Consider the following 56304-nt stretch of genomic DNA (forward strand, 5'->3'; position numbering starts at 1 on the left):
CAGCCTCGTGGCGCTCGGCTACCTCGCCGGGTTCACCGGTTATATGAAGCCGGCGAGCGGCGAGGGGATATCCGATTTCGCGGTCAGCGTTGCGATGCCGCTGCTGTTGTTCCAGACGATGGTGAATGCCGATTTCCACGGGGTGGCACCGTGGTCGCTATGGGGGGCCTATTTCGCGGCGGTGGCAACCACCTGGGCCGCCGGCCATGTCGTTACCACGCGGATATTCGGACGCGATGCACGCGCGGGTGTCGTCGGCGGGGTGTCGTCGGCCTATTCCAATGTTGTCCTGCTCGGCGCGCCGTTCATTCTCGGCATATTCGGGCGGGATGGATTCGAGGTGCTGTCGCTCCTGGTTTCCGTGCATCTGCCTGTCATGATGATGGCTTCGATCGTGCTGTTCGAGATGTTCGGCCGCGGCGGCGGCGAGCATGTGCACCCCGTGCGCGTCGTCCGCAATTTCCTGAGGCGGCTGTTCATCAATCCGCTGATCATCGGCATTCTTTTGGGTCTCGCATGGCGCTTCAGCGGCATCCCGCTGCCCGAACTGGTCATGCGGCTGGTGGACGCGCTGGCCGGCACCGCCGGGCCGGTGGCGCTGTTCGCCATGGGGCTCAGCCTGCGCCGCTTCGGCATATCAGGCAATGTCCGCCCGGCGCTGGCGCTATCAACACTGAAGCTGTTCCTGATGCCGGCGCTGGTTCTGATCTTCGTCTGGTTGCTCGGCCTGCCGCCCTTGACCGCCAAGGTAGCGGTCGTGGTGGCGGCGCTCCCATCCGGCATCAATTCCTATCTCATTGCCGTGCAGTTCAACACAGGCCAGGCGCTGGCTTCGAACCAGATGACCATCGCGACCGCGAGCGCGGTCGTCACCACTGCTTTCTGGCTGGCGGTGAGCGTGCACGTCTTCGGCTGACATGAATAAGACCGGGGTCTGAGCCGCTCGCGTGAATCCGGTTTGACGCGATGTCTCAGCGGTGAAATCAAACCTCGGCTCTCGCCTTGCACTGGCATAACCCCTATATGCCATCTTGCGATTGCTTGCGGGGCTTTCCCTAGGTTAAGAGCAATGGCCCCAGCGCACGGTGCGCTAATCGAAGACATCCAGATAGCGGCCCGTGAGCGCCGAACGGAGGCTAGACCATGCTTCAGAAAACCAGCCATTTCATGCGCCAGGCCAATCTCATCAACGGCGAATGGGTGCAGGCCGACAGCGGCCAGACGGTCGACGTCACCAATCCGGCAACCGGCCTCAAGATCGGCACCGTGCCCAAGGCAGGCAAGGTCGAGACCCGCCGCGCCATCGAAGCCGCCGACGAAGCTTTCAAGACCTGGCGCAAGACCACCGCGCTCGAGCGCTCGAAGCTGCTGCGCAAGCTGCACGATGCCATGATGGACAATCAGGATGTTCTGGCGGAGCTCCTGACCATTGAACAGGGCAAGTCGCTGTTCGAATCGAAGGGCGAGATCGGCTCGGCCGCCTCCTACATCCTGTGGTTCGCCGAGGAGGGCCGCCGCACCTATGGCGATGTCGTGCCGTCGCCATGGGCGGACCGCCGCATCCTGGTCACCAAGGAACCGGTCGGGGTCATCGCCGCCATCACGCCGTGGAATTTCCCGTCCTCGATGCTGGCCCGCAAGCTCGGACCGGCGCTCGCCGCGGGTTGCACCGCCGTGGTCAAGCCCGCCTCGCAGACGCCTTACTCCGGTCTCGCCTGGGGCGCGCTGGCCGAGGAAGTCGGCTTCCCCAAGGGCGTAGTCAACATCCTGACCGGTGCGGCCGGCGAAATTGGCGATGAGATCTGCGCCAATCCGCTGGTCAAGAAGATCACTTTTACCGGCTCGACCGAGGTCGGCAAGATCCTGATCCAGAAGTCGTCCGTCACCGTGAAGAAGGTGTCGATGGAGCTCGGGGGCAATGCGCCGTTCATCGTCTTCGACGACGCCGACATCGACCGCGCCGTCGCCGGTGCGATCACGGCCAAGTATCGCAATTCGGGCCAGACCTGCGTCTGTACGAACCGCTTCCTTGTCCAGGCCGGCGTCTATGACCGGTTCGTCGAGAAGCTGGCTGCCGCCAGCGACAAGCTGAAGGTCGGCTCCGGCCTGGAGGAGGGCGTGCAGCAGGGGCCGCTGATCGACGAGAAAGCGGTGGAGAAGGTCGAGGAACTGATCGCCGACGCGACTTCGAAGGGCGGCAAGATCGTCGCCGGCGGCAAGCGCCATGCGCTCGGCGGCTCGTTCTTCCAGCCGACCGTCATCGCCGATGCGACGCCCAAGATGCGCTTCATGAAGGAAGAGATTTTCGGGCCGGTGGCGCCCGTCTTCAGGTTCGAGACCGAGGAAGAGGCGATTGCGCTTGCCAATGACACCGAATTCGGCCTCGCCTGCTATTTCTACACCGGCGATCTCGGCCGCGCCTTCCGCGTCATGGAAGGGCTGAAATATGGCATGGTCGGCGTCAATGAAGGCCTGATCACCACGCCGGAAGCACCGTTCGGCGGCGTCAAGGAGTCCGGGCTCGGCAAGGAAGGCGGACATCAGGGTATCGAGGATTACCTCGACACCAAATATGTCTGCATCGGCGGCCTCGGCCTCTGATAGACTGTCGCCGGGACAGGCAGGCCTATGATCTGCCTGCCCCGGCTACGAAACGGGCCGTCTGGATCAACTGACGTTTGCGGGCATGGCAATGAAGGACGGCGAGGTTTTCGGCACCACCCAGGCGGGCGACCCGATTCGCCGCTTCACCATCAGAGGCGGCGGACTTAGCGCCAATATCCTCGGGCTCGGCGCGATCATCCAGGACCTGCGCCTAGCCGGCCACGATGCGCCTCTCGTGCTCGGCTATGATAATCTATCATCCTATGAAACCGATACGGCTTTCTTCGGCGCGGTCGTCGGCCGCTATGCCAACCGCATCCGCGACGGCCGTTTCACCATCGCCGGCAAGCGCTACCAGACCGAGCGCAATTTTCTCGACAAGCACACGCTGCATGGAGGCTCGCAAGGCTTTTTCCATCGGCCGTGGACGGTTTCGCTGCACGGGCGGGACTTCGTCACGCTGACGCTGCACGATCCCGACGGCACGATGGGCTTTCCCGGGGCACTCGACGTCACCTGCACCTACCGGCTGAAGATCCCCGGTACGCTCAGCGTCGAGATATCAGCGACGTGCGAGGAGCCGACGCTGTGCAATCTCACGCAGCATTCCTACTTCAACCTCGATGATGGCGGGACGGGCGACATCCTCGATCACCGGATGATGCTCAATGCCGGCGCCTATCTGCCGGTGGATGGCGAAATGATTCCGACGGGCACGGTGAAGCCTGTCGACGGCACGCCCTTCGATTTCCGCCAGGCGCGGCCGCTGCGCATGGAGACCGAAGGCGAGCAGCTTGCCTACGACCAGAATTTCTGCCTCGCCTCGGCGCGTGGGCCGCTCAAGCAGGCGGCGTGGGTGCAAGGAGCGAGCTCCGGCGTCGAGATGGAACTGTGGACCACGGAGCCCGGCGTCCAGCTCTATACCGGCCAGTATGTGACGCCGCGCACGGGCCTGGAAGGGCGAAACCACAAAGCTTTCTGTGGTTTTTGCCTGGAGCCGCAAATATGGCCGGACGCACCGAACCGGCCCTATTTCCCGCAGGCGACACTGTGGCCGGGTGCGATCTACCATCACGTGACGGAATATCGGTTCCGGCTGCCCTGACCCTCAATCCGTTTCGAATGCCGCACGCAACGTCTCGAATGGCGCCAATGCGCCGCGAACCTGCACCACGCTGGCCGCGACACGGTGCGCGCGCTTTGTAGCCTCCGCAGGGGTGTGTCCGGCGAGACGCGCGGCGAGATAGCCGCCGTTGAAGGAATCGCCCGCGCCCGTGGTGTCGACGGGCGTGGCCACATGGATCGCCTGAACGTCCCGCAGCGTCCCGTTCTCGACGATCAGCGCCGGCTGTTCACCGTTCTTGACCACGACTTCGCCGACCAGTTGCCCGAGCCGCCCAGCCGTTGCCTGTGGCGCCTCATCGCCGAACAGCATCTGCTCGTCCGGGAAAGTCGGCAATGCGATGTCGGTGACGGCGAGCGCCTCCAGGATCGCGGCTTGCGCCTCCTCGCGATCGCGCCACAGCCGTGGCCGGTAGTTGGGATCGAAGGCGATCAGCGACCCCGCGGATCGCGCCTCGGCCACGGCCGATAGCAACGTGGCGCGCGCAGCGGAGTCCAGAATTCCCAAAGTGATTCCGGAAAAGTAGACAAGCGCCTGCTTTTCAAGGCTTTTTGCCAACGCAGCCGGATTGGAGGCAAGCTGCCTGGCAGCCGCATCGCCCCGCCAATAGGTGAAGGAGCGTTCCGCGCCGGTCAGCGTGATGGCATAGAGGCCGGGCCGCGCCCCCGGGATAACAGGGCTTTCGCCAATGCCGATGCCGTTGTCCGCGAAGAAGCCGATCTGGTCTTGCGAGAAAGGATCGTCTCCGAAAGCCGAGACGTAGGTCGCTGGCCTTCCACTCAGCGCATGCAGGGCCCACAGCGTGTTGAACGTATCGCCGGCAAATCCCATGCGCCAGTTCGAACCCGTTTGGCCCGAAAGCTCGATCATGCATTCGCCGATCGAGGCGACACCTTTGCCGATCATGATCCATTCCCCTGTTACGATGCTGCTGTAGCTTTTTGGAGAGTAGAGCGCCATGCTTGGCAAGGGCGGTTTTTTCCGTCACCTGCGATTCCAACAGGTTTGGCGGGATGCGATCGGTGCGGCAAAACGTTATCCCCTGAAGAGGAACCGGCTTGGCTTCGATATGGCGTTATCTTTTGGCGGGTCTTGGTCTGGCAGCCTTGCTGGCTGGCATCCTGGCAGTGGTCTATCTGACCGCACCGCGAACCGCGCAGGTTGCCGGCCCGGATATCTCCCGAACCAAAAAGACCGAGAACGGATTGTTCATGGCGAGCTTCGCGCCGGAACGCGGCGTCGTCCGTCAAGGCGAACTGGAAGCCTGGCTGTTGACGTTGAAGACGATAGCCGGGACGCCGGTGGAAGGGGCCGCGATCGCGGTATCGGGAGGCATGCCGCAGCACCGCCACGGCCTGCCGACCAGCCCGCAAGCGACGGACTATCTCGGCGACGGGCGCTATCGCATCGAGGGAGTGAAATTCACCATGAGCGGCTGGTGGCAGTTGCATTTTGCCATCTCCGCGACGGCTGGGTCGGATACGGTCGTCTTCAACGTCGTGCTGTGAGCCGCAGATGAGGCGTCTTGCGCGCTTTTTCGTCTTGATGGCGATGGCCGTTCTTGCCGGCTGCGGCAAGCCGGATTTTTCCGATGCCGAGAAGAAGACCATCGCCTCGCTGGCGCTGTCGAGGCTGCCGGCGCTGAAACCCGACACCACCAACCGGTTCGCCGATGTCCCGGCCGCCGCTGCCCTTGGCTCGACGCTGTTCTTCGACGCCAGCATGAGCCGCGACGGCACGGTGTCCTGCTCGACCTGCCACAAGATCGACCGGCAGTTTCAGGACGGCTTGCCGCAGGCGGTTGGCGTCGGCCGCACGAACCGGCGTACCATGCCGCTCGCCGGCATCGCGCGCGATCCCTGGTTTTTCTGGGACGGACGGCGCGACAGCCTGTGGGCGCAGGCGCTCACGCCGCTGGAGAACCCGCTGGAGCAGGCGGGAAACCGTGCCGCCTATGCGCATTACATCAAGGCGCGCTTCGGCGACCGCTATGAGCGCATCTTCGGCCCGCTGCCCGATCTGTCCGACATACCAGCCAATGCCAGTCCGCTCGGCAGCGATGCCGAGAAGGCTGCATGGAGCGCCATGAGCGACCAGCAGCGTGACGCGATAAACCGGGTGTTCGCCAACATCGGCAAGGCAATCGCTGCCTTCGAACGCTCGATCGAGCCGCCGCAGGCCCGCTTCGACCGGTTCGCGCTGGACCTGGCGACCGGCGCCGAGCCGAAAGGCGACGCCGCCTTCTCCCGGGAGGAAATCCTCGGCCTGAAACTGTTCATCGGCAAGGCCAATTGCGTGACCTGCCACAATGGGCCGCGCTTCACCGACAATGGGTTCCACAACACCGGCGTGCCGCCGGTCAACGGGCTGCCGCCGGATCGCGGCCGCGTCGACGCGGTACGCCAAGTTCAGGCCGACCCGTTCAACTGCTTCGGCGCCTATCGCGATGGCGATGTCGGCGCCTGCGGCGAATTGCGGTTCATGGTCAAGGATGCGCCGGAATTGGTGCGCGCCTACAAGACGCCTTCGCTGCGCGGCGCGGCCACGCGGCCGCCCTACATGCACGCCGGTCAGTTTGCGTCGCTCGACGAAGTGGTGGCGCACTACGCGAAGGCAGCCCCCAGCGTTGAGGGTACATCCGAAATTCATCCGCTTGAGCTGTCGGACCGCGAGCGCGCGGCGCTGGTGGCGTTTTTGAAGACCTTGGCGGAGTGAATTATCGATCCTTCACAGTCTCCATCGCCACGAAGGTCGAGGTCTGGGCGACATGGGGCAAGGCGGAGATGCGTTCGCCGAGCACGCGGCGGTAGGCGGCGATGTCCCGGGTCCGCACCTTCAAGAGGTAGTCGAAGCTCGACGCCATCATGTGGCACTGCTCGATCTCGGGCACGGCCTGTACGGCACGGTTGAAGGCATCGAGTGCGGCCGAACGGGTGTCGGACAGTTTCACCTGGACGAAGGCGACATGGCCTTCGCCCATGCGCTCGCGGTCGATAATCGCCTGGTAGCCCCTGATATAGCCGTCCTTCTCCAGCCGCTTCACCCGCGCCTGCACCGGCGTCTTGGACAGGCCGACCTTGGCGGCGAGCTCCGACATGGAAAGCCTGCCGGCGCTTGCCAGCGCCGACAGGATGTTCCTGTCGATGCGGTCCAATTGGTCTTCCCTCATCGGAAATGCAGCCTTCTTCGGGTAGTTTGCGGTGATATGATAGATCGATCGAACTGCAATGTCGATTTCTTCAGACCGCCTGAAAATCGGGACTTGTGCTAGCTTGCGCCATTCGGTCCGGTGACCGCCGGCCCGCTCCCTTGTGCTTGCCCGTAGGACCCGCCATGCCAGCGCTCGACGCCATCCGCCAGCAAATCCGCGCCAACTATCTGCCCGACGAGGATCAGGCCGTGAAGGCGCTGGCCGAGGCGAGCGGCCTCTCGGCGGAGGACCGCCGGGCGATCTCGGCTCATGCCGCCGATCTGGTGCGGGCGGTGCGCGGCTCGTCCGATCCGCGGCTGATGGAGGTTTTCCTGTCCGCCTATGGCCTCTCCACCAAGGAAGGCGTGGCCCTGATGTGCCTGGCCGAGGCGCTGCTGCGCGTGCCCGATACCGAGACCATGGACGACCTCATCGCCGACAAGATCGCGCCGCACGACTGGTCGGCGCATTCGGGCGGCTCAAGCTCCATCTTCGTCAACGCCTCGACCTGGGCGCTGATGCTGACCGGCCGCGTGCTCGACGAAGGCGAGGGCGGCATCGAAGGCACGCTGCGCGCCATGGTGCGCAGGCTCGGCGAGCCCGTCATCCGCAAGGCGGTGGCGGCGGCGATGCGCGAGATGGGCGAGCAGTTCGTGCTCGGCCGCACCATCGCCGAAGCCGTGAAGCGCGGCCGGCCGATGACGCAGAAGGGTTATCTCTATTCCTTCGACATGCTGGGCGAGGCGGCCCGCACCGAGGCCGATGCGCTGCGCTACCACAAGGCCTATGCAGACGCCATCTCGTCACTCGATGCCGGTTCAAACGGGCCTGATATCCGCCACAACCACGGCATCTCGGTGAAGCTCTCGGCGCTGCATCCGCGCTACGAGGAAGCGCAGAAGGAAGAGATGCTGCCTGTCATGGCCGAGCGGCTCCTTTCGCTGGCGCTCGCGGCGCGCCATTCGCGCATGGGCCTCAATATCGATGCCGAGGAGGCCGATCGCCTCGACCTCTCGCTCGACGTCATCGAGCGCGTGCTTGCCGAGCCGGAGCTTGCAGGCTGGAACGGCTTTGGCGTCGTCGTCCAGGCCTATGGTCCGCGCGCTGCCTTCGTCATCGACTGGCTCTATGCGCTTGCCACGAAATGCGATCGCACCATCATGGTGCGGCTGGTCAAGGGTGCCTATTGGGATACCGAGATCAAGCGGGCGCAGACGCTGGGGCTCGCCGGCTACCCCGTCTTCACCCGCAAGGTCAACACCGACGTTTCTTATCTCGCTTGCGCGAGAAAGCTTTTGTCGATGACCGATCGCATCTATCCGCAATTCGCCACCCACAATGCCCACACTGTCGCCGCCATCCTGTCGATGACGAAGAACCGTGAGAGCTTCGAGTTCCAGCGCCTGCACGGGATGGGCGAGGCGTTGCACGAGACGGTGCGTAAGGCCGAAGGCACGCGCTGCCGCATCTACGCGCCTGTCGGCGCGCATTCCGACCTGCTCGCCTATCTGGTGCGCCGGCTGCTGGAGAACGGCGCCAATTCATCTTTCGTCCACCAACTCACCGACGAGGATGTCGAGCCCGAAGACATCGCGCGCGACCCGCTAGAAGCGGTCGAGAGCCAAGGCCCCGCCGCCAATCCCGCGATCCCCCGGCCTGCCGTCATCTTCGGTGCAAGCCGCCGCAACTCGAAAGGGTTCGACATCACCGATCCGGTGACGTTGGCAGCGATCGACAAGGAGAGGACAGCCTTCGCGGGCCCTAACCGCTGGCACGCCAAGCCGATCACGCGCGCGGCCGGCTATGGCGAGCAACGCCCGGTCGTCAATCCCGCCAGGCCTTCGGAAGTGGTGGGCATGGTCAGCGAAGCCACCGCCAAGCAGGCGGCAACCGCCGTGCGCATCGCCGTCGAAGCGCAGCCAGCCTGGGCAAAGCGTCCGGTTGCCGAGCGCGCGGCCATCCTCAATCGCGCCGCCGATCTCTACGAGGCCAATGCCGTCGAATTCTTCGCGCTGGCCACCCGCGAGGCCGGCAAATCGCTGGCCGACGGCGTCGCCGAAGTGCGCGAAGCGGTGGATTTCCTGCGCTATTACGCGGCCGAGGCGGCCAATGCCGAAGCGGGCACCGAGGCGCGCGGCGTCATTGTCTGCATCTCGCCGTGGAATTTCCCCCTCGCCATCTTCACCGGCCAGATCGCCGCAGCGCTCGTCACCGGCAATTCGGTAATTGCAAAGCCCGCCGAACAGACGCCGCTGATCGCTTTCCGAGCCGTCGAAATGCTGCGCGAGGCCGGCGTGCCGGAAGACGTCATCCAGCTTCTGCCGGGCGATGGCCCCTCGGTCGGCGGGCCACTGACATCAGATCCGCGCATTGCCGGCGTCTGCTTCACCGGCTCGACCGAGGTCGCCAAGCTGATCGAGAAGCAACTGGCCGAGACAGCCGCGCCCGATGCCATGCTGATCGCCGAGACGGGCGGGCTGAATGCCATGATCGTCGATTCCACCGCGCTGCCCGAGCAGGCGGTGCGCGATATCCTCGCCTCCGCGTTCCAGAGTGCGGGCCAGCGCTGTTCGGCGCTGCGCATCCTCTATGTGCAGAAGGATGTCGAGAAGAAGATGCTGGAGATGCTGAAGGGCGCCATGGAGGCGCTCAAGGTCGGCGATCCCTGGGCCATCTCGACGGATGTCGGTCCCGTCATCGACGACGAGGCGCAGGGTTCGATCCGCGATTACTGCACGACGATGGGTTTGCAGGGACGGCTGATCGCCAAGCTCGAAGCGCCCAAGGACGGCCGCTTCGTCGCGCCGCATGTGTTCCGGGTCAAGGGTATCGAGGAGATGGAGCGCGAAGTGTTCGGGCCGGTGCTCCATGTCGCAAGTTTCGACGTCGACGAGATCGACGCGGTGATCGCCGCCATCAACCGCAAGGGCTACGGCCTGACCTTCGGTCTGCACACCCGCATCGAGGGTCGCGTGCAGCATTTCGTCGATGGGATCCATGCCGGCAACATCTATGTCAACCGCAACCAGATCGGGGCGGTCGTCGGCTCGCAGCCATTCGGCGGCGAGGGGCTGTCCGGGACCGGGCCCAAAGCCGGCGGACCGCATTATCTCCGGCGCTTTCGCAAGGGACCGGAGGCAGGCACGCCTGTTGGCGACGGCCACAAGGTGACGGCGACCGAACTCGCCGACAATCTGTCCGATCCCGCGCTTGGCGGCTGGTCGACGCGGCCGGACCGCATCGCCATCCTGCGCAAGCACCTGCGAGGCAAAGGTGCCGCGGCGATCGGTGCCGCCGCCGCAATCGATTTCGGCCAGGTCGACCTGCCCGGGCCGACCGGCGAGGCCAATACCCTGTCATTGGCGCCGCGCGGCCGGGTGCTGTGCTTGGGACCGGACGGCGACACGCTGCTTGCGCAGACGATCCAGGCGCTCGCCGCCGGCAACGCGGTGCTGGCGGTGGCGCCAGGCGCGCCGGCGGCGCTTTCGGCGCTGACCGGCAAGGGCCTGCCGCTGGCGGCGATCGACGGCCGCCCCGATCCGGTTGAGGCGCGTTCGTTACGCGTCGACGTCGTCGCCTTCTCGGGGACGCCGGAGGCGGCGCGCATCGTGCGCAAGGTGATCGCCGAACGCTCAGGGCCGATCGTGCCGCTGGTAAGCGAAGTGCTCAACCCCGCGGCCTATGCGCATGAGCGGGCCGTCTGCGTCGACACGACCGCCGCGGGCGGCAATGCCAGCCTGCTTGCGGCGGCGTGAGGACCCTTATCCGGCTGGCGAGGTCGCTTCAGGCGCCCTCGACGACCGAAAAACCCTCGAACTGGGGATGGCCGAGATAGTGGACCTTCGTCGTGCCGACATTCCTGTGGGCGGCGCGAAAGTTCTCCGACTTGGTCCAGGCGACGAAATCGTCGTGGCTTGCCCAGACCGTGTGCGAGGCAAACAGCGTATAGCCCTCGGTCTCGTTGACTGGGCCGCGCAGCAGATGGAACTCCCGGAAGCCTTTCATTTCCGCAAGGCTGGAATCGCGGTTTTTCCATACGGCTTCGAAATCGGCTTCCGAGCCGTTCTGCACCTTGAAGCGGTTCATGGCGATGTACATGAAGTTCCTTTCAATTTCCTGGACTGAGACGGGTGGTTCCCGATTGGTACGTTCAGAAAGGCCTGCTTGCGTGCCGCAGGATGCCGCGTGCGGCCCCACGCCGTGCTCAGACCCCGAAGGCGATGCCGGTCTTGGCATCTGTCTTGAGTTTTCGCATGCAGGTGTTCGGCTCGACGCCGGTGCCGACGCATTCGGTCGCGCTGTTGATCAGCACGCGGCTGACCTTGGCGCAGTTGGTGCCGGCGAGATCGAAGCGCGTCACCTTGGTCTTGCCGGCCGGCAGGTCCTTGAAGTCGAGCACGGTCAGGCGGTCGACGACGCCGGCGTCGTTGAACAGCGCGATCTCGAACGCCGCCCTGGAAAGGTCGGCGCCGAGATTGTTGGTGACCACGAAGGTCAGGCGGCAGCCCTTTTCAGACGGTTGCGCGCCATTGAGTTCGAGGGAGAGAGCAGGCGCCGGCGCGGACTCTTGTGCCCACGCCGGAACCGCTGCAAGCGACATCGCCAGCGCCGAGGTCAGCAGACGAAGGGATGCCGTCAAGTTCGTCATCATCATCCTCCAAATCGCATCGTTGCCGCCAGCTTCAGCGTTATGCCCGGTTCATAGACCGCGACCGTGGTGCTGCCGTTCAACGGATTGGCGTATTTGACATCGAACAGATTGTCGGCGCGGAAATCAACCTTCAGATTGTCGGTCGCCTGGTAGCTGGCGAAAGCGTTGACCAGCGTATAGTCCTCGGCGATCAGGTTACCCTTGGGCTTGCCATTGTACTGCACCTCGCCGCCGACAGTGAGTTTGTCCTCGAGGAAGCGCAGGCCGAGCTGCACGGTGACCTGCGCGGACGGTATCGTGGCAAGGTCCGCCCGATCGCCTTCGTAGGATATGGTGTGACCATTGATGATGGAGGCGGAAAGTCCGGCGTAGCCCCATGCTGTATCATAAACGCCTTCCATCTCGAAGCCGTTGATCTTTGCCTTGGCGAAGTTCTGGTACTGGAAGCAGATCGGAATGCCCGGCCCGAAGGGGCAGCCGCTGGTCGGATCGAAGGCCGACAGCGTAACGCCGTCAATATAATCGTCGACGTCGTTGTTGAAATAGGCTGCCTTCAGCCGAAACGCGTCGCCGGATTCCAGAATGTCGTTCTGCTTGTAATTGACACCGAATTCGACGGTCTTGCCGGTTTCGGGCTTCAAATTGGGATTGGGCAGGAACGGGAAGCTGACGCCCGCCGGATGGTTGCCGCTGATCAGGGTTTCGGTCAGCGAAGGCGACCGGTAGCCCTCCGCGTAGGTGCCGTAGAATTGCAGGCCGGCAAGGCCGGCGCTTTCGAAAGGCGAGACGCCGACGGTGATGCGCGGCGACAGCCGGTCGCCCGACGTTTCGTGCGTGTCGTCCTCGAGGCTGTAATTGTCATAGCGCAGCCCGGCAATGACTTCGAGCCAATCCCAGCTGAGCTTGTCCTGAACGTAGGCGCCAGAAACGTTGCGCTTGCCGGAAGGCGTGTAGAAGCTGTCACCGCCTGCCGTGCCGCCAGTCTCGACGTCGTCATTCACCCAGTCGCCGCCATAGGTCAGTTCATGCGCGAGGCCGCCTGTCTCGAATCGCGACGTGTTCCAGATGTCGATGGCGGCGGTGCCGACATCGAAGGCCGACGTCGAACCCGCCGGCAACATCACGGGAAGGCCGGTGACGGGATCGAAGCGGTTTTGCGGAACAAGGCCGGTCAGGTCGAGATTGGTCTTGTTGTAGGAGGTGTTGACGTGGAGGTCGAGCCAGCTCCTGTCTTCGTCCGTGATATTGTAGCGAGCGGTGAAGGTGTTCGACTTCAGGTCGACGTCATTGACCGGCATGCCGCCGCTGATCTCGTTCCAGCCGTCGCTCGAACCGACCCAGCCGAGCTTCAGTTCGCTATTGTCGCTCGGGCGGATTGTGGTCTTTAGCAATCCGCTCAATACGTCGAAGCCGGTGCCCTTGACGGTGTCGCCGTCGCCATCCTTGTAGTCGTCATAATTGCGGTAGACGATGTTGCCCAGCGCATCCAAATTGTCGTTAAAGCGATAGGCGCCGGATGCGCTGGTGGTCCAGCCCTTGCCGTTGCTCTCGTAGCGTCCGGTGACGGAACCAGCCCATGTCTCGTCCGGCTTGAGGAAGTCCTGGGCGTCCTTGGTGTCGAAGAAGACCACGCCGCCGATCGCGCCCGAGCCATAGGTGTTGGCGACCGGCCCGCGGATCACGTCGACGGATTTGATAAGCTCGGGGTCGACGTAGAAGGTCGATTGGGTGCCATGGTCGGAACGTTGGAAGTTCTGCCGCGCGCCGTCGACGATAACCGCGACGCGACCGAAATCCTGCAGGCCGCGGATATTGACGCTGGTGCTGACGCGCCTGGCATCGGCCTGCGCCGCGACGCCGGGCACGCCGAACAGCATTTCGTTCGGCGTCGTCGCCATGCGGCGGTCGAGCTGTTCCTGGTCGACATGGCTGGCCGAGGCCAGCGATTGGATGGCCGTTTCTCCGGTGCGGCTAATGACCAGAACCTTGTCGAGCAGTGTTGCGCCCGCTGGCGCCGGCTTTTCCTGCTCAGCCTGCTTCGATTGATCGGCCTGCTCTCCCGCCGCCTGTGCTGATTGCTGAGCGTTGGCAGGTGGCACGAACAAGGCAATCGCCGCCACGCCCGCCAGCAAAGCCGCTGCACCGTTCGGCCCCGACCAGCCGCGCCGTTCCCAAATCGCTAACCCCATGTGCCCCAACTCCAAAGTTTCCAGGTTCGATGCGGGCTGGCCTGGGGCTGGCTGGCATTTGTGATCGCATTCCCGTCTTAAATCTTGACTCATTTAATCTGGTATTGCACTGACTAGTAAACATGATTATTCAAGTCAAGAATGAATCGGATGACGCAAACGCCTAGCCAGACGCCCGGCACAGGAAAGGGACCGATCCACATGAACAAGCACAATCCCAACGACTTCCGCTATCGCGTCCGCCGTTCCGACGATGCCTCCGCCCGCTTCGACCGCGTTCCGCTGGCGGTGCGGACGCTGTCGAGCAACACGCTGTTCCAAGGTGAGCACGAGATCGGCATCGAGCATCACGGCGCGCTCTACCGGCTCAAGATCACCCGTCAGGGCAAGCTCATCCTCAACAAGTAAGCGTAAGGTAGCAGGACAATGGACCAGCGCGTAAAACCCACCCCGCACGAAATCCGGCGGGCGCGGACGGACAATCCGAAAACGCGCGAGCGCGATCTGGCCGCACAGCTTGGCATTTCGGAGGCTGAGTTGGTGGCCGCGCATTGCGGCGACGGTGTCGTTCGCGTCGAGCCACGCGTCAACGATCTTCTGACCGGCCTCGAAGCCGTCGGCGAGGTGATGGCGCTCACCCGCAACGAAAGCGCCGTGCATGAAAAGATCGGCGCCTACGACAAGGTCGTCACCGGCAATCACAATGCCATGGTGCTGGGCGAGAACATCGACCTGCGCATTTTCCCGAAAATATGGGCGCACGGCTTTGCCGTGGAAAAACGCGACGGCGACGACATCCGCCGCAGCCTGCAATTCTTCGACGCGGCGGGCGAGGCGGTGCACAAGGTGCATCTGCGGCCGGGGTCAAACCTCTATGCCTATCAGAAACTGGTCGCTTCGCTGGAATCGCCGAACCAGGAGCCACTGGTCGCCATTTCGGGGCCAGCCGCCGAGAACGAAGGCGAGGCGGTGACAACGACCGCGAATCTCGACGATCTGCGCGATCGCTGGAGCCGGCTGACCGACGTGCATCAGTTCTTCGGCATGCTGAAGACGTTGAAGCTCAGCCGCCGCCAGGCGGTGCGCATGGTGGGCCAGGACTATGCATGGCTGCTCGACAATGATGCGGTGAGAGCCATGTTCAATCGTGCCGCCGAGGGCGAGATGCCGATCATGTGCTTTGTGGGAAACCGTGGCTGTATCCAAATCCATTCCGGTCCGGTCAAGTCGATCAAGCCAATGGGGCCATGGATCAATGTGCTGGACGAGACCTTCCATCTGCACCTGCGCACCGACCACATTCATGAGGTCTGGGCCGTGCGCAAGCCGACCAGGGACGGCCATGTCACGTCGCTGGAGGTCTACGACGCCGGCGGCAACATGATCATCCAGTTCTTCGGCAAGCGCCATGAAGGAGAGGGTGAGCGCGACGACTGGCGCTTCCTGGCCGAAAACCTGCCGCGCATTCCAAGCCCGACCGCAGCCTGAGGAAACAACGATGGGTCTTCTCACCGGATTGACGGCTGCGCGCGGATCGATGCTTGGCCCGATGCTCGGCTTTTCCCTTGCTTTCGGCGCGCTACAGCCGGCCGACGCCGGCGACGGTGTCTCCGTCTTCGCCGATCCCACCAGGATCGCGTCGATCGGCGGCTCGATCACCGAGATCGTCTATGCGCTCGGCGAGGAAAAGCGTCTTGTGGCGCGCGATTCCACCAGCCGCTATCCGAAAGCAGCTCTCGACCTGCCAGATGTCGGCTACATGCGCCAGCTGTCGCCGGAGGGTGTGCTGTCGGTCAACCCTTCGGGCATGCTGGCGCTGCACGGCAGCGGCCCCAAGGAGGCGCTCGATGTGCTGAAGAAGACGAGCATCCCCTTCATCGAAGTGCCTGACCGGTACGACCGTGAAGGCATCCTCGAAAAGGTCCGCGTGGTCGGCAAGGCGCTCGGCGCCGACGCCAAGGCCGAAGCGCTGGCCAGGGAGATCGATGCCAAGCTGCAGGCGGCGGAAAAGCAGACGGCCTCGATCGAGGAGCGCAAGCGCGTTCTGTTCGTGCTGTCGATGCAGGGCGGCAAGATCATGGCGGCCGGCAGCGATACCGCTGCCAACGGCATCATCAAGCTGGCCGGCGGCGTCAACGCGATCGAAGGCTTCTCCGGCTACAAGCAACTGTCCGACGAGGCTGTTGTCACCGCCAGGCCGGACGCGATCCTGATGATGAGCAATGCCGGGCCGCCGGTATCGGACGATGAACTGTTCGGCAACGCATCGATCGCCTCGACGCCGGCCGGAACCGCGCGCAAGCTGATCCGCATCGACGGCGGCTATCTGCTCGGCTTCGGACCACGCACGGCCGACGCCGTCCACGACCTCGCCGCCGCGTTCTATGGCACGCAGATTACGGACTGAGCGGCATGGTCGACCAGTCGATCGCCGGGCCGGCGGAGAGGAAGATGGCCAGCGACGGTGACCGTTCCGGGCGCGCCCGTCTGGTCATCGCGCTCGCCTGCGTCGTGCTTGCGGCAGCGGTATTGCTGTCGCTGACTTCCGGCGCCTCGGATGCGTCCGCCGTCAAGGTGGTCGGCGACTGGCTGTTCGGCGCAGCGCCTGGCGACGTGGCGATGAGCGCGCGAGATCGCCTCATCGTCTATGACATAAGGCTGCCGCGCGTCGTGCTCGGCGTGCTGATCGGGGCTGCGCTCGCGGTCTCCGGCGCGGTCATGCAGGGGCTGTTCCGCAATCCGCTTGCCGACCCCGGCCTTATCGGTGTTTCGGCGGGCTCCAGCCTCGGCGCGGTGGCCGTCATCGTGCTCGGCACGACCGTGCTGTCGCCGGTGACCGCCTCGTTCGGCGCGCTGACCCTTCCTCTGGCGGCCTTCGGCGGTGGTTTGTCGGTGACGTTGCTGCTCTACAAGGTCGCGACGCGGCAGGGCCGCACATCCGTCGCCACCATGCTGCTTGCCGGCCTGGCGCTGGCCGCACTTGCCATGGCGCTGACCGGTATCCTGATCTTCATGGCCGACGACCGGCAACTGCGCGACCTGACCTTCTGGCAACTCGGCTCGCTGGCCGGTGCGACATGGCAGAAGATCGGCTCTGTCGGCCCGGTCATCGTGCTTTCGCTGGCGGCGATGCCGTTCCTGGCTCGCGGCCTCAATGCGCTGGCGCTGGGCGAGGCGACCGCCGGCCATCTCGGCATCCCGGTGCAACGGCTTAAGTACACGGCCATCGTCGGCGTCTCGGCGGCGGTCGGCGCCTCCGTCGCCGTCAGCGGCGGCATCGGTTTCATCGGCATCGTGGTGCCGCATCTGCTGCGCCTGCTGATCGGCCCCGACAATCGCTATCTGCTGCCTGCCTCGGCGCTGCTCGGCGCCTCGCTGCTGCTTTTGGCCGACGCGGTCGCGCGCACCATCGTGGCGCCCGCCGAACTGCCGATCGGCATCGTCACGGCGATCGCCGGGGCGCCGTTCTTCCTCTGGATCCTGCTGCGCAAGCGCGGCGTCATCGACCTGTAGGGGTGTTTCATGATCGAAGCGCGCGATGTTTCGGTGGCGATCGGCAGGAAAGGCATTGTCGCCGGCGTCGATTTCGAGGTCAGGCCGGGTGAGATTTCGGCCATTGTCGGCCCCAATGGGTCGGGCAAGACGACCTTCCTCAAGGCGCTGTCGGGGGAACTCGCGCATACCGGCCGGATTGCCATCAACGGCCGCGAGCTCTCGACGATAACGCCAGTCGAGGCGGCGACGCTGCGCGCGGTGCTGCCGCAGGCGACGACCTTGTCGTTTCCCTTTACCGTGCGCGAGATTGTCAGGCTCGGCCTTGTCGGAGGCCGCTCGGGTGTGCTGCCGGGCGAGGACGAACGCCTGCCGGAACGGGCGCTGGCGCGTGTCGACCTCGACGGTTTCGCCGGCCGCTTCTATCAGGAGCTTTCCGGCGGCGAGCAGCAGCGCGTTCAACTCGCCCGCGTGCTGTGCCAGGTCTGGGCGCCGGTGCTCGACGGCAAGCCGCGCTATCTGTTCCTGGACGAGCCGGTGTCCAGCCTCGACATCAAGCACCAGCTGATCATCATGAACATTGCTCGCGACTTCGCCAGAAGGGGCGGCGGCGTGGTTGCCATCCTGCACGACCTCAACCTGACGGCGATGTATGCCGACCGGATTTTCGTCATGCACCGCGGCCGGCTTGCCGCCACCGGTTCGCCGCGGGATGTGTTGAGCGACGATCTGATCGAAAGGGTGTTCGGTTGCCGCTTGAGGGTCGGAGTCCTGCCCGCCGGCAATATGCCGTTCGTGCTGCCTCAATCAGCGGCCTAGATTCTGGCAGCGGCCTAGATTCTGGACGTTCGCCGCAGGTCCAGCCTGCGGCGAACCGGATCAGGCCGCCGGTGCGCGGCGCTCCAGCAGGTCAATGCCGAGCAGGTTGCGCACGTTCGGACGCGCCGCCACGAGATCGGCGATCGTGTAGCGGGCAAGCACCGCGAAGAAGGCGTTGAGCGCCTCGCGCAATGCGGAATTCAACGCGCAACTGTCGACCAGAGGGCATTCCGCGGCATCGTTCTCGAAGCACTCGGCCATGGCGAAGCTTTCCTCCGTCACGCGCACGACGTCGAACAGATTGATCGATTCCGCGGCACGGCCAAGCCTGACGCCGCCATTGCGGCCACGCACCGTCTCGACAAGGCCATTCTCAACCAGTGGCTGGAGGATCTTGAACAGGAAAAGCTCCGACACCGAATAGGCGGCGGCGATCTCGGGGATGCGGCTCAGCCGATCGGTATTGGCCGCGCAATACATCAGGATGCGCATGGCGTAATTGGTCTGGCGGGTAAGTCGCATCTTGTCCTCACAAAGCGCCGGCGAGCTGCGATCACGCCAGATTTTGAACTTTGCTGGTGCGGCTTTGCTCCGAGCTTTCGGATTCGCCACACTGGCCTCGGCGGAATATGGCCTATACCTTGGAATAATTCCAGACTAGCTTCGCCTAATAGCTGAATATTCCCGTCAACTTTGTGTGCGCAACGCGGCAAGACGCGGGCCGAATCGGCTGTCACGCGCATTTTCTCGGGCGAAACACCAGAGCGGTCCAGTGATTGGCAGAATGGCCGACCGCCCTAACTCTTTGTTTTCACGCAATTCCCTGGGGAAAGCGCCAGGCGCTTTTCCAGAGAACAGCGTTACACACCTTTCCTGGAATGCTCTAAATAGATCAGAGATCGACGAGGAGCGGCTCTGACATGTCACAATCAGCCACGGCCCTGGCTTCCGGCGGATACGATGCCGACGCGCATGCCAAGCTTACAATGCTGCGGCGGACCAAATTCGTCGCCACGGCGGCACTTGCGCTTTGCGTCGCCGTGTTCGCTCTGGCCAAGTCCTTCGAGAGCACCTATCCCTGGCTCGGCTTCGTCGCCGCCTTTGCCGAGGCGGCGACCATTGGCGGCCTGGCCGACTGGTATGCGGTGGTCGCGCTGTTCAAGCGGCCTCTCGGTCTGCCGATCCCGCACACCGCGATCATTCCCGAGAACCAGAACCGTATCGCCGATAGTCTCGGCCGTTTCATCGAAGCCAATTTCCTTGCCCCCGAGCCGGTGCGCGAAAAGTTGGCCGAGGTCGATTTCTCGGCGCTCGTCGCCGACTGGCTGGCCGATTCCGAACGTGCCGCGGGCCTGTCGCGTTTCGTCGTGCGCCTGGTTCCGCAGACGCTTGCCGCCGTCGAGCAATCGGGGCTGCGCGGCTTCGTCACCAGCCGGATGCTGGAGCAGATCGAAAAAGTGCCGCTGGCGCCGTTGGCGGCCGAATTGCTCTCGGCCCTGACCGACGATCGCCGTCACCAGAGGCTTTTCGATGAGTTCATCAAGGTGATCGGCCGGTTCCTCAACGATGAACAGGCGCTGACGACCATGCGCGAAAAGATCCGCGAGGAACTGCCGTCGCTGTTCAACCTGTTCAGGGCCGACGCCTATCTCCTGAAGAAGATCGTCGCCTCGGCCGGTTCGCTGCTCGACGAGGTGAGAGCCGATCCCGACCACCCGATGCGCACCGAATTCGACCGTTTCGCGCAAGCCTTCGTCGAGCGGCTGAGAACGTCGAAGCAATATGCAAGGCGCGCCGAGAAGCTGAAGCGCGATTTCCTCGCCAGGCCGGAAGTCAAGGCGCTGGCCGGCGACATGTGGGAAAGCCTCAGCCTGTTCATCGAGCAGGATGCCAAGGCGCCGCGATCGATCATCCGCGCGCATCTTGCCAACATGTTCGTCGAGGTCGGCCGGCATCTGGCCGGAGACGCCAAGATCAGGGCCGACATGAACCAGGGATTCGTGGTGGCGCTGTCCTCTTTCGTCGAGAGCCAGAAGAGCGGCGTATCGAAATTCATCGCCGACCAGGTCAAGCGCTGGGACCTGGCGCAGCTGACGCGGTTGATCGAGATGAATATCGGCCGGGACCTGCAATATATCCGCTTCAACGGCATGATCATCGGCGGTCTGGCTGGCATCGCGCTTTACACCGCGGAGCGGCTGTTTCTCGTCAATTGACGGGCGCACGCCATGCCCTATTCTCATGGGCGGGGCATCAGCAGTCGCGGCAACAGGGGAGCAGATAAGCATGGCCAAACAACCGGATTCCGATTCCTTCACGGACATGTTCGGCCGGTTCGGCCGCGACCTGAAACTGCCCAATGTCGATGTCGAGGCAATCCTCGCGCACCACCGCAAGAACCTTGAAGCGCTGGAGAAATCGGCGCGGGCAAGTGCCGCCGGCGCGTCGTCGCTGTTCTCCAGGCAACGCGAGATGCTGCAGGACACGCTGCGCGAAATTGCCGACATGACGCAAGGCTACAGAGCGCCCGGCACGCCGCAGGACCTGATGGCCAAGCAGACTGAGTTCGCCAGGAAATCCTTCGAGACCACGCTGAAGAATGCCAGCGAAGTGGCCGAGCTGGTCAGGAAATCCGGCACCGAATCGGTCGACATCCTGCGCATGCGCATCAAGGAGGCGATGGAGGAAATCCGCGCCGGCTACGAGAAGAAGTAGCTTGCGTGACAAAGACCGGTTGCCTGCCAACCCTGCGCCAGGCGTAGTTTGTTCGGATGCTCTTTCATCGGCCGCCATGCTTTTACACCATGGGTACCCTCAAATGCCAAGGCCGGGCGAACACGGCTTGGCGTAGGATCACGCCAGGATTCGCGTCGGTCCCGGCGGAACGGAATCATGCAGGGCGAATTGACAGAGGCCGCCGGTTCGTGGTCCGGAAGCGTTGGAAGCCATCGGGAAAACAGGAATGACCGAAATACGGCCTAAGACGCCGCCGACCTACGAGCAGTTGAGGACGATGTCCGGGCAGGAGCTTGGCGTCTCGGAATGGACGACAGTCGACCAGAACCGTATCAACCAGTTCGCCGAATGCACCGGCGATCATCAATGGATCCATGTCGACCCCGAACGGGCGCGGCGGCAAAGCCCGTTCCGCACGACGATCGCCCATGGCTATCTGACGCTGTCGATCATCGGCGCGCTGGCGCTCGGCATGGGAATCGTGCCCGAGAACACGCAGGCCGCCTTCAACTACGGCTTCGACAAGGTGCGTTTCCTGGCGCCGGTCAAGGTGGGCGCACGCATCCGGCTGCGCACCACGCTGCTGTCCATGGAGGACAGGGGGCCGGGCCAATACCTGATGAAGGCCGCCAACACCGTCGAGATCGAGGGCGAGGAAAAGCCGGCGCTGACGGCCGAGACGCTGGTCATGCTCTATGAGCGCCGCAAGCGGGCAGGGGCCTGAGCGGCATTCGCCCAAGCCCCCTGAATTGATCTTCGTCAGGCATTCTCCGCCCGCCGGCTCGGCAAAAGGCTGAGCGCCAGCGCCGCCACCGCCAGTGCCGTTGCCGTCTGGAAGGTCACCTGCATTCCGCTGGCCGCCGCCGCTGACGTCAGCATGCCTTGGCCGCCGGCTTCGCGTCCTCCGGCCGATGCGGCGGCGAATATGGCGCCCATGACGGAGGCGCCCGTAATGAGGCCAAGGTTGCGCGACAGATTGAGCAGGCCGGAGATGACGCCGCGTTGACCGGCGCCGACGCTGCTCATGACGGCGGCGTTGTTCGCTGTCTGGAACAGGGCATAACCGAAGCAGGTCACGGTGATGGGGACGACATAGCTGGCGATGCCGAGTGTCGTTATCGCCAGGGACAGGAGGAACGTGCCCGTGGCAAGGCCGAGCAGGCCCGCGACCATCATCCTTTTGGCTCCGAAGCGATCGGCAAGGCGTCCGGCAAGCAACGCCGACAGCGCAGAGACCAGCGGGCCTGTCGAGAGCACCAGTCCGACGTTTGCCGCCTCCAGTCCGAGCCCGCGCGAGAGATAGAACGGCGCAACCACCAAAGTCGCCATCATCACGGTGGCAACGATCAGGTTCATGGCCAGGCTGGCGCTCAGCGAGAGATCACGGAAGGCGGAAAGCTCGACCGATGGGTTTTTCGCCATCCTTTGCGCAGTGGCGAACAGGAAGATGCCGATGCCAGCCGCGACCAGCAGGCCGAGATTGATGAGCCCGAAACTGCCTCTACCCAGTGTCATCGCCAGCGCGTAGGCCGCCAATGCCAGGGCCAGCAGGCCCGTGCCCAAACCATCGAAGCCGGCTTGGCCGGTCCGCACCGTCCGGTTGCCGGTAGGCAAAGCACGCCAGGCCATTGCAAAGGTCAGGATGCCGAGCGGCACGTTGACCAGGAAAATCGAACGCCAGCCGAGAGCGGCGATCAGCAGGCCGCCTATGGAAGGGCCGAGCGTGGTGCCGATGGCCGACATGGCGCCGAGCAGGCCCATGGCGCTGCCGGTCCTGGCCTTGCTCACCGTCTCGGCGACAACGGCCAATGTCAGCGCCATCATCAGCGCCGCGCCAAGCCCTTGCACCGCCCGCGCCGCGATCAGCAGCCACAAAGCGGGCGAGAGGCCGCAGAGCACCGACGCCGATGTGAACAGCGCGATGCCGAAAAGCAGCAGCGGCCGCCGGCCGAGCATGTCGGCGAGGCGCCCGGCACCGACGATCAGGATGGTGATGGCGAGCAGATAGGCAATCACGACCCATTGCACCTGTTGGAACGAGGCATCGAATGCCTGCATCAGCGAGGGAAGGCCGACGCTGGCGATGCTGGTGCCGAGCGACGACAGCAGCGTGGCCAGCGACAGGCTCGCCAGCGCCCATCCAGCCGATGGGATTTTCTGTGCGACCGATGCGTGCTCGTTGCGATGTTGCTCAGTGACTGCCACGGCGATCTCCCTTTGTCGGCTTCAGGTCGAAGCTTCGAAGATCTAATCGTTTGCAGGATGTGGCGGAACGCGCAGCATTTGCATTCTATTCGTGCGTTGCACGCCACATCAGCGGATTTCGTGCTAGGATCGAACCATGTCGCCGCCCGATCTCAACCTGCTCGTCGCCCTCGATGTCCTGCTGGACGAAGGCAGCGTGGCGCGTGCGGCGACGCGATTACGGCTCAGCCCCTCGGCGATGAGCCGCACGCTGGCGCGCCTGCGCGCGGCGACGGGAGATCCGCTGCTGGTGCGGGCCGGTCGCGGTCTGGTTCCAACGCCACGCGCGCAGGAACTGCGCCAGCAGGTCGGTCGTGTGGTTCAGGATGCGGAAACGCTGCTGCGCCCGGCGAGGCTGCTTGATCTGCCGGGCCTGGAGAGGACCTTCACGCTGCGCACCAATGAAAGCTTCGTCGAGGAGTTCGGGCCGCGCCTGATCGCCCGCATCCAGGCCGATGCGCCGGGCGTGCGGCTGCGTTTCGCGCCGAAGTCGGACAAGGACATGGCGTCACTGCGCGAAGCGGCGATCGACCTGGAAGTAGGTGTGGCCGGCGAGACCGGGCCGGAGGTGCGCATCCAGGCGCTTTTTCGCGACCGTTTCGTCTGCGCGGTGCGCAGCGGCCATCCGCTGGGCCAGGGCGCGATGACGCCGGAACGCTATGCGGCCGGCCGCCACATCAATGTTTCGCGGCGGGGCCGCGAAAGGGGGCCGATCGACCAGGCCTTGAGCCGGCTCGGATTGCAACGAATGGTCGTGTGCATGGCTTCCGGTTTTTCGGCCGCGCTCGCGATGGCGCGCGCCTCGGAGCTGATCGCCAGCGTGCCCGAGCGGCATACGCAAGGCGCGCGCGCCGGCATGCAGACTTTTTCCCTGCCGGTCGACATTCCGGCGGTCACCATTTCCATGCTCTGGCATCCGCGGCTCGATGCCGATCCGGCGCAGCGCTGGCTGCGGAGTTGTGTGCGCGACATTTGCGTGAAGTCCTGATCGCGCAAGCCGCGCCGCAGCCGTCAGCGCGGCATGGCTGCCTCTAGCACCTTGAAAATCCGCTCGTCTTCGCATTGCGCAACGTTGAAGCGCAGGAATCGGCTGGCTGATTGCGACAGGCTGAACGCGTTCCCGGGCGCCAGCACGACATTGGCCGCAAGCGCGCGGCGGGCAACCTCGGCTGCGTCCACTGCATCCGGCAGGCTGCACCAGAGGAACAGACCGGCGGGCTGCTCGATCCAGGGCGTGATCCCGATCGCCTTCAGCCGAGCGCCTGTCTCGATCATGGCGCGTGAGAGCCGGGCGCGCAGCAGGTCCATGTGCTTGCGATAGCTGCCATCCCTGAGCAGGGTCAGCACCAATTCGGCCGCGAGCCGCCCGCCGCCGAAGGTGGTGGCGATCTTGAGGTCGGCCAGCCCTTCCATCCAGTCACGGGGCGCGACGATGAACCCGCAGCGTATCGAGGCCGAAAGCGTCTTGGAGAAACTACCGATATGGACGACACGCTCGAGACCGTCGAAAGCCGCGAGCCTTGGGGCAGGAGCGTGTTCGAAGTCGGCGAAGATGTCGTCCTCGACGATGGTCAGGTCCGATTGATCGGCGAGCTTGAGCAGCCGGTGCGCGGTGACCGGCGACAGGATCGCGCCGGTCGGGTTGTGGATGGCGGAGTTGGTGATGTAGAGGCGCGGCCGATGCTCGGCCAGCGCCTGCGCGAACAAGTCGATATCCGGTCCCGATGGCGTATAGGGGACGCTGACGACCTTGGCCTGATGGGCACGCAACAGTGCGTGGAAATTGAAATAGCAGGGATCGTCGACCAGCACTGTATCGCCGGGTTCGAGCAGGAACCGGCACAGGAGGTCGATGGCCTGCGTGCCCGATTCCGTCAGCATGATCTGTTCGGGGGAAGCCTCGATGCCATGCGTGGCCATGCGCCGCGCCAGCAATTGGCGCAGCGGCGGCAGCCCGAGCGGCGTGCCGTAGTCGGCAAGGGCCACATCATCGGCGCGCGCCACGTTGCGCAGCGCGCGACGTAGCGCTGCCTGAGGCATCCACGAGGCGGGCAGCCAGCCGCAGCCGGGCTTCAGCATCTCATCGCCCGCTTCCAGCGACTGCCGCGAAACCCAGAGCGGATCGACGGCGCGATCGAGTCGGGGGCCGATCTCGGCCAGCGACAGCGGCGCCAGCGATCCGGCGGCATAGAAGCCGGAGCCTGGCCGGGAACGGATCGCGCCTTCCGCCGCCAGTCGCTCATAGGCCTCGACCACTGTCGATTTGGAAACTTGCATGGATTTCGCGAAGGCGCGGATCGAGGGCAATCGGGCGCCGGGCGTGAGGCTGCGCGCGGCAATTCGCTGGCGGATGGTGGCCATGACGCCTTCGACAAGGGTTCCGCTGTTGTCGAATCTCGCTGATTCGTTCATCTGTACCTTCCGGTAAACCATGACAGTTTTGTTGAATTGTACTGCATTGTCTCTGGTAGCGCCATGGGTATGGGCCCGATAGAGGGCGCAACGGATGGAGTGCCTCAATGGATAAGACGACGAGCGGCTGGGTGAGCGGATTCATCGGCGTGTTGATTTTCAGCGGCTCCTTGCCGGCAACGCGCGTGGCGGTGATGGATCTCGATCCGACATTCCTGACGTCGGCGCGCGCGGTGATAGCAGCTTTGCTTAGCCTCGCGCTGCTGCTCGTCTTCCGCGAGAAGCGCCCGGAGCGTCATGACCTGATGTCGCTTGTCATCGTCGCGTTGGGTGTGGTGGTCGGCTTTCCCTTGCTGACAGCCTTGGCGCTGAAGCATGTCACCTCTGCTCATTCCATCATCTTCGTCGGCCTGCTGCCGCTGGCGACCGCGATCTTCGGCGTGCTGCGCGGGGGCGAGAGGCCGAGACCGGCCTTCTGGCTGTTCTCATGCCTCGGCAGCGCGTTGGTGGGTGGGTTTGCCCTTGCGCAAGGCATGACGGCCTCACCCGTTGGCGACGCACTGATGCTCGCCGCAATCGTCGTTTGCGGCCTGGGCTACGCAGAAGGCGCCGCGCTGTCGCGCAGGCTGGGCGGTTGGCAGGTGATCTGCTGGGCGCTGGTCCTGTCACTGCCGGTCATGCTGGTGGTGACCCTGGTCACCTTGCCACCGTCCTTCGCCACGGTCGGGATCAATGCCTGGATCGGGCTTGCCTATGTCTCGCTGTTCAGCATGCTGATCGGCTTCGTGTTCTGGTATCGCGGCCTCGCGCAAGGCGGCATCGCCGCCGTGGGGCAGTTGCAACTGCTGCAGCCCTTTTTTGGCCTCGCCCTGGCGGCGTCCCTGCTGCATGAGCAGGTCAGTCCCCTGATGGTCGTCATCACGCTCGGCGTGGTGCTGTGCGTATTCGGCGCCAAAAAGTTTGCCAGGCGGGATTTGCCACGGCCCACAACCGGCGCCGCTGGCTAAAACTTCGTCACCACACCGATGCCGATGCCTTCAAAGCCGCCCATCGCCATCAGTGCAGCCGGCGCCTCCTCAAGGCTGATCTTCTTGCCGACCAGAAGCTCGGGTTTCAGCTTGCCGGTGCGGATCATCTCCATCATCGCGGGGTAGCGGTAGGCCTGCATGCCGTGGCTGCCGAGGATTTCGAGCTCGAACGCGATCACCTTGTCCATCGGCACCTGCGGGCGGGCGTGATCGCCCAGCATCAGGCCGACCTGCACATGGCGCCCGCGCCGGCGCAGATTGGCGATCGAATTGAACGAGGTCGTGGGATGACCGAGTGCATCCATGGACATATGCACGCCGCCATTGGTGATCTGCTTGACCGCCTTGACGACGTTCGGGGTCGTCGCCGCGTTGATGGTCGCCACCGCGCCGATCTTCCTGGCGAAGTCCAGCTTCTCTTCGGTGAGGTCGATGGCGATGACATTGGCACCCATGGCGCTGGCGATCATGATCGCCGACAGGCCGACACCGCCGCAGCCATGCACCGCTACCCATTCGCCCGGCGTCACCCGGCCCTGATCGACGATGGCGCGGAACGAGGTGACGAAACGGCAGCCGAGGCTGGCGGCAGTGGCGAATTCCATCTCGTCGGGCAGGCGCACGAGGTTTGTGTCGGCGTGCTCGATGGCGACATATTCGGCGAACGAGCCCCAGGCGTTGAAGCCCGGCTGGGACTGGTGCTCGCAGACCTGGTGATTGCCGGACGTGCATTCGAAACAATGGCCGCAGCCGACGGCGAACGGGACGGTGACGCGCTCGCCAGCCTTCCAGCGGGTCACCTGCTTGCCGGCGGCTACCACGACGCCGGCCAGTTCGTGACCGGGGACATGCGGCAGGCGGATATCGGCGTCATGGCCCATCCAGCCGTGCCAATCGCTGCGACACAGGCCTGTCGCCTCGACCTTGATGACGACGCCGTCCGGCGCCGGCTTCGGATCGGGAACGGTCTGGATCGTCGGCGCCTCGCCGAATTTTTCGAAGACGACGGCTTTCATCGGCAACTCCACCTTGCGCGCACTTCGGGAAACGATAGCCGATTCCCTGGCCGGTCAAGCGGAAATCGATTCCGCCAGACAAGTCGGCCGTTTGGGCATACGCCGATGGCGACGCTGCGCGTCGCCGAATGAAGGTTACTCGGCATCGATCTGGTTTTGCGGCGCGGCGTTCTGGAAGGCCGGCAGGGCCATGCAAGCGGCATTGATGCGCGAGATCGTCGGGTAGGGCGCCATATCGACGCCGAAACGGGCATTGCTGGTGACTTGTGCCGCCAGGCAGATATCGGCCAGCCCCGGCGTGTCGCCGTGGCAGAAGGTGCCGGTCTCGGGCGAAGCCATCAACAGGTCTTCGAGTGGCTTGAAACCCTCTTTGACCCAGTGCCGGAACCAGTTGGCGACATCCTCGTCGCCGGCGCCGAACAGGGTTCGCAGCGCGGTCAGGATACGCAAATTATTCACCGGATGGATATCGCAGGCAATCATCTGCGCCAGCATCCTGACGCGGGCGCGCCCAACTGCGTCCTTCGGCAGCAGAGGCGGTTCGGGCGTCGTCTCGTCGAGAAATTCGATGATCGCCAGCGATTGCGTCAGCAGGGTGCCGTCGCCCAGGATCAGCGCCGGCACCAGGCCCTGCGGGTTGACCGCGAGATAGGCCGGTTCGAGATGCTCGCCATGGCGCAGGTGATGCGGCACGTAGTCATAGGTCAGCCCCTTCATCTCCAGCGCAATCCGCACCCTGTAGGAGGTGGAGGAGCGGTAGTAGTTGTGAAGGACGATGTCGCTCATGCATTCACCGATTTGGTTGGCCGATGGTCACTTCGATCGTGCCGATGCCGTCGACGCCGCCGGTCATCGTCTCCCCGGGGTTGACCGCGCCGACGCCGGCCGGCGTGCCGGTGAAGATGAGGTCGCCTGGCTGCAATTCCATGCCTTCGCTGCAGATCGAGACGATGTCGGAGATCGGCCAGATCAACTCGGCGAGGTCGGCGTCCTGCCGGATCTTGCCGTCGACAGCCAGCCAGATACGGCCCTGGTTCGGATGGCCGGATTTTTGCGCGGGAACCAGAGGACCGCACGGCGCGGAGCGGTCGAAAGCCTTCGACCAGTCCCATGGCCGCGCCGCTTTCTTGGCTTCGTCCTGGAGATCGCGGCGGGTGAGGTCGATGCCGACGGCATAGCCCCAGACATGATCCAGCGCCTGGGCGCGCGGGATGCGGAAGCCCGACTTGCCGATCGCGACCACCAGTTCGATCTCATGGTGCAGGTTGGTCGTCAGCGGCGGGTAGGGGATCGTAGCGCCGGAGTCTGCCACCGCATCGGCGGGCTTGGTGAAGAAGAAGGGTGGATCGCGCTCGTCATTGCCGAACTCCCTGATATGCGCGGCGTAGTTGCGCCCGACGCAGAAGATGCGGTGCACCGCAAATCGCTCGTTCGAGCCGGCCACCGCGACCGAGGGGGTTGGCGGAGCGGGGAGGACAAAGGCGGTCATGGTCTGTCTCTGCAGTTGGATGTCGGGCCGCGGGCACCTTCGGCCGAATTGAGAGGCCGGGCAAGGCGTCGCTTTTCATAAAGCATTGGCCGGCCGGCCGTATAAGGAATCCGGAGTTTCCATCACTTTCGCGGCGATGCATCGTCCGCTGGGATAGACTATTTGCCAATAAGTCGGCCATGGTCGCGGGATTATACTGCGGGCGGCAAACCGAAACGAGCCACATGACAGCAGCCACTGACAGCGCCCGGTTCCTGATCATCGACGATCATCCGCTGTTTCGCGAGGCGCTGCACAGCGCCGTGCAGATGGCCTACCCGGAGGTCGACACGGTGGAGGCGCGCTCGATCGCCGAGGCACTCGACCTGCTGGCCGGGACAAAGCCGTTCGACCTTGCCCTGCTCGATCTCAGCATGCCCGGGGTGCACGGCTTCGAGGGGTTGCTGCAGCTTCGGACCCGCTATCCGCGCCTGCCCGTGGTCATAGTATCCGGTTACGAGGAGCCCAAGATCATCTCCGAGGCGCTGTCCTACGGTGCTGCCGGCTTCATCCCGAAATCGGCGCGCAAGAGCGATCTGGCCAACGCCATACGCTCGGTGATGGAAGGTGCCATCTATGTTCCGGAAACTTATGAGGGCCGCCCGCCCGACGCCGACAGCACCGACCGCGCCGACATGGTGCAGCGCCTTTCGACATTGACGCCGCAGCAGTTGCGCGTGTTGCAGATGCTACGCCAGGGCCTGCTCAACAAGCAGATCGCCTATGAGCTGCAAGTGGGCGAGACCACAGTCAAGGCGCACGTCTCGGAGATCCTGCGCAAGCTCAACGTCTACAGCCGCACGCAAGCGGTGATCGAGGTTTCGAAGCTTGATAATGCGGAGCTTTTCAGGGATCAGGCGGGGTTTTGAGGGGCAGGTCTAAGCCAGCAGATGTGCCAGCAGCGCCCTTAGTTGCGCGGGCTTGAGCGGCTTGCGCATCAACTCGATGCCGCCGGCCCGCGCCGCCTTGGCGACGGCTTCGGAACTGTCGGCGGTGACGATCAGCGCCGGCACCGCGCGGCCGAGATAGCGGCGGACCTTCGATATGGTGGCGGTGCCGAGATCGCCGCCGTCGAGATGCTGGTCGGCTATGACGATGTCGGGCACCCAGTCCGTGTCGCCGAGCATGTCGAGCGCGTCGTCGGTCGAGGTCGCGGCGCGCACCAGGCATTGCCAGCGTTCGAGCAACGAGGTCATCGCCTGCAGCACCTCGACATCGTTCTCGACCAGCAGAACCTTGGTGCCGAACAAGCCATAGCCGCGCGGCCGCTCCAGGCTTGCAGCGCTGGCGACGGCGTCCGCCGTGGCACCGATGCCGACGGGGACATCGATGTGAAAAATCGTGCCGCGACCGACCTTCGAGGAAAACGTCACGGGATGGCCGAGCGCGCCGGCGATGCGCCGCACGATGGCCAGCCCAAGGCCGAGGCCGCCGCCGGCGAGTTCGGCATTGGCAGGCATGATGCCGCGATGAAATTCCTCGAACACCGCCTCGCGCTGGTCGTCGGGAATGCCGCAGCCGGTGTCGGCGACATCGATGCGGATGGCATCGCCGCGGTGCCTGGTGCCGACAAGGACACCGCCCGAGCGGGTGTAGCCCAGCGCATTGGAGAGGATGTTCTGCAGGATGCGGCGCAGCAGCGTGCGATCGGAGCGAACCACGGCGTTGACGGCGCGGAATTTCAGCGACAGGCCCTTCAGTTCGGCCACAGGCTGGAAATCCGACCGCAGCGACGAGAACAGCGCCTCCAGGCTGACGTCGCCAATGTCGGGCTGGACCACACCCGCATCGAGCTTGGAGATGTCGAGCAGCGTGCGCAGCAGGTCCTCCATCGTCTCCAGCGAGCGCTCGACCTGCCGTACCAGTTTCCGGCCCTCGTCGCTGGTCTGCACTTCGGCAAGGGCGGAGACGGACAGATGCGCCGCATTCAACGGCTGCAGCACGTCGTGGCTGGCCGCCGCGAGAAAGCGGGTCTTGGACAGGTTCGCCTGCTCGGCATTTTCCTTGGCGGCGCTGAGGTCGATGTTCGATTGTTCCAGCCGCCGCAAGGTCGAGTGCAGTTCCTCGGTGCGGGCGCGTACCCTGCTTTCCAGTGAGATCGCGGTCTGGAACAGCGAGAAAGCGTTGCCTTGCTGGTCCATCGAGCGCTCGACGCGGCTGACCAGCGCAGCGTTGATCTTCTTCAGCCTGTCGGGATCGTCTATGTCCTTGAGGGGCACGGCAGCGCTCACTCGGCGGCCGGGCGCTCGCCGAAGGCGATGCCGGTGAAGGTCTGGTTGAGATGCATCGACCGGTATTGTTCGCCATAGGTGCCGAAGCCGATGACGTTGTTGACCCGGTAGAGTTCGGAAATCTCGCGAAAGACCTGGCGGTTGCGCGCATCCAGCCGGCGCAGGACACAGTCGAAGCCGATGATCATGTCGATGCCGCCAAGCCTCGCCTCGACGTCGAGCAGAGCCGCGCGGGTCGATTCCACCATGTCCTTGGGTTGGGCGATCGACAGCACGACACCATCGTCGATGGCGCAGAAGAACGACAGCGAGCCGTCCGCATGCATCTTCTGGATGGAGCGGCAGTAATATTCACCGCCTACCTTCACCACCACCGGATGCGAGGCGAAGCTCAGCGGTGTCAGCGTCTGCGCGACGATGCCGACCGAAGCGGCATATTCCTCGGCCGCATTGGTGGCATTGAACTCGCGCACGATGCGGTGATCGGGATCGGACGCGGTGACCACCAGCTTTTCGTCGGTGGGAACGAAATTGTCGGTCTTGAAGACATGGAAAGGGATTTCCGTGGCGACCAGCACGATGATGGCGCTGTCGGAGGTGACGTTGCCGTTGGAGATCAGGCTCGTCGTCTCGAATTTCAGGTCGTCACCGGCGGAACCGCCGAGCAGCGGAATGTCGTCGAGGCCCCAATGGATGGCTGAACTCACAGCTTCCTCGGCATAGGACAGTCCGTCGATGAAACAGAGCGCGAAGGTGTTCCTGGTCCGCTCGCCGCCGATGCGCCCATGCAGCGTGCGTCGCAGATCCTCGACATCACCAGTGACCCTGTCCAAGCCCGATGACGAAAGGTTGTCGACCGTGGTGCTGACCGCGGTGAATGAACCCGAAGGGAGCAGCATGGCGAGGATATGGCCTTCCTCGAGGCCCTGCGGCGTGATTTCGCCGGCGGTCGAGCAGCCGGCGTAGTGTAGCGCCGGCGCATGGGCCGCGATTGCGCGCGAAAGGGCGCCGGCCTCGACAAGGCGCTGGGAAAAGAACAACAGGGCGAAGCCGGCCTCGATGGCGGCCGCCTCCGCCGCCACCGCGCGTGCGAAGACGTCCGGGTCGGGCTCGTCCGTGGTCAGCGCCGACAAACCGCATGCGTAGCGCGTCCGTGAAACGGTCAGCGACGTTCTCCCGCATTTCCTCCGACGCTGCCTGTGCGCGGCTGTTTATGTGCTTCTTGCGCGCCAACGTCGAAAGCCATTGTTGCCGCCAATCGGCATTTTGGCAATGGGGCGAGGGCAATGCGTGTTTCGCCCTGCCATGGCCGAAAGTACAATGATCCGGCTTTGTGCTGCGCTGTTTTTTACGGCTTGTGCGGTGTACGAATAACGCATGGCCGAAGCCAACACCGCGTCGGCAGCGTGATGACCAAGGTGATACCCAGGGAGGATTCATGTCGGACGTTTCGTTGATGGTGAACGGAAAACAGGTCCGCGGTGCGGCCGAGGACCGGACGCTGCTGGTTCACTTCTTGCGGGAGAATCTCGGTCTCACCGGTACCCATGTCGGTTGCGACACCTCGCAATGCGGCGCCTGCGTCGTCCATGTCGACGGCAAGGCGGTGAAATCCTGCACGATGCTCGCGGTGCAGGCGTCCGGATCGAGCGTGGTGACGATCGAGGGGCTTGCCAATGGTGCCGACCTGCATCCCGTGCAGACGGCGTTCAAGGAGCATCACGGACTGCAATGCGGCTTCTGCACGCCGGGCATGATCATGACGGCGACCGACATGATCAAGCGCCACCCCGAGGGCCTCGACGAAGCGACGGTGCGCGCAGAGCTCGAGGGCAACATCTGCCGCTGCACCGGCTACCACAACATCGTCAAGGCGATCCTCGCCGCATCGGAGGGGATGAGCGGCAAGGTCAGGCAAGCGGCGTGAGATGAACAGTACGGCAGTACGGACCAGAGCCAATTCCCCTACTGCCCTACTGCCTTACTCACCTACTGCCTTACAATTCGGGAGGAATTTCTGATGGGCATTGAAGGTGTTGGCGCTCGCGTGGCGCGCAAGGAAGACAAGCGGTTCATCACCGGCGCCGGTCGCTATGTCGACGACATGGTGGTGCCCGGCATGAAGCATGCGGCCTTCGTGCGCAGCCCGCACGCGCATGCCCAGATCGTGAAGATCGACGTCGACAAGGCTCAAGCCATGCCGGGCGTCATCGGCGTGCTGACCGGCAAGGAGCTGAAGGCCGATGGTATCGGCAATCTCATCTGCGGCTGGATGATCCATTCCAAGGACGGCTCCCCGATGAAGATGGGAGCCTGGTCTCCGCTGGCGTTCGACAAGGTTCGCTATGTCGGCGATGCGGTCGTCGTCGTGGTCGCCGACACCAAGGGGCAGGCGCGCGACGCCGCCGAAGCGGTCGAGATCACCTACAATGAACTCGAGGCGGTGGTGGATGCGACGAAGGCGCTCGAAAAGGGCGCTCCGCAACTCCATCCGGAAGCCGAAAACAATCTGATCTTCGACTGGGAGATCGGCGACGCCAAGGCGACCGACGCGGCGATCAAGGCGGCTTCCCACGTCACCCGCATGAAAATCGTCAACAACCGGCTGGTGCCCAACGCCATGGAGCCGCGGGCAGCGCTGGGCCACTACGACAGGGCAGAAGACCACTATACCTGCTGGACGACCTCGCAAAACCCGCATGTCGCCCGGCTGGTGATGAGCGCCTTCTACAACATCGCGCCGGAAAACAAATTGCGCGTCATCGCGCCCGATGTCGGCGGCGGTTTCGGCTCCAAGATCTATATCTATCCCGAAGAGATCGTCTGCCTGTGGGCGTCCAAGAAAACCGGCGTGCCGGTGAAATGGGTGGCCGACCGCACCGAGAGCTTCCTCTCCGATGCGCATGGCCGCGATCATGTCTCGACAGTGGAAATGGCCTTCGACAAGAACAACAGGATCACCGGTCTCAAGGTCGACACGTTGGCCAATCTTGGCGCCTACATGTCGCTGTTCTCGTCCTGCGTGCCGACCTATCTCTACGCGACGCTGCTGTCGGGTCAGTACAATATCCCGGCGATCCACGCCAATGTCCGAACGGTCTATACCAACACGGCACCCGTCGATGCCTATCGCGGGGCAGGGCGGCCGGAAGCCACCTATCTCATCGAGCGCACGATGGAGACCGCGGCGCGGGAACTCGGCGTGTCGCCGGCGGAGCTTCGGCGAACCAACTTCATCACCACGTTTCCGCACCAGACGCCGGTCATCATGAACTATGACGCCGGTGACTATGGCGCCTCGCTCGACGCGGCCATGGAGGCCGCCGACTATGCCGGCTTTGCCGGGCGCAAGGCGGAGGCCGCCAGGAACGGCAAGCTGCGCGGCATCGGCATGAGCTGCTACATCGAAGCATGCGGCCTGGCGCCGTCGGCCGCGGTGGGCTCGCTCGGCGCGGGCGTCGGCCTTTGGGAATCGGCCGAGGTGCGCGTCAATGCCGCCGGCACCATCGAGGTGCTGACCGGCTCGCACAGCCATGGCCAGGGCCATGAGACGACCTTCGCGCAACTGGTAAACGAACGGTTTGGGGTGCCGATCGACAGCGTCTCGATCGTCCATGGCGACACTGACAAGGTGCAGATGGGTATGGGTACCTACGGCTCGCGCTCGGGCGCGGTCGGAATGTCGGCGATTGCCAAGGCGCTGGACAAGGTCGAGGCCAAGGCCAAGAAGATCGCGGCGCACCTGCTCGAGGCCGACGAGGGCGACATCGTCATCGAGAACGGCGCGCTGAAGGTCGCCGGCACCGACAAAAACGTGCCGTGGTTCCAGATGGCGCTGGCGGCCTATACCGCTCATAATTTGCCCGGTGGCATGGAGCCGGGATTGAAGGAGACGGCGTTTTACGACCCGTCCAATTTCACCTTTCCGGCCGGCTGCTACATCTGCGAGGTCGAGATCGATCCGGAGACCGGAACGACCGAGATTATCCAGTTCGTCGCGGCCGACGATTTCGGCAACATCATCAACCCGATGATCGTCGAGGGCCAGGTGCATGGCGGCATCGCGCAGGGCATCGGCCAGGCACTGCTCGAAGGCGCCCACTATGATGCCGACGGCCAGCTTCTGACAGCGAGCTACATGGACTACACCATGCCGCGTGCGGATGACCTGCCTTCGTTCAAGGTCTCGACCTCGAACACGCCGTGTCCGGGCAATCCGCTCGGCATCAAGGGCTGCGGCGAGGCCGGCGCTATCGGCTCGCCGCCGGCGGTGATCAACGCCATCACCGACGCCATAGGAATCGCGGATATCGCCATGCCGGCTTCGCCGTCTACGGTGTGGGCCGCGATCCGTGCGGCGAAGCACTGAAAAAAGGAGAGTGAGTAGTGAATAGTGAGTAGTGAACAAAAACGCGGTTGCCGCGGCAATTGATCACCCGCTATTCACCACATTACCGACCAATGCCTACTCACTAATCACTACTGACTACTGACTATCCACTCTTCACCAGGGAGAGCCTCCAAATGTACGCAGTCAATTACCACCGCGCCGCCTCAGTCGCCGATGCCGCGAAGCTCGTCACGGGCGGCGACGCCAAGTTGCTGTCGGGCGGCATGACCCTGATCCCGGCCATGAAGACGCGGCTGGCGGCCCCCTCCGATGTCGTCGACCTGTCGCGGATCAAGGAGTTGCAAGGGGTGACAGTGTCCGGCAGGACGGTCACGATCGGCGCCGCCACCACGCATTTCGATGTTGCCAGCGACGACAAGTTGAAACAGGCCTGCCCGGCGCTCGCGCATCTGGCATCGCTGATCGGCGATCCGGCAGTACGCTATAGGGGCACGATCGGCGGCTCGATCGCCAACAACGACCCGGCGGCCGATTATCCAGCGGCCATGCTGGCGCTAAATGCCACCATCATTACCAACACGCGCCAGATCGCGGCCGACAAGTTCTTCGTGGGCCTGTTCGAGACGGCGCTGGAGGACGGCGAAATCCTCACGGCCGTCACCTTCACCGCGCCGGCAAAGGCAGCCTATAAAAAATTCCGCAATCCGGCCTCCCGCTACGCCATTGTCGGCGTGTTCGTGGCCAAGGGTGAGGACGGCGTCAGGGTGGCCGTGACCGGGGCCGGCGACGATGGCGTCTTCCGCTCGAAGGAGATCGAGGCCGCGCTCGCGAAGGACTTCGTGGCTTCGGCGCTCGACGGCGTCAAGGTGCCGGCGACCAAGCTGATGAGCGATATCCACGCTTCCGCCGACTACCGTGCCAATCTGGTCGCGGTCATGGCCAAGCGCGCGGTGGCCGCCGCCAACGCCTGATTCCTTCCTGCTCCTGTCAGGCAGGAGAGGGACTTCTCGCCCCTTTTCCGCAGACGGGCGCATTGTGGCAATCTCGCACTTGCACAAAGCGATATTGCACTGCACTATGCCGGCGATCAAACGCGAGCCGGGTTCGGAGTGTTCATCACGACCTGCGACCCTATTCGCATGTTTCAATGCGAAGGGAGCGGCATGACCGACATCTCCGCGACGCATGTTGTGCCGCCAAGATCCGTCGCCGACAGATCCGCCAGGACAAGACTGGCCTATCTCGACGGCTGGCGCGGACTTTCGATCGCGCTGGTGCTTATCGGCCATTTCTTTCCCGTTGCAGGGATCAATCTCGGCGTACTGGGCGTCGAATTCTTCTTCGTGCTCAGCGGCCGGCTGATGGCCGAGATCCTGTTCGTCGAGCGCTACCCGCTGAAGAAATTCTTCAAGCGCCGCTTCTCCCGCATCTATCCCGCGCTGCTGGTGTTCGTGATCGTTTCGATGATTGCGCTGTCGGGCACGTTCGTCGCCTTCAAATGGAAGGCGGCGCTGACGGCGCTGACATTCACCTACAACTATGCCGGAATTCTCGTGAACCGCGCCGGCGCGCTCGACCACATCTGGTCGCTGTGTGTCGAAGAGCATGCCTACATCATCCTGGCAGCGATCAGCGCACTTGTCGCAAGCCGTAGCCGCGTCATCCCGCTGCTCCTGGTGCTGGCGGTGCTGGCCATGGCAAACGGTGCGGTTTCGTACTGGTTCCTGCACATGGACTACGAGACCACATACTGGCGCACCGACGTGCATATTGCGTCGATCCTGCTGTCGGCCGCCATCTGCCTGCTGAAGACCGACGGCAAGCTGCCGGCCCTGTTGAAGGGCCCTTATGTGGCGGTGGCGGCGGCCACCGCGGCGGTGCTTCTGTTCATGGACCCGGTACCAACCCCGATCCACTATCTGGTCGCCGTGCCGCTGCTGGCGCTTGCCGTCAACGGTCTCGATTTCAGCACGAGATTGTTTTCTGGACTGCTGTCGTCCTGGCCTATGGCGACGCTGGGTCTATGGTCCTATTCGCTCTATCTGTGGCAGCAGCCATTCTACAAATTCGTCTATGAGCGAGGCAGCGACCCATGGCTGATGCTGGCTGGGGTCTTTGCCTGCGCGCTCTGCAGCTATTATGTCATCGAGCGGCCGTCGCGTGAGTGGCTGAACCGCAACTGGTGAGTGACGCCGCAGTGTCCCTCCCTTGCGTTGCATAGCGGCCAAGGTCAGCCTCGCTCGATGCCGCCTGTCCGGCAGCTTGTTTGGTAAGTTCGTCCTAATGTAGCCAGGGGTGACCTGGCGATCTGCTTGCCGGATAGCCCAATGTCCTTAGACATTGGTATTATGGCAGCTATTCCTTGTTGTCCCGCCCCGTGCTCCGCCTAGTTTATTCGAATCGGAGCATTGCATGGGAGGATGGAATGGCAACGACCAGGGAAAACGCTGGCGGCTGGCTCGACCGCTCGCGCACGATCGCCGAGCCCGGTTTCAGCAGATGGATGGTGCCGCCGGCGGCGTTGTGCATTCATCTTTGCATCGGTCAGGCCTACGCGTTCAGCGTCTTTAACCTGCCGATGTCGAAACTGATCGGTATCACCGATTCGGCGCCCGACGACTGGAAGCTGACCGGACTCGGCTGGATTTTTTCGATCGCGATCCTGTTTCTTGGCCTCGCGGCAGCCTTCGGCGGCGGTTGGCTGGATCGCGTCGGCCCGCGCAAGGCGATGGTCGCGGCCGCCTGCTGTTTCGGTGGCGGTTTCATCGTGTCGGCGCTCGGCGTCACCTTGCATCAACTGTGGATCATCTATCTCGGCTACGGCGTCCTGGGCGGCATCGGCCTCGGGCTCGGCTACATCTCGCCGGTCAAGACGCTGATCACCTGGTTTCCCGACCGGCCGGGCATGGCGACCGGCATGGCGATCATGGGGTTTGGCGGCGGAGCCTTCATCGCTTCGCCGCTTTCGGTCTATCTGCTGAAGCTGTTTTCGACCCCGCAGCATATCGGTGTCGCCGAAACCTTCATCGTGCTGGGCATTGTCTACTTCATCTTCATGCTGATCGGCGCTGTCATCGTCAGGGTGCCGCCCGATGGCTGGCGTCCGGCCGGCTGGACGCCGCCGACGACACAAAACACGATGGTGACAACCGCCAACGTCCATCTCGACGACGCGTTGAAGACACCGCAGTTCTGGCTGTTGTGGGGCGTGCTGTGCCTCAACGTGACGGCCGGCATCGGCGTCCTCGGCCAAGCCTCCGCCATGAGCCAGGAGATGTTCCCGGGACGCATCACGCCGGCCGCCGCCGCCGGCTTCGTCGGCCTGCTATCGATCTTCAACATGCTCGGCCGCTTCTTCTGGGCGTCGACCAGCGACTATATCGGCCGCAAGACGACCTACGCGGTCTTCTTCGTGCTGGGCGTGATCCTTTATGCGGTGGTGCCGTGGACGGGCCAGTCGGGCAACGTGTTCCTGTTCGTGCTGTTCTATGGCGTCATCTTGAGCATGTATGGCGGCGGCTTTTCCACCATTCCGGCCTATCTGCGCGATGTCTTCGGCGTGCGGTATGTCGGTGCCATCCATGGCCGCCTGCTGACGGCGTGGTCGGTGGCGGGCGTGCTGGGGCCGGTCCTGGTCAACTACATCAGGCAGTACCAGATCGATGCAGGAGTAGCGAAGGCCGATGCCTACACGGTCACCATGTACATCATGGCCGGCCTGCTCGTCGTCGGTTTCCTGCTCAACCTGATGATGCGGCCGGTGGATGCACGGTTCCACATGAAGGCCGAACCGGCTGCAGCGTAAGGAGAGTGATCATGGCGCAAGACAACAGCAATTCTGTCAAATTGGTCCTTGCCTGGCTGCTGGTCGGCATCCCGCTGTTGTGGGGGTTCTGGACGACGCTGGTCAGTGCAGCGGCGTTGTTCCAGTAGTGGCAGAGACCTGGAAAGGAGCAGCGCTCAGGCGATGATCCGCCTGACGTAGTAGCGCACCGCCTTCTTGCCGCCATGGATCACCGCGTCGCCGACCTCGGTGAAGCCGAGCGCTGCATGGAAGGCGTCCGAAGCCGGGTTGGGCGGGTCGGCATTGACCTCGCATGTGACCAGTGCATGGCCGGCGCGCGTGGCGTGCTCGAACAGGTCTTGGTAGAGCAGGCGGGCATGGCCGCGGCCACGAGCTTGCGCCGCCACCACGACGCGATCGACATAGACGAAGCGCTCGTAGCGTTCGCGAAACCAGAGAAAATTCGGACTGTCGTACCGAGCCCCTTGATCGAAGGTCATGATGAAGGCTTCGAGCGCGCCGATGCGGCGCGCATAGAACGCCTCGCCAAGCAGGAAAGACAGGCGCTCGGGCTCAAGCCACGACAATTCGGCGGCATGCTCGTTGTTGAGCGCGAGTATGGCCGCTTCGTCGCTTTGCCTGACACGGCTGATCGGGGAGAGGGCGGTCATGCCTTGGCCCCCGCGATCGTCGCTGCCACAAGCGGCGTATCGGTGAGCGTATTGCGATACTCGCGGTCGAGATCGGAGCCACCCATGCCGACCTTGGGATTGCGGTAGCGCATGGCGCTGGGCACGTCCTTAAGGACGGCGAAATGCATTTCGGACAGTCCGGTCCTTTGCCGCACCTCGGCAATGTTGCCGAGATCGAGCCCGCCGCAGCCGAGAATGACGATGCGGTCGCCCCCCTGTCGCACCAGGTCCGCCAACAGCGACAGGCCCTCCATCGCCGTGTCGCGTTGGCCGCTGGTCAGCACGCGGCCGACCTTGCAACGGATCAGCGCTTCCAAAGCCTCGGCCGGGTCGCGCGTCATGTCGAAAGCGCGGTGACACGTGACGTTAAGGCCGCCGGCGGCCTCCGTCAGTTCGCTCATGCGGCGCTCGTCGATGGTGCCTTCGGCGGTGAGGCAGCCGAACACCACGCCGGGCACGCCGAGGTCGCGCAGGGCGGCTACGTCGGCCAGCATCGAACGGTACTCGGTTTCGCTGTAGAGAAAATCGCCGCCACGCGGCCGCACCATGACATGGAACGGCACAATCGCCTGGTCGAGCGCGGCGCGCACGGTTCCCAAGCTCGGCGTGATGCCGCCTTCGACGAGGCTGGCGCACAGTTCGACCCTGTCGGCGCCGCCGGCCTGTGCGGCCAGAAGGCCATCAATGCCCTCGACACAGATTTCGATCAGCGGCGGGCGGGCTTCTTCAGTCAAGGTGTGATCCTGTCCATGATGTTGTGAGAAGCCCGTAGCACCGGCGCGGCGGGCGCGAAAGCAGGAACGGCACGGCGCATTGGACCAGGGGGCATTTCCCTGCTTGACAGTCTTATAACTACATGGTTATGAGTTAACCCATAGCCATCGAGTTATTGATCGCGAGCGGTGGCTCGACGACGACTAAGAGGAGCACGGCATGACACAGACCAAATCGATCGTCGTTGAACGGCTGATTCCGCATTCGGCGGAGAAGATATGGCGTGCGCTGACAGTGCCCGAACTCGTCGCAGAATGGCTCATGCAGAATGACTTCGCGCCGCAAGAGGGGCATCGCTTCACGTTCCGCGCTTCACCGGTACCGGGCTGGTCCGGGGTGACGAACTGCGTCGTGCTGAAAGTCGAGGCGCCACGCCTGCTTGCCTATAGCTGGGGCGACGGAAGCGAATCCGACAGCGGACTGAAAACCGTGGTGACCTGGTCGCTCACGCCTGAGGGCGCGGCGACCCGGGTGCGGATGGAGCACTCGGGGTTCCGGCCGGCCGACGAGCGTGGATATGTCGGCATGGGAAGCGGCTGGCCGCGTATTCTTGAGCGACTTGAGCAGGTGGCTGCGAAGCAAGGCTGAGCGCCGACTCTCCTCGACCAACCGGTCGCCATGGCCGGCGAACCACAACAAGTCTCCCGGATGCGCCGCTTCCGGGCATGGCAAACCGCGCCATGTTCAAAGGTTTCAAACGGAGAAAGACCATGGAAGCCAGGCTCAAGAACCCCGTGATGCTCATCCCCGGCGCCCTGCAGGCGCTGCTGGCGCTGGACAAGTCGACCGAGGCGGCCGATTTGCCCTATGTGACGCGCAAGCTCGTCCATCTGCGCGCCAGCCAGATCAATGGCTGCTCGGTTTGCGTCGACATGCATGCGCGCGAACTCAAGAAGGCTGGCGAGAAGGACGAACGCATCTTTGCCTTGTCGGCCTGGCGGGAGACGCCGTACTTCACCGATGCCGAACGCGCCGCGCTTGCCCTTGCCGAAGCCGGCACAAGGCTGGCCGACAGAACGGATGCCGTGACGGACGAGGTATGGGACGAGGCCGCCCGGCACTATGACGAAAAGGCGCTTGCCGGGCTCGTCATCCAGATCGCCGTGATCAACGCCTTCAACCGGCTGAACGCCACGACACGCCAAATGGTCGGCGCCTGGGGCTAAGGCCGCGCGAAGGCGAGCCGTGCCACGGTGCAATGGCGGCTGGACTCGCGGTGCACCAAACCTGCTTGCCTAGCCCGGCCGGGTCGCGGCCGGCGGCAATTCGAACAGTTTGGCGCCATTTTCCTCGCCGCGTTCGACATAGCCGATGGTGCGAAACCATTTTGCGATTTCCGGTCCCGTGAGCCAACTGCGGGAGTGAATAGGGAGATTGCCGGCGAGCGCCTGGATCTGCCTGATATGCCGCCTGCAGAAACGCACGGTCGCGGCCCTGAAAAAGCCCTCGCGCGCCGCGAACAGCGTGTCCGCGGCGTCGCCATGCTCGTGCCAGGCGACGATTGCTACGGTCCCGTCGCTGTCGACAAGGGCATGGGCGCGGCCCTCCTTCAGGTTCATCATCAGATTGTCGTAGGCGACCTTGCTGTCCTTGCCCGCGGCGATGTATTCGTCGGACATCCGCTTGGACAAATGGCGAAACACGTCTTCCAGATCGCCGACCGTCGCTGTTCGTGCTCTCATTTCTGCTCCTTGAGCCCCGGCAGGGAGTTTGCTCCAGGAAAAGGCATTCACCAAGCAAAGGGATTTCGCGAAAAACCCAACGGGGGGAATCCGGTTCCGCCGGTAAGGCGGGCAACCGGCGTAGCATCGTCAGCCCGGTCGTGCGGAACCGGATGTGAAGAGCTGGGCCAACGCTTAACGCGGCGCGCTCCCGTGGCGAGACAGTTCGAGGAGCCGGAGCAGCGGTGGCTTACTGGCGCAAAACCGTGTTCTTGGTGCCTTCCTCGACCTGGTCGATCACCAGCAGCTTGACCGGGCCTTCACCGATATTGGTGGCCTGATGCCACTGCCCGATCATCTCGATGATGAAATCGCCAGTCTTGTAGGTGTTGCTGTTGCCGGTCTCGACATTGGTGACCTTCAACGTGCCGGCCTCGACATAGGCGTAGCGCGGGAACGGATGCTTGTGCACCGGCAAGGTCGCGCCCGGCGCTATGTCGTAGGTCGACACCAGCACCTGCACGTTCTTCTGCGGCAGCGTGATCGGCTGGCCGGAAGCGGTGGTCGTGCGCGAGGCGAGGGGTGTCACGACGACGGGTGTGCCGCTGCTGTCCAGCGCATGAGCGCCGGTCGCGAACGCCGCAGCCGCCAGCAGCAATGCCGATGCCAGGACTTTTCGCATGATTCCTCCCCAAACCGCCGCATCTATCGCGCCGCGAAGGCCGGTGCGCAAGCATGTCCCTGACGAATCTGATTGGACTCGCTGGCCTGGACGTGGCGGGCGACGTGTCAAATCGCTGCGGTAAGCTGGATCTCGACACGGATCTCGGGCAAGGCGAAGCTCGCCCCGACCGTGGCGCGTGCCGGGGGCTCCACGCCGTCGAGCCATGTGACCCAAGCCTTGCGTCGAAGTCTTCGACATCCCTCAACCAGATCTGCGCGACCAGCAGCTTCGATCTATCCGAACCGACGCTCGCCAGAAGGCGATCCGCCTTTTCCAATATCTCCTTCGTCTGGTCAGACGTGCCGGTTTTCTTGTCATCGGCCGTCAAGCCCGAGAGATAGGCCGTGCCGTTGTGAACGACGATACGGCTAAGCCGTTCGTTCTTGTCGAATCGTTCGATGTTCCCCATGGCGGAGGCCCCTGGTTGCGTTGGTCAAAAGCAGGCCGCCGTACGCAATCCAGCGGTCTGCTGAGCGGGATCAGACGTGCGCGACAGCGGAGCGCTGGGCGTGGGCCTGGAAGAAGCGTTGCGGACGAAACGTTTCCATTTCGTCATGGATTTTGCCGCGCACGACTTCGTCGGCGACCACCTTGCCCAATTGCGGGCCGATGGTCACACCACTGTGCGTTACGGCCATGTAGTGGCCGACGATATCCGGCATGGCGCCGGCACAGGTGTAGCCGTCCTCCGGGAACGGCCGGACCGTCGTGCGAATGGCTTCCACACCTGCGTCGCGGAGCGAAGGCAGGACCTTGGTCGCCGCATCCAGGAGCGTCGCCGCCTCGTTCCCGGCAGGGCTGAGCACCTCCGGCTTCTCCAGGGTCATGTCTACCGAGACCTTATGGATCATGATGCGCCCCGCTCCGTCGGGACGGATATCCAGATCGTCGGCATGCAGCTGGCTTCGGAGCGTCAACGCCACCGGCGGGGTGAAGGCGAGCACGCCTATGGTCGAGGAAAGTGGAATACCCTGGGCATCGCCGAGCCTCTCACTAGACCAGCCGCCGGTGCAGCTCACGACGGCATCCGCAGCGTGTCGGCCTCCGTTCGCCGTCCGAACTGCCCGTACGCGCCCGCTTTCGGTCTCGATCTCGGTCACGCGTGAACCGAGTTTGACCTGTGCTCCCCAGCGCTCCTTCGCCGCCCGCAAAAGCCAGGCCGAGTAGAGCACCGGATCGACCCAGCCCTCTTCCGGATAGTAGGAGATTGGACAATCGCCGAAGGCGGAGGCATCGATATCGGGCTCCATCTCGGCGACGCGCTTCTTGTCGATCCACTCGACGCCGTAGCCCCATTCCTTCATCTGCCTGAAGTTCTCGAAATAATCGTCCATCGACTCCGGCACTGTTCGCCAATCGAAACTGCCGGTCTGGGTGAACCAGGGAGCGACGCCGAAGTCGCGCTTGAGTTCAAGATGGGCGCGCATTCCCGAGACGTTCAGATCGAAATACGGCCGGGGCTGCTTGGTCGTCGCATTTGTCCAGGCAAAGCTTACCGCCGACGTGCCGCCTGCTATCCGTCCGGCCTCCAGCACGACGACGCTTGCTCCCGCCTTGGCGCATTCATAGGCGGCGGAACTGCCGACGATACCGGAACCAATGACCACGACACGCATAAAGATGACCTCCAAAAATTCCCGGGCTAATGACGTCATCCGATACGAGTAATCTCTGAAAGACGAATCGATGCAAATGCCGCTATATCGTTGAGAGATGTTGCTGGAGTTCTTGACAGTACTGCTGACGCCGCTCTTCTTAATTCGATCGGCGCCTGCGATGTGTTTGCAACCCCGCACAACATCCTCGGGTGCCTGAAAACATTGCAATGGGTGCCAACTGCGGTCAATTGAACTGGTCGCTGCCGTTCATGGCCAAAAGTTATGAACCAATGTCCCAGCCATCTGCGGCTGCCCAGGTCGGCCCATTAGCCCGCACGGGCAACTTCTCGTGCGAAGTTATCAAATTCGGGCGCAACCGTTTGCGAGAGCAATGCTACGCTTATCGGCGCATCGGGGATCGCGGAATGGAAGAGACTGCACGGTGAGTGGCGAGCCGGAATTCCTCCTGATCGACAAGAACGCGATCCGGGACATTTTGAGCCTATCCCTGGCTCTTGAAGCGACCGAGGCCGCACTGCGCAAAACATCGAGCGGCATGGCGCGCCAGCAGATCAGGCGCACACTTGAGCTGCCGGGTGCGGCCGGGAGTTGTCTGTCGCTTATGTATGCTGCGCTGGATGACCGGCCGCTGTTCGGGGCGAAGGTGCTTTCCGTGTTTCCTGACAATTTCGCGCATGGGTTCGCGTCTCATCGCGGCGGTGTCTTCCTGTTCGACAAGGATCATGGACGGCCTGTAGCCTTGATCGACGGGGGAGAGCTTACGGCTTGGCGGACCGCGGCGGCCAGTGCTGTCGCGACGAGGGCACTTTCGCGCGAAGACAGCACCTCGCTGACACTGTTCGGATATGGCGAGCAAGCGCGCCGGCATGTCGCGGCTATTGCGGACGTCCGGCCGATCCATGCGATCCATGTTTGGGGTCGCGACTTTGCAAAGGCGCAGCACTTCGCCGAGGAGCAGTCAGCCGCCGGATTCCAGGCGAAGGCACATCGCGACCCTGGCGAGGCCGTTCGCGAGGCCGACATCATCTGCACAACGACATCTTCCGAAAAGCCGGTGCTGTGCGGCCAATGGCTTCCGCCTGGTGTCCATATCAATGCGGTCGGGGCGAGCGTCGCTTCATGCCGCGAGCTCGACCTCGACTGTGTGCGCAGAGCGCAGATCTGGGTCGACTACCTGCCTATGGCGCTGACGGCCGCGGGAGAACTGATCGAGGCGATTGAAACCGGCGTGATCGGCGTCGATCATATCCGTGGCGAGGTCGGCGACGTGCTGGCAGGTGCGAAACCCGGCCGCACTGGCGACGATCAGATCACGCTTTTCCGGTCTCTCGGCGTTCCCGCACAAGACATCGAGCTTGCCAATCTTGTCTATATCTCCGCCCGCAACGCCGGACTCGGCACCTCAATTGATTTCAGGTTGTGATGCCATGCTGAGCTGCCAACGAGATCTCTTCTCCATTCCCCGCGAGACAGCTTATCTGGATACCGCATACATGTCTCCGATCCCGACCGCCGCCGTCGCGGCCGGCGAGGCCGGCGTCAGGGTGAAAGCCGAACCCTGGAAAATGACCATCGCCTCTTATTACGACGAGGTGGAAGAGGCGCGGCAACTCGCCGCATCAATGGTGGGCGCCGATGCCGATGAGATCGCCATTGTGGCCGCCACCAGCTATGGCATGGCTATCGCAGCCGCCAACGTTTTGGTTGCGGCAGGTTCGGCCATCCTTCTGATGGAGAACGAACACACCTCGCACAGATATGTCTGGTATGACCTCGCGCAACGCGCCGGCGCCTGCGTTGATATCGTCCCGCAACCAGCCGACGGCGACTGGACCAGCGCGATCGTATCGGCAATCCAAGACTCGAGCCGTCCCATCGCGGTCGTTGCGGGGACGCTGGTGCATTGGTTCGAGGGCGTGGCGATCGACCTGGAGGCGGTGGCCGCCGCCACACGGGCAGCGGGCGCCAGTCTTGTCGTTGACGGAACCCAGTGGGTTGGCGCGATACCCTTCGATGTCCGGCGCGTCCGACCGGACTTTCTCGTCTTTGCCACCTACAAGTTCCTTCTGGGGCCATATCGCCTCGCATTCCTTTACGCCGACCGGCGTTGGCACACAGAGGGGCGCACTCTGGAGCATCATTCATGGAACCGGATGGGCGGGGACAAATCGGACTTCTACAAGGTGGCCGTGGCCGAGTTTCTTCCCGGCGCGCGGCGGTTCGACATGGGGGAACGCTCCGATTTCGCGGTCCTGCCCATCGCAATCGCCGCAATGAAGCTCATCCGCGGTTGGACCGTCGGGCGCGTGTTTGAGCGCCTGCGTCACCTTAATGAGCTTGTCTGGGCGCAGGCGGAAAGCAGAGGGCTGCCGGTCGCGCGTCCGCGACACCCAACGCCCCATATCGCGATCCTCGACATAGGGGGCCGTCTCGCGCCGAATGCGGCACAAGAGCTGAAGCGGGCTGACGTGCACGTCACGCTGCGCGGCACGAAGATGCGCGTGTCGCCGCATGTCTACAATGACGAAGCCGATATCGGCCGCCTGTTCGAATGCCTGCCGCTCCGCTAGAGGCTTTCAGCGGTGAATGAAAACAGTTCTGTCGGCCTGGCGGCGAGGACCCAGGGCGGTGATTCCTGCCTCTACGCCGTTCATAAAGCTTCGCGTCGTCTGGATGAGATGCTCGGTGAAGGCGTCCGCCGCCGTCGATGCAATGACACCCCAAGGCCGGTAGACGCTGAGGTTCAGATCGAGACGTGGCCGGAAATCCCTGATCTCGATCGGCAGGTCGCGTGCCAGCCACGCCGAAAGCCTGTCGACGACGCTCACGCCCGCCCCCGACGCGACAAGGGCGATGCACGCACTGGACAGGCTGGCCTCTATCTTCAACAGACGTCCCACTCCGCGTTCTTCGCACAAGGCATCGAGCTGCTGCCGCATCGGATCGGCGGAGCCCATCGAGATGAAGTCGAGACCGTCGAGATCTTCTGCCTGCACCACGTCGAGCTCAGCCAGACGGTGACCCGCCGGCATGACGCAAACCGGTGGGGTCGCTGTCAGCGCTCGCCTGACGATTGAAGAATTCTCGTCCGATGCCGTTACGCCTATTCCGATGTCGAGCTGATTGCGGCTCGCCCGCTGCACCACCGTGGCGGAGCTGCGGATATCCAGGGAAATCGACACGGATGGATGCTGTTTTGAGAAGCTCGTGATGATGGACGGCAGCAGCGTGGACCCGAAGGCCGGGAGCGCGCAGATGTTCAGCCTGCCACTTCGCAACTCGCGTATCTCCCTCGCGGCGCGCGAGATGCCGCGCGCGGACTCGAAAACGCGCTTCACCTCGGCATAGAGCATGTGTGCTTCAGGGGTGGGGATCAGCCGCTGCCGGCTTTTCCTGAACAGCTGGAAATCCGCCTTCTCGCTGAGTTGCTGGAGCATCTTGCTGACAGCCGGCTGCGTGATGTCAAGTGCGTCGGCCGCCTTGGTGGTTGTTCCATGCAGCATGACCGAAGCGAAGACCTCGATCTCGCGAGGCGTAAACTCTGCCTCCTTCGTGACGGTGTCCTTTTCGCCAAATTTCATGCCCGCTTACCTTGCCAGGCAGCTGGATCGCTGTGCGAACAGCGAGCTGCGAACGCCAAGATTAATGGGAAGGGCCGGATGTTCCAAGAGGCGCGCGAAGGAAGTTTATTCCTGGAGGTTATGAACTTTCAGCGATTTGGCGGAGCTGATTTCAGTTGCCTGTCAACATTTCGGCGAGGTCGAGCAAACCGGCGTCCCGACCCGGACCTGCGGCAAGTTGCGCCGACACCGGGAGCCCGTCAGGAACCAACAAAGGAATAGCCAACGCCGGCATGCCAAGCATGTTTGCCCAGCGGCGGAAGCGGCCGCCGGCCATTCCCCACGGCACCATTTCCCCATTCACCTCGGTGAGTTCGTCGGAAAGCCGCGGCGCCGATCCAGGCGCCGTAGGGATGGCAAGAGCGTCCAGGCCCGCGATTTTCTCCAGAAACCGGCCTCGCACGCCGTTACGGATTTCGATGGCGCTATCATAGGCGCCGGCATGGATGCGAATGCCGCCCTGCAGGAATAAGTGAACCGCGTCGCCGACCATGTCCGGCTTCTGCTCGATTGCATTGCGGTAGATTCGCGCGAACTCACATTGGAGGATTGTCAGTCCCGCGGCAACGAACGCCTCCCTGTCGTCGAAGGTGATCTCGACCGTGCGCACTTCAGGACGATCGAGCATGGTAGCCAACGCGATATCGACTGACGTGTCGACGTGAGCGCCAAGCAGTTCGGGGCAGATGCCGATCGTGATGCCCGTTGTCGTTTTGCTGCCCCCGCTTGCCGACGGGGCGAGCCGTTTTCCGGCAAGCGCCTCGGTCATCAGGCGAACGTCCCTGACCGAGCGTGCAAGAACGCCGATGCAGTCCAGCGAAGGCGCTATGCTCATGACGCCCTGTACGGCGATCAGATCATTCGTCGGCTTGTAACCGAACAAGCCGGTTGCAGCAGCCGGGGATCGGTTTGACCCGCCGCTGTCCGTGCCAACCGCTGCCAGGCAAAAACCGGCCGCGACCGCTGCGGCCGACCCGCTGCTCGTGCCACCTGTCCCACGGTCCGGATCAAGCGGGTTGGCGACCTTGCCGAACCAAGGGTTGTCATGACCGCCGACGCACAGTTCGTGCAGGTTCGTCTTGCCGATGATGATGGCGCCGGCCGCCTGAAGATTGGCAATGCATGTTGCCGTTTCCGTCGCCACGTGGTCCCGAAACAACCGGGAGCCAGCCGTTGTCGGCCAATCCTCGACATCGATAACGTCTTTGACCGCGATCGGCACGCCATGCAGCGGGCCGCGCCTGTGACCGGATCTGATTTCGCGTGTGGCCTGAAGCGCGGCGTCCAGGGCATCAGCTTCGGCCACGAATATCATCGCCTTGATGTGTTCATTCAGCTCCTGGATGCGCTCGAGGCAGCCCTCCACGATTTCCACGGGCGACAGGCCGGCAGCGATCTTTTCGCTCATCTCCTCGATGGACCGGCAAGGGCTGCTATTCATGTGACCACCTTAGAGCGAACGGGCCGCGGGCCGACTGCATTGCGGCCGGCCATCCCGGAACCGGCCGACGATGCCACATCAGAAATTTGGTGGACAGTCGCGAGCTTATTCCCGTGGACGCGGGACTATCGCTGAAAACTCATAGTCGCGATCAATGGCGGCGTCGTGAACCGTTCAATTCAGCCCTGTCCTCGCACGCGCGGATCAACGAGCGGCGATCGTTTGCCGGTCGCCGGACTGCGTCACTCGAAGGGGCTATCGTCATAACTATTGGTGATGAACCGCACGGCAGGGGGCATTAGATCGAGATCATTTGAACTGTTAGCGTTTTCAAACACCGCCCTGAAAGAAGGTCGACTGAGCCGAATGGCCAAGTTCGCATCGCCGACATCCGAACCAGTCCACGATGCTCGATGCTGCCGGCTGGCCACGGGCCGACGTCGAAAGATCGGCAGATGCCCGGCTACCAGCATCATCATTGCGGAAGATACAAATCCACATAAACAAAAAGGGGAACAATCATGAAAAAGCTTGCACTCGCCTTGTCACTGATCGTGGCGGTATTTGGCGCCGCCAATTCATCGTCGGCGGCCGACGATGTCATCCGTTTCGGTGTCGCCGCGGAGCCATACCCGCCTTTCTCCGTCAAGGATGCCAGCGGCACCTGGCAGGGCTGGGAAATCGACCTGATGAATGCCGTTTGCAAAGAGATGAAGGCGAAATGTGAGATCGTCGATATCGCCTGGGACGGCATCATTCCCGCGCTGCTGGCCAAGAAGTTCGACGTCATCTGGAGCTCGATGTCGATCACGGACAAGCGCAAGGAGGTGATCGATTTCACCGACAAGTACTACTATTCGCCCAACGTGCTTGTCGGCGCCAAGGCGGATACGCGGCAGTTCGACGTGACCAAGCCGGAGACATTCAAGGGGATTGCGGTCGCGGCACAGAGTGCCAGCCTGCAGGCGACCTACATGCAGGATAAGTTCAACGGCATTGCCGAAGTGAAGATCTATCCAACACTCGATGACGAAATCGCGGACATCCAGGCCGGACGCGTGGATCTCATGGCTGCGGCAGGCATCCAGATCCAGGATTTCTTGAAGAAGCCGGAGGGCCAGGCTTATGAAATCAAGGTGACGCTGCCGCATGAGAAAATGTTTGGATACGGCGACGGCGGCGGCCTGCGCAAGGAAGACACCGCTCTGAGGGACCGCCTCAATGCAGCACTCAAGGCGGTGCGCGCCAGCGGCGAGTACGAGACGATCACCAAGCGCTATTTCGATTTCAACATTTACGGCGATTGATCATCTGGTTCAGGCCCGGGGGACGGCCGGCCCGGGGCGGCCGTCGCCATCTTCATTGAACTGGAACGCGCTGTATGAACTCGACCGTGTCTTGGGCAACCCTGCTCAGCTTCGGGGACAAGGGCTGGGGCGACGAATTGCTTCTTGGCGCTTGCCTGAGCCTTGGAATTTCGATCAGCGCCTATCTCGTGGGCCTGACCCTCGGCCTCATGGGTGCGGTGGCCAAGATCTCGAAGAACCGCGTGGCGGTCTCCGCAGCCGTTGCCTATACGACAATCATCCGGTCCGTACCGGACATTCTCATCATATTCCTCGTCTACTATACCGCGACGGACGCGTTGCGCTGGGCCGTGAGCCTGGCGGGACTGACTTCCGAATTCCAGGTCAATGGGTTTGTCGCCGCGACCCTGTCGCTTGGGATCGTTCAAGGCGGCTACAGCACGGAGGTCCTGCGCGGCGCGATCGTGGCCATCCCGCGAGGTCAGGTCGAGGCAGCCCATGCACTCGGTCTGACACGGCGCCAGACCTTCTTCCTGGTCACCGTGCCGCAAATGGTCCCCCTGGCCTTGCCGGGGCTTGGCAATTTGTGGCTGGTCGTTTTGAAGGAAAGCTCACTGGTCAGCCTGATCGGTTTTACCGAGCTCGTTCTCGCCGGCAAGATGGCTGCCGGCGCGACGCGCGATTACTTCATGTTCTATTGCGCGATCGCGTTCGTGTTCCTCGCCATGTCCGGCATATCGGCGATGCTTTTCCATGCCCTCGAAACAGCCACCGTCCGTGGCGGGAGGCGGGGCTAGCGTGACTGAGTTTGGAGCCTACCTTGCCAATCAGCTTCTGGCCGGCGTCCAGGTCACCATAATCCTGTTCCTCGGCTGTGCGGTGGTCGGCAATTTGCTTGCCATCCCGGTTGCACTGGCCCGGCTATCCAACAGCAAATGGCTGCGATATCCAGCGGTTGCGTTTATCCTCGCGTTCCGGGGGACCCCGCTCCTGGTCCAGCTTTACCTCTGCTACTTCGGTATCGGCCAAATTCTCTCGGGGATCCCCTCGATCCGCTACAGCCCGCTCTGGCCCATTTTGCGAGGCGCGGACTTCTATGCGTTTTTTACCCTTTCCCTGAACACCGCGGCCTACTGTGGCGAGATTTGGAGAGGGGCGATACAGGCCATTCCAGAAGGGCAGCGTGAGGCCGGCCAATCGCTTGGCCTGTCGAAAACACGGATCATGATTTCCGTCCTTCTCCCGCAGGCTTTCAGGTTGGCTTTGCCGGCGATCGGCGGCCAGAATATCCTGCTTTTGAAGGGGACCGCACTGGCGTCGACGATCACGGTGTTCGAACTCATGGGTGCGGCGAACCTCGTTCGCGCGCAGACATTTCGGGTCTACGAGCCTCTGTTCGCCGCCGCGCTAGGATATTTCCTGCTGGCGGCATTGATCACTATCGGCTTTGGTTTCTTCGAGAGACGGCTTGCTCGACGACATTGAGCGGAACGGATCGGCATATCGAGCCGCTGCGTGGAAGGCGACGTGATCTTCAGGCCACGCCGAATTCGCCATAGGATCGCGCCGCTTCGATGACCTCGCCAAATCCCATTTTGCCAGCAGCGGCTATTTCGTCGCGGAACTGATCCCACGCTGTCGGGGCAGTTGGCGCGCTTGACCGCGTCGGACAAAAAACTTCTCGGCCTCTGCATGAACCGCAGGGTATTTCTTTAGCGCCTCCTGGTAAGTGGCACCAAGCGGGCACGAGGTGTTCTCGCGTGCCCAAAATGGTCCAAAGTTCTCCAGGGATTTTGCGCCTGTAGCCCCATCCGGCCTTGCCGCGCTTCTGAATGTGGTTCACGCCGATCGTCATAGCCCAGTGTACCCCGCAGTGTACCTCTGGGAGGCGGAAACCCTTGCAGTGCTTGGGTTTAAAGACATTTCTGGATTAAGTGGCTCCCCGGGCCGGATTCGAACCAGCGACCAACCGGTTAACAGCCGGTTGCTCTACCACTGAGCTACCGGGGAACAGAGGCTCTCATGCGAGTGGCGCAGCCTATAGCAAACCCTTTTCGGCTTTGCAAAGAACCATTTCGCATTTTTCCGAGACTTTTTCGCTCAGGCGTTTCTCGCAATCGGCGGCGTTCGTCCTCATATTAGCCGTCTTGCGAGGGCGCGGAACCGAATGCGCGGTCGCGGCTTTCGTCAAGTGACATCCTCAAACCACCAGACGGACCAGCCATTCGAGATGACGGCAGCAGAAGAAAACCAGGCACCGGCGCGAAAGATATCGGTCTTCGGGCGCAAGTTCACCATGCCGCGTTCGCGCGGCCTCAGGATTGCAATCGGCGTGCTTTTGACGATTGGCGGCATTCTGGGGTTCTTGCCGATTCTCGGTTTCTGGATGGTGCCGCTCGGACTTTTGGTGCTCTCCTACGAATTCGCCATGGTGCGCCGCCATCGGCGCCGGTTCGTCGTCTGGTGGGAACGGCGGCGCCGGCCGGATTGATCGGCCACGCCGGGGACCTTGCCCGGCTTCGTCGCGGCGGCCTTTGGGGCCCGAATCAAATCGCAGCGCTATCCTGCGTTCCAGTGCTCGCCTCCTCCGGGGCGTCCTGCTGGCCTGCTCTCAGATCCTCGCTGATTTCCTTCAGGACGGCGGAAGCCGAGGCAAGGCGCGCGCGGTCGCGCGGTGAAAGCCGGCCGGTGCCTTCTATCTTGAGGCAATCCATGGCGTAGCGCACCAGCTCCTCGCACCCCAGCAGCGGCGAGCTGTCCGCGTTGTTGGTCGACTCGTCCGGTTTGGCCAGCTGCATGGCGCAGTCCTCCTCGGCCTCAACGCAGCCCGGTGCGCGGAGTTTCTCCCGATCATCCGCCATGCTTAACGGCTTGCTAACGCAGCTCGAACCGCCCTGTCTCGCATTTAGGGCGGGGTGCGGGGACTGGCGCAGGCGAAACCGTCGCGAATGCATTGTCGCCGCTTGACGGCTTTTTCGCCGCAACCTATTGGAACCGGGTGGAACGCCGGGAGTAACGAGGCCTCGTGGCGGAGTGGTTACGCAGAGGACTGCAAATCCTTGCACCCCGGTTCGATTCCGGGCGAGGCCTCCAATCTCCGGGCTCCCGCGCGTCAGCGCAGGGAGCTCGCCGTTCCCGTCTAAATGAACCGCGATGTGGCGCGGCAAGCGGATTGGTTGGGACATGAGCGCTGATTTCTCCGAGCTTCGCGTCAAGATGGTCGATGGCCAGATCCGCACCACCGACGTGACCAGCACGCCGCTGCTCGACGCCATGCTTTCCGTGCCCCGCGAGCTTTTCGTCGACGAACGCCAGCGCAATCTCGCCTACATCGACGAAGACATCCGCATCGCGGACGGCCCCGGCGGCGCGCGATATCTGATGGAGCCTTCGCCGCTGGCCAAGCTGATGCAACTGGCCGAGATCAGTCAGGCTGATTCGGTCCTCGATGTCGGCTGCGGCACCGGCTATGCCTCGGCCATCCTGTCGCGACTGGCGGGCTCCGTGGTGGCGCTTGAAAGTGATTCGGCGCTGGCCGAAACCGCAAAGTCGGTGCTCTCATCGCTGGGCTGCGGCAATGTGACCGTGGTCCAGGGCCCGCTGCCGCAGGGATATGCGGCCAAGGCGCCCTACGATGTCGTCTTCGTCGGCGGCAGCGTCGGCAAAGTGCCGGCGGCGCTGCTCGACCAGCTCGCCGAAGGCGGCCGCCTCGTCGCGGTCGAAGGGCAGGGCAATTCTGGCGTGGCGCGGCTTTTTTTCAAAGCAGGGGGGGTTGTAACCGGTAGACGGGCATTTAATGCGGCAATTAAGCCACTACCCGGGTTCGAACGTGAGCATGCTTTCGAATTCTGAATGATTTGGCCTTGCAGCAGAGGCTTTGTCATGGTCGCTTGCATTTGAACAATCGTTGCTGATCCCAATGGGGGCACTTTGGGCCGAGCGACAGGGAACATTCTGACACGCCGCTCCGGTTCTCTAAGGAGAAGCCGGTGCGGCGTGGTTCCCATGGAAAACGAATGAGGGTTTAATGGTGCCGTCTCTACGCAAGTCACTTTTCACCGCCGTCCTCGTTTCGGCGACCGCGCTTTCCCCGCTGGCCGCCTCGGCCGAAACCATCTCCGGCGCGCTTGCAAAGGCCTATCAATACAATTCCTCGCTGAATGCCTCACGAGCCGGCGTACGCGTCACCGACGAGAGCGTGGCCATAGCCAAGTCCGGCTGGCGCCCGACCATCACCGGGACGGCCGACACGAATTATGTGAATACCCGTGCCAGCGGCGCCAACGTCAAGACGGGGTCGGCCAGTGTGGCCATCGTCATAAACCAGAGCCTGTTCGACGGCTTCCAGACGAGAAACAATGTGGCGGCAGCCGAATCGCGGGTCAAGGCATCCGTCGAAAGCCTGCGCAACACCGAGGAGAACACGTTGTTGAGCGCGGCCACGGCCTATATGGACGTGATTCGCGACCGGCAGATCGCGGTGCTGACGGAGCAGAATCTGCAGTTCCTGACCGAGCAGGCGCGCGCCGCGCGCTCGCGGTTCGAGGTCGGCGAAGGCACGCGCACCGACGTTGCGCAGGCCGATGCGTCGCGCGCTTCCGCCGTGGCGTCGCTCAGCGCCGCCCGCGCGCAGGCGCTGGCAAGTGCGGCGAGCTATCACCAGATCGTCGGTGACGAGCCGGGCAAGCTCAGGCCTGCCTCGCCATTGGCCAGGCTGCTGCCGCCGAGCCTCGATTCGGCGATAGCCATCGCCTCGGCCGAGCATCCGGCGATCCTCGCCACCCAGCATCTGGTCGATGCGGCCGCGTTTTCGGTGAAGTCGTCCGAGGGCGCATTGCTGCCGCAGCTTTCCGCATCGGCCGGCATTTCGGAGGATTATCTGCATCGCAATCCCGACCTCCAGGGGAGCAACGGCGGTTCGACCTCGGCCAACATCGGTGCGACACTGACGATCCCGATCTATTCGGGCGGCCGCACCTCGGCGGTCGTGCGACAGAACAAGGAATCGCTTGGCGAGGCCCGCATCCAGGTCGACGTCAGCCGCGACCAGGTGCGCCAGGCCGTCGCC

The 56304-nt window shown here is 63.4% G+C and carries 53 protein-coding genes, 2 tRNA genes and 1 pseudogene (2 of these 56 running past the window's edge); 33 read left to right on the forward strand and 23 right to left on the reverse strand.

Annotation, left to right across the window (positions count from 1 at the left end; translation table 11 throughout):
- The 3 genes from FJ949_RS10690 to FJ949_RS10700 form a co-directional block, all read left to right on the forward strand.
- A protein-coding gene (locus FJ949_RS10690) for an AEC family transporter (RefSeq protein WP_140495699.1) crosses the window boundary here: on the forward strand, window positions 1-916 show its 3' portion. Its footprint begins 35 nt before the window's first position; the window shows 916 of its 951 coding nt (coding positions 36-951); the start codon falls outside the window, past its left edge; it ends in the stop codon at window positions 914-916.
- A gap of 227 nt (window positions 917-1143) precedes the next feature.
- Window positions 1144-2601, forward strand: a complete 1458-nt coding sequence (locus tag FJ949_RS10695) for an NAD-dependent succinate-semialdehyde dehydrogenase (protein ID WP_140495700.1) — start codon at window positions 1144-1146, stop codon at window positions 2599-2601.
- An 85-nt stretch (window positions 2602-2686) separates the two neighbouring features.
- Window positions 2687-3709: an aldose epimerase family protein gene (locus FJ949_RS10700; protein WP_140495701.1), complete on the forward strand. Its 1023-nt coding sequence runs from the start codon at window positions 2687-2689 to the stop codon at window positions 3707-3709.
- Window positions 3710-3712: 3 nt separating this feature from the next.
- On the opposite strand, the gene FJ949_RS10705 is transcribed toward FJ949_RS10700, so the two are convergent.
- Window positions 3713-4633 carry a sugar kinase gene (locus FJ949_RS10705; protein WP_140495702.1) on the reverse strand — a complete coding sequence of 307 codons (921 nt, stop codon included), beginning with the start codon at window positions 4631-4633 and terminating at the stop codon, window positions 3713-3715.
- Between the two features lie 152 nt (window positions 4634-4785).
- On the opposite strand from FJ949_RS10705, the gene FJ949_RS10710 reads away from it, so the two are divergent.
- Both FJ949_RS10710 and FJ949_RS10715 read left to right on the forward strand, forming a co-directional pair.
- The gene (locus FJ949_RS10710) at window positions 4786-5235 is read left to right on the forward strand and encodes a FixH family protein (RefSeq protein WP_140495703.1); all 450 of its coding nucleotides are present in this window, start codon (window positions 4786-4788) and stop codon (window positions 5233-5235) included.
- Between the two features lie 7 nt (window positions 5236-5242).
- The gene (locus FJ949_RS10715; RefSeq protein ID WP_140495704.1) at window positions 5243-6442 is read left to right on the forward strand and encodes a cytochrome c peroxidase; all 1200 of its coding nucleotides are present in this window, start codon (window positions 5243-5245) and stop codon (window positions 6440-6442) included.
- 1 nt (window position 6443) lies between these two features.
- On the opposite strand, the gene FJ949_RS10720 is transcribed toward FJ949_RS10715, so the two are convergent.
- The gene (locus FJ949_RS10720; protein WP_140495705.1) at window positions 6444-6896 is read right to left on the reverse strand and encodes an Lrp/AsnC ligand binding domain-containing protein; all 453 of its coding nucleotides are present in this window, start codon (window positions 6894-6896) and stop codon (window positions 6444-6446) included.
- Between the two features lie 164 nt (window positions 6897-7060).
- Here FJ949_RS10720 and putA point away from each other — a divergent pair, with 164 nt between their 5' ends.
- Complete coding sequence (putA, locus tag FJ949_RS10725; RefSeq protein WP_140495706.1) at window positions 7061-10672, forward strand: bifunctional proline dehydrogenase/L-glutamate gamma-semialdehyde dehydrogenase PutA; 3612 nt, start codon at window positions 7061-7063, stop codon at window positions 10670-10672.
- 28 nt (window positions 10673-10700) lie between these two features.
- Here putA and FJ949_RS10730 read toward each other — a convergent pair whose 3' ends face one another.
- From FJ949_RS10730 to FJ949_RS10740, 3 genes are all read right to left on the reverse strand, one after another.
- A complete protein-coding gene (locus FJ949_RS10730) occupies window positions 10701-11015 on the reverse strand; it encodes an antibiotic biosynthesis monooxygenase (protein WP_023763446.1) in 315 nt (104 codons plus the stop codon).
- A gap of 106 nt (window positions 11016-11121) precedes the next feature.
- Entirely contained in the window at window positions 11122-11565 is a 444-nt protein-coding gene (locus FJ949_RS10735; RefSeq protein ID WP_140495707.1) for a hypothetical protein, read from the reverse strand.
- Between the two features lie 2 nt (window positions 11566-11567).
- On the reverse strand, window positions 11568-13757 hold the full coding sequence (locus tag FJ949_RS10740; protein ID WP_140495708.1) for a TonB-dependent hemoglobin/transferrin/lactoferrin family receptor: 2190 nt from the start codon (window positions 13755-13757) through the stop codon (window positions 11568-11570).
- Between the two features lie 201 nt (window positions 13758-13958).
- Here FJ949_RS10740 and hemP point away from each other — a divergent pair, with 201 nt between their 5' ends.
- The 5 genes from hemP to FJ949_RS10765 are packed head-to-tail and all read left to right on the forward strand — an operon-like array spanning window position 13959 to window position 18068.
- A complete protein-coding gene (hemP, locus tag FJ949_RS10745) occupies window positions 13959-14165 on the forward strand; it encodes a hemin uptake protein HemP (protein WP_140495875.1) in 207 nt (68 codons plus the stop codon).
- 18 nt (window positions 14166-14183) lie between these two features.
- Window positions 14184-15245, forward strand: a complete 1062-nt coding sequence (locus tag FJ949_RS10750; protein ID WP_140495709.1) for a hemin-degrading factor — start codon at window positions 14184-14186, stop codon at window positions 15243-15245.
- Between the two features lie 10 nt (window positions 15246-15255).
- Window positions 15256-16164: a hemin ABC transporter substrate-binding protein gene (locus FJ949_RS10755; RefSeq protein ID WP_140495710.1), complete on the forward strand. Its 909-nt coding sequence runs from the start codon at window positions 15256-15258 to the stop codon at window positions 16162-16164.
- A 5-nt stretch (window positions 16165-16169) separates the two neighbouring features.
- On the forward strand, window positions 16170-17270 hold the full coding sequence (locus FJ949_RS10760; RefSeq protein ID WP_140495711.1) for an iron ABC transporter permease: 1101 nt from the start codon (window positions 16170-16172) through the stop codon (window positions 17268-17270).
- 9 nt (window positions 17271-17279) lie between these two features.
- Window positions 17280-18068, forward strand: coding sequence for a heme ABC transporter ATP-binding protein (locus FJ949_RS10765; RefSeq protein ID WP_140495712.1), 789 nt, complete (start codon window positions 17280-17282; stop codon window positions 18066-18068).
- A gap of 60 nt (window positions 18069-18128) precedes the next feature.
- On the opposite strand, the gene rirA is transcribed toward FJ949_RS10765, so the two are convergent.
- Entirely contained in the window at window positions 18129-18590 is a 462-nt protein-coding gene (gene rirA / locus FJ949_RS10770) for an iron-responsive transcriptional regulator RirA (RefSeq protein WP_140495713.1), read from the reverse strand.
- A gap of 398 nt (window positions 18591-18988) precedes the next feature.
- On the opposite strand from rirA, the gene FJ949_RS10775 reads away from it, so the two are divergent.
- From FJ949_RS10775 to FJ949_RS10785, 3 genes are all read left to right on the forward strand, one after another.
- Window positions 18989-20284 (forward strand): DUF445 domain-containing protein, encoded by a 1296-nt coding sequence (locus FJ949_RS10775; RefSeq protein ID WP_140495714.1) that lies wholly within the window; start codon window positions 18989-18991, stop codon window positions 20282-20284.
- Window positions 20285-20354: 70 nt separating this feature from the next.
- The gene (locus FJ949_RS10780) at window positions 20355-20783 is read left to right on the forward strand and encodes a phasin family protein (RefSeq protein ID WP_140495715.1); all 429 of its coding nucleotides are present in this window, start codon (window positions 20355-20357) and stop codon (window positions 20781-20783) included.
- 247 nt (window positions 20784-21030) lie between these two features.
- On the forward strand, window positions 21031-21528 hold the full coding sequence (locus FJ949_RS10785) for a MaoC family dehydratase (RefSeq protein ID WP_140495716.1): 498 nt from the start codon (window positions 21031-21033) through the stop codon (window positions 21526-21528).
- Between the two features lie 35 nt (window positions 21529-21563).
- On the opposite strand, the gene FJ949_RS10790 is transcribed toward FJ949_RS10785, so the two are convergent.
- Window positions 21564-23009 carry an MFS transporter gene (locus FJ949_RS10790; protein WP_140495717.1) on the reverse strand — a complete coding sequence of 482 codons (1446 nt, stop codon included), beginning with the start codon at window positions 23007-23009 and terminating at the stop codon, window positions 21564-21566.
- Between the two features lie 136 nt (window positions 23010-23145).
- Here FJ949_RS10790 and FJ949_RS10795 point away from each other — a divergent pair, with 136 nt between their 5' ends.
- Window positions 23146-24036 (forward strand): LysR family transcriptional regulator, encoded by an 891-nt coding sequence (locus tag FJ949_RS10795; RefSeq protein WP_140495718.1) that lies wholly within the window; start codon window positions 23146-23148, stop codon window positions 24034-24036.
- A gap of 23 nt (window positions 24037-24059) precedes the next feature.
- On the opposite strand, the gene FJ949_RS10800 is transcribed toward FJ949_RS10795, so the two are convergent.
- Window positions 24060-25460: a PLP-dependent aminotransferase family protein gene (locus FJ949_RS10800; protein WP_140495719.1), complete on the reverse strand. Its 1401-nt coding sequence runs from the start codon at window positions 25458-25460 to the stop codon at window positions 24060-24062.
- Between the two features lie 107 nt (window positions 25461-25567).
- Here FJ949_RS10800 and FJ949_RS10805 point away from each other — a divergent pair, with 107 nt between their 5' ends.
- Window positions 25568-26467 carry a DMT family transporter gene (locus FJ949_RS10805; RefSeq protein ID WP_140495720.1) on the forward strand — a complete coding sequence of 300 codons (900 nt, stop codon included), beginning with the start codon at window positions 25568-25570 and terminating at the stop codon, window positions 26465-26467.
- On the opposite strand, the gene FJ949_RS10810 is transcribed toward FJ949_RS10805, so the two are convergent.
- From FJ949_RS10810 to FJ949_RS10820, 3 genes are all read right to left on the reverse strand, one after another.
- Entirely contained in the window at window positions 26464-27504 is a 1041-nt protein-coding gene (locus FJ949_RS10810; protein WP_140495721.1) for a zinc-dependent alcohol dehydrogenase family protein, read from the reverse strand. The two genes, FJ949_RS10805 and FJ949_RS10810, sit on opposite strands and share 4 nt — an antisense overlap.
- A gap of 135 nt (window positions 27505-27639) precedes the next feature.
- Window positions 27640-28290: a maleylacetoacetate isomerase gene (gene maiA / locus FJ949_RS10815; RefSeq protein ID WP_140495722.1), complete on the reverse strand. Its 651-nt coding sequence runs from the start codon at window positions 28288-28290 to the stop codon at window positions 27640-27642.
- 4 nt (window positions 28291-28294) lie between these two features.
- Window positions 28295-28993, reverse strand: a complete 699-nt coding sequence (locus FJ949_RS10820) for a fumarylacetoacetate hydrolase family protein (RefSeq protein WP_140495723.1) — start codon at window positions 28991-28993, stop codon at window positions 28295-28297.
- Between the two features lie 224 nt (window positions 28994-29217).
- Here FJ949_RS10820 and FJ949_RS10825 point away from each other — a divergent pair, with 224 nt between their 5' ends.
- Window positions 29218-29901, forward strand: coding sequence for a response regulator transcription factor (locus FJ949_RS10825; protein ID WP_140495724.1), 684 nt, complete (start codon window positions 29218-29220; stop codon window positions 29899-29901).
- A gap of 9 nt (window positions 29902-29910) precedes the next feature.
- Here the strand turns inward: FJ949_RS10825 and FJ949_RS10830 are convergent, their stop codons facing one another.
- Both FJ949_RS10830 and FJ949_RS10835 read right to left on the reverse strand, forming a co-directional pair.
- Window positions 29911-31251 carry a hybrid sensor histidine kinase/response regulator gene (locus FJ949_RS10830; RefSeq protein WP_140495725.1) on the reverse strand — a complete coding sequence of 447 codons (1341 nt, stop codon included), beginning with the start codon at window positions 31249-31251 and terminating at the stop codon, window positions 29911-29913.
- Between the two features lie 8 nt (window positions 31252-31259).
- Entirely contained in the window at window positions 31260-32396 is a 1137-nt protein-coding gene (locus tag FJ949_RS10835) for an FIST signal transduction protein (protein ID WP_140495726.1), read from the reverse strand.
- A 305-nt stretch (window positions 32397-32701) separates the two neighbouring features.
- Between FJ949_RS10835 and FJ949_RS10840 the strand changes: the two genes are divergently transcribed.
- The 5 genes from FJ949_RS10840 (at window position 32702) to FJ949_RS10860 (ending at window position 39419) form a co-directional block, all read left to right on the forward strand.
- Complete coding sequence (locus FJ949_RS10840; RefSeq protein ID WP_140495727.1) at window positions 32702-33190, forward strand: (2Fe-2S)-binding protein; 489 nt, start codon at window positions 32702-32704, stop codon at window positions 33188-33190.
- Between the two features lie 93 nt (window positions 33191-33283).
- Entirely contained in the window at window positions 33284-35632 is a 2349-nt protein-coding gene (locus FJ949_RS10845) for a xanthine dehydrogenase family protein molybdopterin-binding subunit (RefSeq protein WP_140495728.1), read from the forward strand.
- 155 nt (window positions 35633-35787) lie between these two features.
- Window positions 35788-36585: a xanthine dehydrogenase family protein subunit M gene (locus FJ949_RS10850; RefSeq protein ID WP_140495729.1), complete on the forward strand. Its 798-nt coding sequence runs from the start codon at window positions 35788-35790 to the stop codon at window positions 36583-36585.
- Between the two features lie 192 nt (window positions 36586-36777).
- Window positions 36778-37800 (forward strand): acyltransferase, encoded by a 1023-nt coding sequence (locus FJ949_RS10855; RefSeq protein WP_140495730.1) that lies wholly within the window; start codon window positions 36778-36780, stop codon window positions 37798-37800.
- A 239-nt stretch (window positions 37801-38039) separates the two neighbouring features.
- A complete protein-coding gene (locus FJ949_RS10860) occupies window positions 38040-39419 on the forward strand; it encodes an OFA family MFS transporter (protein WP_140495731.1) in 1380 nt (459 codons plus the stop codon).
- A 155-nt stretch (window positions 39420-39574) separates the two neighbouring features.
- Here the strand turns inward: FJ949_RS10860 and FJ949_RS10870 are convergent, their stop codons facing one another.
- Both FJ949_RS10870 and FJ949_RS10875 read right to left on the reverse strand, forming a co-directional pair.
- The gene (locus tag FJ949_RS10870; RefSeq protein WP_140495733.1) at window positions 39575-40069 is read right to left on the reverse strand and encodes a GNAT family N-acetyltransferase; all 495 of its coding nucleotides are present in this window, start codon (window positions 40067-40069) and stop codon (window positions 39575-39577) included.
- Window positions 40066-40824: a copper homeostasis protein CutC gene (locus FJ949_RS10875; protein WP_140495734.1), complete on the reverse strand. Its 759-nt coding sequence runs from the start codon at window positions 40822-40824 to the stop codon at window positions 40066-40068. Before FJ949_RS10875 ends, FJ949_RS10870 begins: the two co-directional genes overlap by 4 nt.
- A 199-nt stretch (window positions 40825-41023) precedes the next feature.
- Between FJ949_RS10875 and FJ949_RS10880 the strand changes: the two genes are divergently transcribed.
- Window positions 41024-41452 carry an SRPBCC domain-containing protein gene (locus tag FJ949_RS10880; RefSeq protein ID WP_140495735.1) on the forward strand — a complete coding sequence of 143 codons (429 nt, stop codon included), beginning with the start codon at window positions 41024-41026 and terminating at the stop codon, window positions 41450-41452.
- 122 nt (window positions 41453-41574) lie between these two features.
- Window positions 41575-42030 carry a carboxymuconolactone decarboxylase family protein gene (locus tag FJ949_RS10885; protein WP_140495736.1) on the forward strand — a complete coding sequence of 152 codons (456 nt, stop codon included), beginning with the start codon at window positions 41575-41577 and terminating at the stop codon, window positions 42028-42030.
- Between the two features lie 69 nt (window positions 42031-42099).
- On the opposite strand, the gene FJ949_RS10890 is transcribed toward FJ949_RS10885, so the two are convergent.
- From FJ949_RS10890 to FJ949_RS10905, 4 genes and pseudogenes are all read right to left on the reverse strand, one after another.
- Window positions 42100-42546 (reverse strand): hypothetical protein, encoded by a 447-nt coding sequence (locus FJ949_RS10890; protein ID WP_140495737.1) that lies wholly within the window; start codon window positions 42544-42546, stop codon window positions 42100-42102.
- 229 nt (window positions 42547-42775) lie between these two features.
- Complete coding sequence (locus tag FJ949_RS10895) at window positions 42776-43207, reverse strand: cupin domain-containing protein (protein ID WP_140495738.1); 432 nt, start codon at window positions 43205-43207, stop codon at window positions 42776-42778.
- Between the two features lie 280 nt (window positions 43208-43487).
- Window positions 43488-43658 (reverse strand): annotated as a pseudogene (locus tag FJ949_RS30630) (RidA family protein); the annotation flags it as partial.
- A gap of 70 nt (window positions 43659-43728) precedes the next feature.
- On the reverse strand, window positions 43729-45075 hold the full coding sequence (locus FJ949_RS10905) for an FAD-dependent oxidoreductase (RefSeq protein WP_246680005.1): 1347 nt from the start codon (window positions 45073-45075) through the stop codon (window positions 43729-43731).
- A gap of 214 nt (window positions 45076-45289) precedes the next feature.
- Here FJ949_RS10905 and FJ949_RS10910 point away from each other — a divergent pair, with 214 nt between their 5' ends.
- Both FJ949_RS10910 and FJ949_RS10915 read left to right on the forward strand, forming a co-directional pair.
- The gene (locus FJ949_RS10910) at window positions 45290-46291 is read left to right on the forward strand and encodes an ornithine cyclodeaminase family protein (protein WP_181172092.1); all 1002 of its coding nucleotides are present in this window, start codon (window positions 45290-45292) and stop codon (window positions 46289-46291) included.
- A complete protein-coding gene (locus tag FJ949_RS10915; protein WP_224646982.1) occupies window positions 46233-47438 on the forward strand; it encodes an aminotransferase class V-fold PLP-dependent enzyme in 1206 nt (401 codons plus the stop codon). Before FJ949_RS10910 ends, FJ949_RS10915 begins: the two co-directional genes overlap by 59 nt.
- Before the next feature lie 6 nt (window positions 47439-47444).
- Here FJ949_RS10915 and FJ949_RS10920 read toward each other — a convergent pair whose 3' ends face one another.
- Window positions 47445-48449 carry a LysR substrate-binding domain-containing protein gene (locus tag FJ949_RS10920; protein WP_140495740.1) on the reverse strand — a complete coding sequence of 335 codons (1005 nt, stop codon included), beginning with the start codon at window positions 48447-48449 and terminating at the stop codon, window positions 47445-47447.
- A 151-nt stretch (window positions 48450-48600) separates the two neighbouring features.
- Window positions 48601-49896, reverse strand: coding sequence for an amidase (locus tag FJ949_RS10925; protein WP_181171552.1), 1296 nt, complete (start codon window positions 49894-49896; stop codon window positions 48601-48603).
- Window positions 49897-50450: 554 nt separating this feature from the next.
- On the opposite strand from FJ949_RS10925, the gene FJ949_RS10930 reads away from it, so the two are divergent.
- The 3 genes from FJ949_RS10930 (at window position 50451) to FJ949_RS10940 (ending at window position 52721) form a co-directional block, all read left to right on the forward strand.
- Window positions 50451-51236, forward strand: a complete 786-nt coding sequence (locus FJ949_RS10930) for a transporter substrate-binding domain-containing protein (RefSeq protein ID WP_140495742.1) — start codon at window positions 50451-50453, stop codon at window positions 51234-51236.
- Window positions 51237-51310: 74 nt separating this feature from the next.
- Window positions 51311-52033: an ABC transporter permease subunit gene (locus FJ949_RS10935; RefSeq protein ID WP_140495743.1), complete on the forward strand. Its 723-nt coding sequence runs from the start codon at window positions 51311-51313 to the stop codon at window positions 52031-52033.
- 1 nt (window position 52034) lies between these two features.
- Window positions 52035-52721 (forward strand): ABC transporter permease subunit, encoded by a 687-nt coding sequence (locus tag FJ949_RS10940; protein ID WP_140495744.1) that lies wholly within the window; start codon window positions 52035-52037, stop codon window positions 52719-52721.
- Window positions 52722-53171: 450 nt separating this feature from the next.
- Here the strand turns inward: FJ949_RS10940 and FJ949_RS10945 are convergent.
- Window positions 53172-53246 (reverse strand) — tRNA-Asn (locus tag FJ949_RS10945).
- A 220-nt stretch (window positions 53247-53466) separates the two neighbouring features.
- Here FJ949_RS10945 and FJ949_RS10950 point away from each other — a divergent pair.
- The gene (locus FJ949_RS10950) at window positions 53467-53727 is read left to right on the forward strand and encodes a hypothetical protein (RefSeq protein WP_140495745.1); all 261 of its coding nucleotides are present in this window, start codon (window positions 53467-53469) and stop codon (window positions 53725-53727) included.
- 55 nt (window positions 53728-53782) lie between these two features.
- Here FJ949_RS10950 and FJ949_RS10955 read toward each other — a convergent pair whose 3' ends face one another.
- Window positions 53783-54034, reverse strand: coding sequence for a hypothetical protein (locus FJ949_RS10955; RefSeq protein ID WP_140495746.1), 252 nt, complete (start codon window positions 54032-54034; stop codon window positions 53783-53785).
- Between the two features lie 221 nt (window positions 54035-54255).
- Here FJ949_RS10955 and FJ949_RS10960 point away from each other — a divergent pair.
- From FJ949_RS10960 to FJ949_RS10970, 3 genes are all read left to right on the forward strand, one after another.
- A tRNA-Cys gene (locus tag FJ949_RS10960) sits at window positions 54256-54329 on the forward strand.
- 90 nt (window positions 54330-54419) lie between these two features.
- Entirely contained in the window at window positions 54420-55088 is a 669-nt protein-coding gene (locus tag FJ949_RS10965) for a protein-L-isoaspartate O-methyltransferase (RefSeq protein WP_140495747.1), read from the forward strand.
- Window positions 55089-55266: 178 nt separating this feature from the next.
- Window positions 55267-56304: the 5' portion of a TolC family outer membrane protein gene (locus FJ949_RS10970; RefSeq protein WP_140495878.1), read on the forward strand. The gene runs 342 nt beyond the window's last position; the window shows 1038 of its 1380 coding nt (coding positions 1-1038); its start codon is at window positions 55267-55269; its stop codon lies off the right edge, out of view.

Source organism: Mesorhizobium sp. B2-4-1, from assembly GCF_006442185.1.
Classification (GTDB): Bacteria; Pseudomonadota; Alphaproteobacteria; order Rhizobiales; family Rhizobiaceae; genus Mesorhizobium.

Bases quoted from the DNA above. Each gene is read 5' to 3' on its own strand.
- FJ949_RS10800 (WP_140495719.1), bottom strand. From the start codon at position 25,460: ATGAACGAATCAGCGAGATTCGACAACAGCGGAACCCTTGTCGAAGGC.
- FJ949_RS10795 (WP_140495718.1), top strand. From the start codon at position 23,146: ATGTCGCCGCCCGATCTCAACCTGCTCGTCGCCCTCGATGTCCTGCTG.
- FJ949_RS10695 (WP_140495700.1), top strand. From the start codon at position 1,144: ATGCTTCAGAAAACCAGCCATTTCATGCGCCAGGCCAATCTCATCAAC.
- FJ949_RS10950 (WP_140495745.1), top strand. From the start codon at position 53,467: ATGACGGCAGCAGAAGAAAACCAGGCACCGGCGCGAAAGATATCGGTC.
- FJ949_RS10955 (WP_140495746.1), bottom strand. From the start codon at position 54,034: ATGCAGCTGGCCAAACCGGACGAGTCGACCAACAACGCGGACAGCTCG.
- FJ949_RS10885 (WP_140495736.1), top strand. From the start codon at position 41,575: ATGGAAGCCAGGCTCAAGAACCCCGTGATGCTCATCCCCGGCGCCCTG.
- FJ949_RS10780 (WP_140495715.1), top strand. From the start codon at position 20,355: ATGGCCAAACAACCGGATTCCGATTCCTTCACGGACATGTTCGGCCGG.
- FJ949_RS10895 (WP_140495738.1), bottom strand. From the start codon at position 43,207: ATGCGAAAAGTCCTGGCATCGGCATTGCTGCTGGCGGCTGCGGCGTTC.
- FJ949_RS10735 (WP_140495707.1), bottom strand. From the start codon at position 11,565: ATGACGAACTTGACGGCATCCCTTCGTCTGCTGACCTCGGCGCTGGCG.
- FJ949_RS10840 (WP_140495727.1), top strand. From the start codon at position 32,702: ATGTCGGACGTTTCGTTGATGGTGAACGGAAAACAGGTCCGCGGTGCG.
- FJ949_RS10935 (WP_140495743.1), top strand. From the start codon at position 51,311: ATGAACTCGACCGTGTCTTGGGCAACCCTGCTCAGCTTCGGGGACAAG.
- FJ949_RS10855 (WP_140495730.1), top strand. From the start codon at position 36,778: ATGACCGACATCTCCGCGACGCATGTTGTGCCGCCAAGATCCGTCGCC.
- FJ949_RS10740 (WP_140495708.1), bottom strand. From the start codon at position 13,757: ATGGGGTTAGCGATTTGGGAACGGCGCGGCTGGTCGGGGCCGAACGGT.
- FJ949_RS10890 (WP_140495737.1), bottom strand. From the start codon at position 42,546: ATGAGAGCACGAACAGCGACGGTCGGCGATCTGGAAGACGTGTTTCGC.
- FJ949_RS10750 (WP_140495709.1), top strand. From the start codon at position 14,184: ATGGACCAGCGCGTAAAACCCACCCCGCACGAAATCCGGCGGGCGCGG.
- FJ949_RS10920 (WP_140495740.1), bottom strand. From the start codon at position 48,449: ATGAAATTTGGCGAAAAGGACACCGTCACGAAGGAGGCAGAGTTTACG.
- FJ949_RS10820 (WP_140495723.1), bottom strand. From the start codon at position 28,993: ATGACCGCCTTTGTCCTCCCCGCTCCGCCAACCCCCTCGGTCGCGGTG.
- FJ949_RS10925 (WP_181171552.1), bottom strand. From the start codon at position 49,896: ATGAGCGAAAAGATCGCTGCCGGCCTGTCGCCCGTGGAAATCGTGGAG.
- FJ949_RS10870 (WP_140495733.1), bottom strand. From the start codon at position 40,069: ATGACCGCCCTCTCCCCGATCAGCCGTGTCAGGCAAAGCGACGAAGCG.
- hemP (WP_140495875.1), top strand. From the start codon at position 13,959: ATGAACAAGCACAATCCCAACGACTTCCGCTATCGCGTCCGCCGTTCC.
- rirA (WP_140495713.1), bottom strand. From the start codon at position 18,590: ATGCGACTTACCCGCCAGACCAATTACGCCATGCGCATCCTGATGTAT.
- FJ949_RS10755 (WP_140495710.1), top strand. From the start codon at position 15,256: ATGGGTCTTCTCACCGGATTGACGGCTGCGCGCGGATCGATGCTTGGC.
- FJ949_RS10845 (WP_140495728.1), top strand. From the start codon at position 33,284: ATGGGCATTGAAGGTGTTGGCGCTCGCGTGGCGCGCAAGGAAGACAAG.
- FJ949_RS10700 (WP_140495701.1), top strand. From the start codon at position 2,687: ATGGCAATGAAGGACGGCGAGGTTTTCGGCACCACCCAGGCGGGCGAC.
- putA (WP_140495706.1), top strand. From the start codon at position 7,061: ATGCCAGCGCTCGACGCCATCCGCCAGCAAATCCGCGCCAACTATCTG.
- FJ949_RS10850 (WP_140495729.1), top strand. From the start codon at position 35,788: ATGTACGCAGTCAATTACCACCGCGCCGCCTCAGTCGCCGATGCCGCG.
- FJ949_RS10930 (WP_140495742.1), top strand. From the start codon at position 50,451: ATGAAAAAGCTTGCACTCGCCTTGTCACTGATCGTGGCGGTATTTGGC.
- FJ949_RS10965 (WP_140495747.1), top strand. From the start codon at position 54,420: ATGAGCGCTGATTTCTCCGAGCTTCGCGTCAAGATGGTCGATGGCCAG.
- FJ949_RS10730 (WP_023763446.1), bottom strand. From the start codon at position 11,015: ATGTACATCGCCATGAACCGCTTCAAGGTGCAGAACGGCTCGGAAGCC.
- FJ949_RS10775 (WP_140495714.1), top strand. From the start codon at position 18,989: ATGTCACAATCAGCCACGGCCCTGGCTTCCGGCGGATACGATGCCGAC.
- FJ949_RS10880 (WP_140495735.1), top strand. From the start codon at position 41,024: ATGACACAGACCAAATCGATCGTCGTTGAACGGCTGATTCCGCATTCG.
- FJ949_RS10810 (WP_140495721.1), bottom strand. From the start codon at position 27,504: ATGAAAGCCGTCGTCTTCGAAAAATTCGGCGAGGCGCCGACGATCCAG.
- FJ949_RS10765 (WP_140495712.1), top strand. From the start codon at position 17,280: ATGATCGAAGCGCGCGATGTTTCGGTGGCGATCGGCAGGAAAGGCATT.
- maiA (WP_140495722.1), bottom strand. From the start codon at position 28,290: ATGAGCGACATCGTCCTTCACAACTACTACCGCTCCTCCACCTCCTAC.
- FJ949_RS10860 (WP_140495731.1), top strand. From the start codon at position 38,040: ATGGCAACGACCAGGGAAAACGCTGGCGGCTGGCTCGACCGCTCGCGC.
- FJ949_RS10720 (WP_140495705.1), bottom strand. From the start codon at position 6,896: ATGAGGGAAGACCAATTGGACCGCATCGACAGGAACATCCTGTCGGCG.
- FJ949_RS10785 (WP_140495716.1), top strand. From the start codon at position 21,031: ATGACCGAAATACGGCCTAAGACGCCGCCGACCTACGAGCAGTTGAGG.
- FJ949_RS10825 (WP_140495724.1), top strand. From the start codon at position 29,218: ATGACAGCAGCCACTGACAGCGCCCGGTTCCTGATCATCGACGATCAT.
- FJ949_RS10715 (WP_140495704.1), top strand. From the start codon at position 5,243: ATGAGGCGTCTTGCGCGCTTTTTCGTCTTGATGGCGATGGCCGTTCTT.
- FJ949_RS10705 (WP_140495702.1), bottom strand. From the start codon at position 4,633: ATGATCGGCAAAGGTGTCGCCTCGATCGGCGAATGCATGATCGAGCTT.
- FJ949_RS10760 (WP_140495711.1), top strand. From the start codon at position 16,170: ATGGTCGACCAGTCGATCGCCGGGCCGGCGGAGAGGAAGATGGCCAGC.
- FJ949_RS10805 (WP_140495720.1), top strand. From the start codon at position 25,568: ATGGATAAGACGACGAGCGGCTGGGTGAGCGGATTCATCGGCGTGTTG.